General features: G+C 71.5%; 49 protein-coding genes and 1 pseudogene (1 of these 50 only partly in view). 24 read left to right on the forward strand and 26 right to left on the reverse strand.

Annotated features, from left to right (window positions below; all coding sequences use genetic code 11):
• Positions 1–97: 97 nt before the first annotated feature.
• From AB0I18_RS30520 to rsmI, 4 genes are all read right to left on the reverse strand, one after another.
• On the reverse strand, positions 98–1,426 hold the full coding sequence (locus AB0I18_RS30520; RefSeq protein WP_363108846.1) for a ubiquitin-like domain-containing protein: 1,329 nt from the start codon (positions 1,424–1,426) through the stop codon (positions 98–100).
• A gap of 135 nt (positions 1,427–1,561) precedes the next feature.
• Positions 1,562–2,431: a TatD family hydrolase gene (locus AB0I18_RS30525; RefSeq protein WP_363108847.1), complete on the reverse strand. Its 870-nt coding sequence runs from the start codon at positions 2,429–2,431 to the stop codon at positions 1,562–1,564.
• 107 nt (positions 2,432–2,538) lie between these two features.
• Positions 2,539–2,982: a hypothetical protein gene (locus AB0I18_RS30530; protein WP_363108848.1), complete on the reverse strand. Its 444-nt coding sequence runs from the start codon at positions 2,980–2,982 to the stop codon at positions 2,539–2,541.
• 176 nt (positions 2,983–3,158) lie between these two features.
• Positions 3,159–4,013 (reverse strand): 16S rRNA (cytidine(1402)-2'-O)-methyltransferase, encoded by an 855-nt coding sequence (gene rsmI, locus AB0I18_RS30535; RefSeq protein WP_363108849.1) that lies wholly within the window; start codon positions 4,011–4,013, stop codon positions 3,159–3,161.
• Between the two features lie 62 nt (positions 4,014–4,075).
• Here rsmI and AB0I18_RS30540 point away from each other — a divergent pair, with 62 nt between their 5' ends.
• From AB0I18_RS30540 to AB0I18_RS30555, 4 genes are all read left to right on the forward strand, one after another.
• A complete protein-coding gene (locus tag AB0I18_RS30540) occupies positions 4,076–5,818 on the forward strand; it encodes a phospholipid carrier-dependent glycosyltransferase (RefSeq protein WP_363108850.1) in 1,743 nt (580 codons plus the stop codon).
• 101 nt (positions 5,819–5,919) lie between these two features.
• The gene (locus tag AB0I18_RS30545) at positions 5,920–6,852 is read left to right on the forward strand and encodes a chitosanase (RefSeq protein ID WP_363108851.1); all 933 of its coding nucleotides are present in this window, start codon (positions 5,920–5,922) and stop codon (positions 6,850–6,852) included.
• 157 nt (positions 6,853–7,009) lie between these two features.
• Positions 7,010–8,632, forward strand: coding sequence for a penicillin-binding transpeptidase domain-containing protein (locus AB0I18_RS30550; RefSeq protein ID WP_363108852.1), 1,623 nt, complete (start codon positions 7,010–7,012; stop codon positions 8,630–8,632).
• Positions 8,633–8,760: 128 nt separating this feature from the next.
• Positions 8,761–10,473, forward strand: a complete 1,713-nt coding sequence (locus AB0I18_RS30555) for a penicillin-binding transpeptidase domain-containing protein (protein ID WP_363108853.1) — start codon at positions 8,761–8,763, stop codon at positions 10,471–10,473.
• Between the two features lie 21 nt (positions 10,474–10,494).
• Here AB0I18_RS30555 and AB0I18_RS30560 read toward each other — a convergent pair whose 3' ends face one another.
• Positions 10,495–10,836: an SsgA family sporulation/cell division regulator gene (locus AB0I18_RS30560; protein ID WP_363108854.1), complete on the reverse strand. Its 342-nt coding sequence runs from the start codon at positions 10,834–10,836 to the stop codon at positions 10,495–10,497.
• 192 nt (positions 10,837–11,028) lie between these two features.
• Between AB0I18_RS30560 and AB0I18_RS30565 the strand changes: the two genes are divergently transcribed.
• The 8 genes from AB0I18_RS30565 (at position 11,029) to AB0I18_RS30600 (ending at position 17,509) form a co-directional block, all read left to right on the forward strand.
• Positions 11,029–12,087, forward strand: coding sequence for an energy-coupling factor ABC transporter permease (locus AB0I18_RS30565; protein WP_363108855.1), 1,059 nt, complete (start codon positions 11,029–11,031; stop codon positions 12,085–12,087).
• 1 nt (position 12,088) lies between these two features.
• Positions 12,089–12,850 (forward strand): cobalt ECF transporter T component CbiQ, encoded by a 762-nt coding sequence (gene cbiQ / locus AB0I18_RS30570; RefSeq protein ID WP_363108856.1) that lies wholly within the window; start codon positions 12,089–12,091, stop codon positions 12,848–12,850.
• On the forward strand, positions 12,838–13,617 hold the full coding sequence (locus tag AB0I18_RS30575) for an ABC transporter ATP-binding protein (RefSeq protein WP_363108857.1): 780 nt from the start codon (positions 12,838–12,840) through the stop codon (positions 13,615–13,617). Before cbiQ ends, AB0I18_RS30575 begins: the two co-directional genes overlap by 13 nt.
• Positions 13,614–14,075, forward strand: coding sequence for a MarR family transcriptional regulator (locus AB0I18_RS30580; protein WP_363108858.1), 462 nt, complete (start codon positions 13,614–13,616; stop codon positions 14,073–14,075). Before AB0I18_RS30575 ends, AB0I18_RS30580 begins: the two co-directional genes overlap by 4 nt.
• A gap of 106 nt (positions 14,076–14,181) precedes the next feature.
• On the forward strand, positions 14,182–14,652 hold the full coding sequence (locus AB0I18_RS30585; protein ID WP_363108859.1) for an organic hydroperoxide resistance protein: 471 nt from the start codon (positions 14,182–14,184) through the stop codon (positions 14,650–14,652).
• Between the two features lie 183 nt (positions 14,653–14,835).
• On the forward strand, positions 14,836–16,032 hold the full coding sequence (locus AB0I18_RS30590) for a serine hydrolase domain-containing protein (protein WP_363108860.1): 1,197 nt from the start codon (positions 14,836–14,838) through the stop codon (positions 16,030–16,032).
• 247 nt (positions 16,033–16,279) lie between these two features.
• On the forward strand, positions 16,280–16,813 hold the full coding sequence (locus AB0I18_RS30595; protein ID WP_363108861.1) for a DUF2690 domain-containing protein: 534 nt from the start codon (positions 16,280–16,282) through the stop codon (positions 16,811–16,813).
• A 75-nt stretch (positions 16,814–16,888) separates the two neighbouring features.
• Positions 16,889–17,509 carry a superoxide dismutase family protein gene (locus AB0I18_RS30600; RefSeq protein WP_363108862.1) on the forward strand — a complete coding sequence of 207 codons (621 nt, stop codon included), beginning with the start codon at positions 16,889–16,891 and terminating at the stop codon, positions 17,507–17,509.
• Between the two features lie 244 nt (positions 17,510–17,753).
• On the opposite strand, the gene AB0I18_RS30605 is transcribed toward AB0I18_RS30600, so the two are convergent.
• Complete coding sequence (locus tag AB0I18_RS30605) at positions 17,754–20,153, reverse strand: FtsX-like permease family protein (protein WP_363108863.1); 2,400 nt, start codon at positions 20,151–20,153, stop codon at positions 17,754–17,756.
• Positions 20,150–20,878 (reverse strand): ABC transporter ATP-binding protein, encoded by a 729-nt coding sequence (locus AB0I18_RS30610; protein WP_363108864.1) that lies wholly within the window; start codon positions 20,876–20,878, stop codon positions 20,150–20,152. Before AB0I18_RS30610 ends, AB0I18_RS30605 begins: the two co-directional genes overlap by 4 nt.
• Before the next feature lie 287 nt (positions 20,879–21,165).
• On the opposite strand from AB0I18_RS30610, the gene AB0I18_RS30615 reads away from it, so the two are divergent.
• Positions 21,166–22,521 carry a histidine kinase gene (locus AB0I18_RS30615; protein ID WP_363108865.1) on the forward strand — a complete coding sequence of 452 codons (1,356 nt, stop codon included), beginning with the start codon at positions 21,166–21,168 and terminating at the stop codon, positions 22,519–22,521.
• Positions 22,518–23,198, forward strand: a complete 681-nt coding sequence (locus AB0I18_RS30620; RefSeq protein ID WP_363108866.1) for a response regulator transcription factor — start codon at positions 22,518–22,520, stop codon at positions 23,196–23,198. The genes AB0I18_RS30615 and AB0I18_RS30620 overlap by 4 nt, the downstream gene beginning before the upstream one ends.
• A 64-nt stretch (positions 23,199–23,262) precedes the next feature.
• Here the strand turns inward: AB0I18_RS30620 and AB0I18_RS30625 are convergent, their stop codons facing one another.
• From AB0I18_RS30625 to AB0I18_RS30645, 5 genes are all read right to left on the reverse strand, one after another.
• Positions 23,263–24,108, reverse strand: a complete 846-nt coding sequence (locus AB0I18_RS30625; protein ID WP_363108867.1) for a DMT family transporter — start codon at positions 24,106–24,108, stop codon at positions 23,263–23,265.
• Positions 24,105–24,608 (reverse strand): YbaK/EbsC family protein, encoded by a 504-nt coding sequence (locus AB0I18_RS30630; RefSeq protein ID WP_363108868.1) that lies wholly within the window; start codon positions 24,606–24,608, stop codon positions 24,105–24,107. The genes AB0I18_RS30625 and AB0I18_RS30630 overlap by 4 nt, the downstream gene beginning before the upstream one ends.
• Positions 24,609–24,689: 81 nt before the next feature.
• Entirely contained in the window at positions 24,690–24,914 is a 225-nt protein-coding gene (locus AB0I18_RS30635; RefSeq protein ID WP_363108870.1) for a hypothetical protein, read from the reverse strand.
• Positions 24,915–25,119: 205 nt separating this feature from the next.
• On the reverse strand, positions 25,120–27,408 hold the full coding sequence (locus AB0I18_RS30640) for an MMPL family transporter (protein ID WP_363108871.1): 2,289 nt from the start codon (positions 27,406–27,408) through the stop codon (positions 25,120–25,122).
• Positions 27,409–27,581: 173 nt separating this feature from the next.
• A complete protein-coding gene (locus AB0I18_RS30645; RefSeq protein ID WP_363108872.1) occupies positions 27,582–28,172 on the reverse strand; it encodes a TetR/AcrR family transcriptional regulator in 591 nt (196 codons plus the stop codon).
• 237 nt (positions 28,173–28,409) lie between these two features.
• Here AB0I18_RS30645 and AB0I18_RS30650 point away from each other — a divergent pair, with 237 nt between their 5' ends.
• Positions 28,410–31,805, forward strand: a complete 3,396-nt coding sequence (locus tag AB0I18_RS30650; RefSeq protein ID WP_363108898.1) for a S41 family peptidase — start codon at positions 28,410–28,412, stop codon at positions 31,803–31,805.
• Between the two features lie 175 nt (positions 31,806–31,980).
• Here the strand turns inward: AB0I18_RS30650 and AB0I18_RS30655 are convergent, their stop codons facing one another.
• The 4 genes from AB0I18_RS30655 to AB0I18_RS30670 form a co-directional block, all read right to left on the reverse strand.
• The gene (locus AB0I18_RS30655; RefSeq protein ID WP_363108873.1) at positions 31,981–32,301 is read right to left on the reverse strand and encodes a hypothetical protein; all 321 of its coding nucleotides are present in this window, start codon (positions 32,299–32,301) and stop codon (positions 31,981–31,983) included.
• 87 nt (positions 32,302–32,388) lie between these two features.
• Positions 32,389–33,273, reverse strand: coding sequence for an SDR family oxidoreductase (locus AB0I18_RS30660; RefSeq protein WP_363108899.1), 885 nt, complete (start codon positions 33,271–33,273; stop codon positions 32,389–32,391).
• Positions 33,274–33,296: 23 nt separating this feature from the next.
• Positions 33,297–34,229: an alpha/beta hydrolase gene (locus AB0I18_RS30665; protein ID WP_363108874.1), complete on the reverse strand. Its 933-nt coding sequence runs from the start codon at positions 34,227–34,229 to the stop codon at positions 33,297–33,299.
• A complete protein-coding gene (locus tag AB0I18_RS30670; RefSeq protein WP_363108875.1) occupies positions 34,226–35,767 on the reverse strand; it encodes an NAD(P)/FAD-dependent oxidoreductase in 1,542 nt (513 codons plus the stop codon). The genes AB0I18_RS30665 and AB0I18_RS30670 overlap by 4 nt, the downstream gene beginning before the upstream one ends.
• Before the next feature lie 165 nt (positions 35,768–35,932).
• Here AB0I18_RS30670 and AB0I18_RS30675 point away from each other — a divergent pair, with 165 nt between their 5' ends.
• Complete coding sequence (locus AB0I18_RS30675) at positions 35,933–36,562, forward strand: MerR family transcriptional regulator (protein ID WP_363108900.1); 630 nt, start codon at positions 35,933–35,935, stop codon at positions 36,560–36,562.
• A 164-nt stretch (positions 36,563–36,726) separates the two neighbouring features.
• Positions 36,727–36,912 carry a hypothetical protein gene (locus tag AB0I18_RS30680; protein WP_363108876.1) on the forward strand — a complete coding sequence of 62 codons (186 nt, stop codon included), beginning with the start codon at positions 36,727–36,729 and terminating at the stop codon, positions 36,910–36,912.
• Positions 36,913–37,038: 126 nt separating this feature from the next.
• Here AB0I18_RS30680 and AB0I18_RS30685 read toward each other — a convergent pair whose 3' ends face one another.
• Together AB0I18_RS30685 and AB0I18_RS30690 are read right to left on the reverse strand one after the other, a co-directional pair.
• The gene (locus AB0I18_RS30685; RefSeq protein ID WP_363108877.1) at positions 37,039–37,248 is read right to left on the reverse strand and encodes a hypothetical protein; all 210 of its coding nucleotides are present in this window, start codon (positions 37,246–37,248) and stop codon (positions 37,039–37,041) included.
• Positions 37,249–37,325: 77 nt separating this feature from the next.
• Positions 37,326–37,658 carry a hypothetical protein gene (locus AB0I18_RS30690; protein WP_363108878.1) on the reverse strand — a complete coding sequence of 111 codons (333 nt, stop codon included), beginning with the start codon at positions 37,656–37,658 and terminating at the stop codon, positions 37,326–37,328.
• Between the two features lie 166 nt (positions 37,659–37,824).
• Between AB0I18_RS30690 and AB0I18_RS30695 the strand changes: the two genes are divergently transcribed.
• A complete protein-coding gene (locus tag AB0I18_RS30695; RefSeq protein ID WP_363108879.1) occupies positions 37,825–38,079 on the forward strand; it encodes a GntR family transcriptional regulator in 255 nt (84 codons plus the stop codon).
• 11 nt (positions 38,080–38,090) lie between these two features.
• Here the strand turns inward: AB0I18_RS30695 and AB0I18_RS30700 are convergent, their stop codons facing one another.
• Positions 38,091–41,393, reverse strand: a complete 3,303-nt coding sequence (locus AB0I18_RS30700; RefSeq protein WP_363108880.1) for a BTAD domain-containing putative transcriptional regulator — start codon at positions 41,391–41,393, stop codon at positions 38,091–38,093.
• A gap of 279 nt (positions 41,394–41,672) precedes the next feature.
• Between AB0I18_RS30700 and AB0I18_RS30705 the strand changes: the two genes are divergently transcribed.
• Positions 41,673–42,935 (forward strand): hypothetical protein, encoded by a 1,263-nt coding sequence (locus AB0I18_RS30705; RefSeq protein ID WP_363108881.1) that lies wholly within the window; start codon positions 41,673–41,675, stop codon positions 42,933–42,935.
• Positions 42,932–43,459: a hypothetical protein gene (locus tag AB0I18_RS30710; protein ID WP_363108882.1), complete on the forward strand. Its 528-nt coding sequence runs from the start codon at positions 42,932–42,934 to the stop codon at positions 43,457–43,459. The genes AB0I18_RS30705 and AB0I18_RS30710 overlap by 4 nt, the downstream gene beginning before the upstream one ends.
• Here the strand turns inward: AB0I18_RS30710 and AB0I18_RS30715 are convergent.
• Together AB0I18_RS30715 and AB0I18_RS30720 are read right to left on the reverse strand one after the other, a co-directional pair.
• Complete coding sequence (locus AB0I18_RS30715; protein WP_363108883.1) at positions 43,399–45,639, reverse strand: tetratricopeptide repeat protein; 2,241 nt, start codon at positions 45,637–45,639, stop codon at positions 43,399–43,401. The genes AB0I18_RS30710 and AB0I18_RS30715 overlap by 61 nt on opposite strands.
• Positions 45,640–45,788: 149 nt before the next feature.
• Positions 45,789–46,589, reverse strand: a complete 801-nt coding sequence (locus AB0I18_RS30720) for an exodeoxyribonuclease III (protein WP_363108884.1) — start codon at positions 46,587–46,589, stop codon at positions 45,789–45,791.
• A 79-nt stretch (positions 46,590–46,668) separates the two neighbouring features.
• Between AB0I18_RS30720 and AB0I18_RS30725 the strand changes: the two genes are divergently transcribed.
• Positions 46,669–47,145 (forward strand): GNAT family N-acetyltransferase, encoded by a 477-nt coding sequence (locus AB0I18_RS30725; protein WP_363108885.1) that lies wholly within the window; start codon positions 46,669–46,671, stop codon positions 47,143–47,145.
• Between the two features lie 12 nt (positions 47,146–47,157).
• Here the strand turns inward: AB0I18_RS30725 and AB0I18_RS30730 are convergent, their stop codons facing one another.
• The 3 genes from AB0I18_RS30730 to AB0I18_RS30740 all read right to left on the reverse strand — a co-directional run bounded on the left by AB0I18_RS30730 (position 47,158) and on the right by AB0I18_RS30740 (position 50,167).
• On the reverse strand, positions 47,158–47,613 hold the full coding sequence (locus AB0I18_RS30730) for a phospholipase (protein ID WP_363108886.1): 456 nt from the start codon (positions 47,611–47,613) through the stop codon (positions 47,158–47,160).
• Between the two features lie 662 nt (positions 47,614–48,275).
• Complete coding sequence (locus AB0I18_RS30735) at positions 48,276–48,935, reverse strand: response regulator transcription factor (RefSeq protein ID WP_363108887.1); 660 nt, start codon at positions 48,933–48,935, stop codon at positions 48,276–48,278.
• Positions 48,908–50,167, reverse strand: a complete 1,260-nt coding sequence (locus tag AB0I18_RS30740; protein ID WP_363108901.1) for a sensor domain-containing protein — start codon at positions 50,165–50,167, stop codon at positions 48,908–48,910. Before AB0I18_RS30740 ends, AB0I18_RS30735 begins: the two co-directional genes overlap by 28 nt.
• Before the next feature lie 352 nt (positions 50,168–50,519).
• On the opposite strand from AB0I18_RS30740, the gene AB0I18_RS30745 reads away from it, so the two are divergent.
• Complete coding sequence (locus AB0I18_RS30745; protein ID WP_363108888.1) at positions 50,520–52,367, forward strand: BTAD domain-containing putative transcriptional regulator; 1,848 nt, start codon at positions 50,520–50,522, stop codon at positions 52,365–52,367.
• Positions 52,368–52,629: 262 nt separating this feature from the next.
• A pseudogene (locus tag AB0I18_RS30750) lies at positions 52,630–54,147 on the forward strand (BTAD domain-containing putative transcriptional regulator); the annotation flags it as partial.
• 366 nt (positions 54,148–54,513) lie between these two features.
• Here AB0I18_RS30750 and AB0I18_RS30755 read toward each other — a convergent pair.
• Complete coding sequence (locus tag AB0I18_RS30755; RefSeq protein ID WP_363108902.1) at positions 54,514–55,278, reverse strand: sensor domain-containing protein; 765 nt, start codon at positions 55,276–55,278, stop codon at positions 54,514–54,516.
• A 388-nt stretch (positions 55,279–55,666) separates the two neighbouring features.
• Between AB0I18_RS30755 and AB0I18_RS30760 the strand changes: the two genes are divergently transcribed.
• Positions 55,667–56,413 (forward strand): DUF4097 family beta strand repeat-containing protein, encoded by a 747-nt coding sequence (locus AB0I18_RS30760; RefSeq protein WP_363108889.1) that lies wholly within the window; start codon positions 55,667–55,669, stop codon positions 56,411–56,413.
• Between the two features lie 55 nt (positions 56,414–56,468).
• Here AB0I18_RS30760 and AB0I18_RS30765 read toward each other — a convergent pair whose 3' ends face one another.
• Positions 56,469–57,252, reverse strand: the 3' portion of a protein-coding gene (locus AB0I18_RS30765) for a TauD/TfdA family dioxygenase (RefSeq protein WP_363108890.1). Its footprint extends 167 nt past the window's final position; only the last 784 of its 951 coding nucleotides appear in the window; its start codon lies beyond the right edge, outside the window — the gene reads right to left on this strand; its stop codon occupies positions 56,469–56,471.

Below are 57,252 nucleotides of genomic sequence, written 5' to 3' on the forward strand. Positions count from 1 at the left end.
GGCGTTTGAGGACGAGGCCGTTCAGGCCGATTGCGGGGGTCTGGGGGCGCAGCCCCCAGGGATGGGACGGGTAGGGGCGGCGGGGGCGAGGAAACACTCACCCGTGCAGCCGCGCCCCGCAGTGCGGCCAAGGACTGGCCCCCCGCCGCACATAGAGCTTCTTCGCGCGGAACGTCTGCTCGGCCGCCGGCGCGTCCTGTGGGCGGCCGGAGCCGCCGAGACTGTGCCAGGTCTGGTTGTCGAACTGGTAGAGGCCGCCGTACGTGCCGGAAGGATCTACCGCCCCCGACCGACCTCCCGACTCGCAGTGGGCGAGCCCCTGCCAGTTCAGACCGTCGGCGCCCTGCACCGACGCCGGCATCGGCCTGGTCCCGACCTTCACCACCTGCGCCCGCGGCTCATGGACGACCTCGACGCCGAGCCGCCGCGGCTTCTCCTTGACGCCGTTGACCGTGCGCAGGGCGTACGTGACGCGTCGCAACCCGGGCCGCCCCGCCCGCTCGACGACCTCCGTGCCCCGGAAGAGCGCGGGGTCCTCGGTCCGCTCCACCGCGAAGGGGATCGGCTCCTCGCGGACCTCCTTCGTGCCGGTGATCCGCATGACCGTCACCGTCTGCCCGTCGCGCGGGAAACTCCCGGGCGGCACGGACGTGGTGTCCTGCCCGTGGAGCGTGACCCCGGCATCCCGCACGGCCTCCAGGACCGTCGCGGCGTTCGTACGGACCGTCCGCGCCCGTCCGTCCGCCATGACCGTCACGGTCCGCTCGGTACGCACGTCGAGTTCGAGCCCCTCGCGCCCGATCCGCAGGGAGCGCGCGACCGACAGGTACGCGCCCTCGGCACGCACCCCGAACTGCCGCAGCGCCCCGTCCACCGTGTCCGCCGTCGTCCACACCCTGCGCGACTGTCCGTCGAGCGTGAGGCGCACGGGCCGCCCGTACCGCACGGCGACCTCGGCCCCGCTGGTCAGGGCTGCCCCGGGAGCGGGCGCCACGACGTCGTGCGCCCCCACCCGGACGCCCTCGTCGGCGAGCAGCTCGGTCACATCGTCCGCGAAGGTGTGCAGCGTGCGCCGCTTCCCGTCGACGCTCAGCTCGATCGCCTTGTCGTCGGCGACGAACGCCGAGGTACCGCCCGCGAGGAACGCCACGACCAGCGCCTGCGGCAGCAGCCGGCGCATGTCGGGCCGCTCGGCGCTCCTTCGGCGCCGGGCGGCGCGACGGGCTTCCGCGCGACCGCCGGCGCGGGACGTCTCGCGGGGCATCTCCTGCGTTTCGGCGACCGGCGCCGCCTGGCGCGGGAGCGTCGGGGCCTCCGGCCCTGGCCATGCTTCGTACGCGGGCCGATACGTGTCCGGGGGTCCGTGACCGTACGGCTCATGGTTCTCGTAGGTCGGGCCATACGTCTCGTACTGCGAATTGCTCACGACGACACGCTCCAGAGATCCGGATCGGGCCAGGAGAACCTAGCCGCTCCACCGTCACTCTCCAAAGCAGCGCAACTACGCAGTGTCGCGACATGCCCCCGGGCCGGGCTCTACCGACCCCCTGAGCGTTACGGCTCAGTAATCGAACGCGCGGGCCGTGTTCGCCGAGATCGCCGTCGCCAGCGCGTCCTCGTCCAGGTCCCGTACGGCGGCCATGGCGCGGACCGTGACCGGAATGAGATACGGGGCGTTAGGCCGTCCGCGGTACGGCGCGGGGGTCAGGAAGGGCGCGTCGGTCTCCACGAGGACGAGTTCGAGGGGGGCCACGGCGAGGGCGTCGCGCAGCGGTTGGGCGTTCTTGAAGGTCATGTTCCCGGCGAAGGACATGTAGTAGCCGGCGCGGGCGCAGAGCTCGGCCATGGCGGCGTCACCGGAGTAGCAGTGGAAGACGGTCCGCTCGGGGGCGCCCTCCTCCTTGAGGACCCGCAGCACGTCGGCGTGGGCGTCCCGGTCGTGGATGACCAGCGCCTTGCCGTGCCGCTTGGCGATCTCGATGTGCGCGCGGAAGGACCTCTCCTGGGCCGCCTTGCCCTCGGGTCCGGTGCGGAAGTAGTCGAGGCCGGTCTCGCCGACGCCCCTGACCTGGGGCAGCGCGGCCAGCCGGTCGATCTCGGCGAGCGCCTCGTCCAGCGCGCCGTCGCCGCCGGGCTTCCTGGCGCCCTGCCGGGACCAGCCGTCGGGGTCGCCGTGCACGATGCGGGGCGCCTCGTTCGGGTGCAGCGCGACGGTCGCGTGGACCGCGTCGTGCTCCAGGGCCGTGCGGGCCGCCCACCCCGAGCCCTTCAGATCGCAGCCGACCTGCACGACCGTCGTCACACCGACCGACGCGGCCTTGGCGAGCGCCTCCTCGACCGTGCCGGACTGCATGTCGAGATGGGTGTGCGAGTCGGCGACAGGCACCCGGAGGGGGTCCGGGAGGGGCGGGGCTTCGCGGTTGGAAGGCATACCCCGATCCTACGAAGGGAGCGCGCCGGGCCTCACGCCGCGGGCGGGCGGGGGGAGGTCGCCGCCGCGGACGTGGGGCCCGGCACCCGGGGGGAGGACCTGGGGGGTCACCCCGCCTTGCGGTGGTGGAACGGGTGCAGCAGATCGGAGAGGTGCCAGTGGTGGCCCTCCGCGGGCGTCGCCGCCGACTCCGCCGGCCCGGCTGTCCCGGGCGACTCCGCGAGGGCCTCGGCGGCCGCGGCGGCCTTCCGCCTGCTGACCGGCGCCGGCCGGCTCATCGAGTTCTGCGCCGAGGTCACCCGCCCGGGACGCATGATGCGTACGACATGACCGTCGCAGTTCAAACAGGTCGGCCGGCTCAGCGGCGACGGCACGACCTTGCCGTCGGCCACGTACATCACGAACTCCGCACCCTCGGCGTCGAGGTGATGCTCGATCTCGTAGGACTGCTCCCAGCCGTGCCCGCACCGCATGCAGGCGAAGGAGTAGGACTCGTTGACAACGGCGGTCGCCGCGCTGCGATGGCCGGTCTGTGCTGCGATCTCACTCATGCCAGCTCCTCTTGTCCGCTGGACGAGGGACGGGTGCGTCCCTGTGTCCAGTGGACGCTTCTACCGGCGCGAACGCATCAGACCTGTCGAGTGTTGGAGCCGTCTTGGCCGTTCCTTGTGAGAGGACCCCGGTTACCGGGTCTGAGCTTTGCTTTTCACGCTACTCCTTTGCCCGCTCATGGGGTGCCTCGCGTCGCGTTCTTCGCCGCGACGACGGCGTCGAAGACCTCGCGCTTGGGCAGCCCCGCGTCGGCGGCCACGGCGGCGATCGCCTCCTTGCGCCGCTCCCCCGCCTCCTCGCGCACGCGCACCCTGCGCACCAGTTCGTCGGCGTCGAGCGACTCGGTCTTCTCCGGGGCGCCTTCCACGACGACGGTGATCTCGCCGCGTACGCCTTCGGCGGCCCAGGCGGCCAGCTCCCCCAGCGGCCCGCGCTTGACCTCCTCGTACGTCTTGGTCAGCTCGCGGCAGACGGCGGCCCGCCGCTGTGTCCCGAACACCTCGGCCATCGCGGCGAGTGTGTCGTCGAGCCGGTGCGGCGCCTCGAAGTACACGAGCGTGCGCCGCTCGCCTTCGACCTCCCGCAGCCGCGACAGCCGCTCGCCGGCCTTCCTGGGCAGGAACCCCTCGAAGCAGAACCGGTCGACGGGCAGTCCGGACAGCGCGAGCGCGGTGAGCACGGCGGACGGCCCCGGGACGGCGGTGACCTTGATGTCCTTCTCCACGGCGGCCGCGACGAGCCGGTACCCGGGATCCGACACGGACGGCATCCCGGCGTCCGTCACGAGCAGCACCCGCGCCCCGCCGACCAGGGCCTCGACCAGCTCGGGCGTACGGGCCGACTCGTTGCCCTCGAAGTACGACACGACCCGCCCGGACGGCTGCACGTCCAGCGCCTGCGTCAGCCGCCTGAGCCGCCGGGTGTCCTCGGCGGCGATGACGTCGGCCCCGGCCAACTCCGCCACCAGCCGGGGCGGCGCGTCCGCGATGTCCCCGATGGGCGTGCCTGCGAGTACGAGTGTTCCTGTCACGGTTCCATCCTCGCAGGGGCGACCGGCGGGACTCCCACAGACCTGTTCCCTACGATGGCGCGGTGACCAGTACCGCGTCCTCCACGGACACCCGGCAGGGACAGGGCGTCGAAGAGCTGCGGCCGTCGTGGCAGCAGCGGCTGCGCCGATTCGGCTACGCGGCTCGCCCCAGAAGCGACGTCCGCGACCGCCTGGTGCCCGCGTACACCGAGCCCAGCCCGCGTCTGTGGGCGTCGATCGGGCTCAGCCACGAGGCCGCCGACCGCATCACCCGCTGGACGGCGTGGGGCGGCCCGCTGCTGATCATGCTGGTGGCGGGCGTGACGCGGTTCTGGAACCTGGGCAGCCCGAAGGCGGTGATATTCGACGAGACGTACTACGCCAAGGACGCCTGGGCACTCATCCACCGCGGGTACGAGGTCAACTGGGCCAAGGACGCCAACGACCTGATCCTCCAGAACAACGGCAGCATCAGGATCCCGTCGGACGCCGCGTACGTGGTCCATCCGCCCGTCGGCAAGTACGTCATCGGGCTCGGCGAGTGGATGTTCGGGTTCACGCCGTTCGGCTGGCGCTTCATGACGGCCGTGCTCGGCACGCTGTCCGTCCTGATGCTGTGCCGGATCGGCCGCCGGCTGTTCCGCTCGACGTTCCTGGGCTGTCTGGCGGGCGCGCTGATGGCCGTGGACGGCCTGCACTTCGTGATGAGCCGCACCGCGCTGCTCGACCAGGTGGTGATGTTCTTCGTCCTCGCGGCGTTCGGCTGCCTGCTCATCGACCGCGACAAGGCCCGCGAACGCCTCGCGGCCGCGCTCCCGCCGGACGCCGACGGAGTGGTACGCCCGGACGTGCACGCCGCCGAGAACACCCGGCTCGGCCGCCGCCCCTGGCGCCTGGCGGCCGGTCTGCTGCTCGGCCTGGCCATCGGCACCAAGTGGAACGGCCTCTACTTCCTCGTCGCGTTCGGCCTGCTGACGGTCCTGTGGGACGTCGGCTCACGCCGGGTCGCGGGTGCCCGCCGCCCCCACCTGGCTGTCCTGAAGCACGACCTGGGCTGGGCCTTCCTGTCCACCGTCCCGGTCGCCGTCGCCACGTACGTCGTCTCGTGGGCCGGCTGGCTCCTCTCCGCCACCAACGGCTCGGGCGGCTACTACCGCGACTGGGCCACGGCCAACGGCAGGACCAGCGACTGGTCCTGGCTGCTCCCCGACTGGTGGCTCAGCCTGTGGCACTACGAGTCGCAGGTGTACGAGTTCCACGTCGGCCTGTCCTCCCCGCACACGTACCAGTCGAACCCGTGGAGCTGGATCGTCACCGGCCGCCCGGTCTCGTACTTCTACGAGTCCCCGCTCCCCGGCAAGGACGGCTGCCCGACGGACGCGGGCGAGAAGTGCGCCCGCGAGGTGCTGGCCCTCGGCACCCCGCTGCTGTGGTGGGCGGCCGCCTTCGCGGTCCTCTACGTCCTGTGGCGCTGGCTCTTCCGCCGCGACTGGCGCGCGGGCGCGATCGCCTGCGGCATCGCGGCCGGCTACCTCCCCTGGTTCCTCTACCAGGAACGCACGATCTTCTTCTTCTACGCCGTCGTCTTCCTCCCCTTCCTCTGCCTGGCCGTGGCGATGATGATCGGCTCCGTCCTCGGCCCGCCGGGTTCGACCGAACGCCGCCGCGTGATCGGCGCGGCCGCGTCGGGCGTCCTCGTCCTGCTGATCGCCTGGAACTTCATCTATTTCTGGCCGATCTACACGGGCGAGGCGATCCCGATCGACAGCTGGCGGTCGCGGATGTGGCTGGATACGTGGGTCTAGCCACCGTGCCCGCGCCGGGACACCAGCCGCCGCCCGGGTAGCGTCCCGACCAGGCATCCCCGCGATCGAACGCTCTTCCGGCCGCCCGTAATCTGTGCGGCATGAATTGTCCTGGTCGTCTCCTTCGCGCTGTCGCCCCGGTGGCCACGGCGGCCGTTCTGCTCTCCGTCACCGGCTGTGGTCTGACAGCCCCGGCGGGCAGCGACGGGCCCCTGTCCGCCGAGGCGTCGCCCTCCGGTACCGGTCCGTCGTCGGCCTCGGAACGGGAGCGGGACGACGCGCTGATCGCCGAGCTGCCGCCCGGCCTCGCCGCCCCCGGCAAGAAGGAGCTCGCGCAGCAGATCTTGGCGACCGCCGAGAACTCCACGCTCGACTGGCGCGGCCAGTACGACCACATCGAGGACCTCGGCGACGGCAACGGCTACACGGCCGGCGTCGTCGGCTTCTGCACCGGCACCAACGACCTGCTCACGCTCGTCGAGCGCTACACGAAGAGCCATCCGGACAACGGCCTCGCCCGCTATCTGCCCGCCCTGCGCGAGGTCGACGGCAGCGACTCCCACGAGGGCCTGGACCCGGGATTCACCGACGCCTGGGTGCAGGAGGCGCAGAAGGCCGAGTTCCGCGAGGCCCAGGACACCGAGCGCGACCGCATCTACTTCGACCCGGCCGTGCGCCTGGCGAAGCTCGACGGGCTGGGCACGCTCGGCCAGTTCATCTACTACGACGCGATGGTGCTGCACGGGCCGGGCACCGGACCGCGCGGCTTCTACGGCCTGCGCAACGCGGCCATGGAGCAGGCGGACGCGCCTTCCCAGGGCGGCGAGGGCGGCAAGGGCAGCAAGCAGAAGGCGGAGAAGGCGTACCTCGACGCCTTCCTGGACGTCCATCGCGCGGCGATGAAGCACGAAGATCCGCAGCGCGACACCACACGCGTGGACACGACACAGCGGCGGTTCCTCGACGACGGCAACTTCGACCTGGCCACACCGCTGCGGTGGGAGATGTACGGGGAAACGTTCCGTCTGCCGTAGACCTCGGGGAAGGCCCGAATTCCGCGCTCCGGCAGCCGTCTCTCTTCGGACAACTTCTGGTCACACCGGCCACATCGGCCACCCCGCCCGCATACAGTGCGAGCAGGAGCTCCTTTCTGAACGCGTTCAGAAAGGTCCACGGGAGGGGAATCGCGCGATGCGCAACGGGGCAAAGGCCGCCCTTGTGGGCGGTGTGTTCGCTGTCATGGTGGGGGGCGCCGGGTACGGCGCGTACAACATAGTGAGCGCCGTCAACGGGGAGAGCGGATCGGCGGGACCCGAGCCGGCGAAGACGGGGCCGCCGTCGAGCGCGGAGGTCGAGGAGACCACCGGGAAGTTCTTCGCGGCCTGGGAGAAGGGCAAGGCATCCACGGCCGCCGCACAGACCAATAACGCGGGGGAGGCCGGGCCCCTGCTGACCACCTACTTCGGCAGTGCGCAGCTGGCCAAGGTGAAGATCACCCCTGGTACGCCGACGGGCGCGACCGTCCCGTTCTCGGTGTCGGCCACGGTGTCGTACGAGGGGAAGAGCAAGCCCCTCACGTACGAGAGCGAGCTGACCGTGGTGCGCGGGGTCACCACGGGCAAGGCGCTCGTCGACTGGAAGCCGACCGTCGTCCACCCCGACCTGAAGCAGGGCGACACCCTGGTCACGGGCGAGGCTGCGAGCCCGCCGATCGAGGCCGTGGACCGCAACGGAACCGTGCTGACCGAGGCGAAGTACCCGTCGCTCGGCCCGATCCTGGACGACCTGCGGGGCACCTACGGCGACACGGCGGGCGGCACCCCGGGCATCGAGCTGGCGATCCGGCGCGCCACCGAGGGCGAGGGCGACAAGACGCTGGTCACCCTCGCCAAGGGCACGCCGGGCAAGCTGCGGACCACGCTCAGCGCGAACAGCCAGGCCGCCGCCGAGAAAGCGGTCAAGAGGTACTCCGAGTCGTCGCTGGTCGCGGTGAAGCCGAGCACCGGCGAGGTGCTGGCGGTCGCCAACAACCGTGAGGACGGCTTCAACGCGGCCTTCCTGGGCAAGGTGGCCCCCGGATCCACGATGAAGATCGTCTCCGCGGCGACGCTGATCGACAACGGCGTCACGACGGCGGCCGGACCCGCGCCCTGCCCGCCCGACGCGGTCTGGCAGAGCGCGAAATTCAAGAACCTCAAGGGCATGACCCCCAACGAGAACGCGACCCTCTCGGAGAGCTTCGCGCGCTCCTGCAACACGGCCTTCGTGAAGTACGCGGACGAGATCCAGGTCGACTCGCTCACGAAGGAGGCACAGGAGCGCTTCGGACTCGGCCAGGACAACTGGAAGACCGGCATCGCGTCCTTCGACGGCTCCGTCCCGGCCTCCGGCGGCCCGGACACGGCGGCCAACATGCTCGGCCAGGGCCAGGTCCAGATGAGCCCGCTCAACCTGGCGTCGGTCGCGGCGACCGTCGTCACGGGCACGTTCCGGCAGCCGGTGATCGTCCCCCAGTCACTCGACGACCGTGAGCTGGCCCAGGCGAAGGGCCTGTCGGCGGACACGGCCGCACAGCTGCGCCAGATGATGAACCGCACCGCGGCCAGTGGCACCGCCGCCACCGCGATGAGCGGACTCGGCCCGGACTACGGCGCCAAGACCGGCTCGGCGGAGGTCGACGGCCAGAAGGTGTCCAACAGCTGGTTCACCGGCTACCGGGGCGACATCGCGGCCGCGGCCATGACCCAGGAGGGCGGCCACGGCAGCGACGCGGCGGGCCCGATCGTGGCGGACGTCCTGCGGGCGGGGAGCTGACCGGCCGGAACCCATAGGTAACAACGGGTGGCCCAACTCACCCTCACAGTGCGGGACTCTAGGGTGGTGGCTCTCGTTCTCATCGAGGAGCGTGAGGGCACCGGGAAAGCAGCGAAGGAACGGAAGCCGTGGGGAACAGAAGGCGCGCCACCGAGCGCGGGAAGAAGACGAAGCCCGCAGTCATCGGCGGGATGATCGCCGTCGTCGTCGGCGGCGCGGGATTCGGCGTCTACGCCGTGTACGGCGGCGGGGCGGCGGCCGACGACCAGGGGTCGACGGCCTCGGACGCCAAGCCGGTGAAGTCCGGCCCGCTGTCGGCGGCCGAGGTCCGGTCCACGGCCACGGCGTTCCTCACGGCCTGGCAGGGCGGTGACGTCACGACGGCCGCGGCCGCCACGGACGACACCCCCGCCGCGCGCACCCTGCTGACCGGCTACGGCAAGGAGGCGTACATCAAGGATGTGACCCTCACCGCCGGGAAGCGCTCCGGCGACTCCGTCCCGTTCTCCGTCAAGGGCACGGTCTCCTACAAGGGCCTGACCAAGCCCCTGGCGTACGAGTCCGAGCTCACCGTCGTCCGCCGCGCCAAGGACGGCAAGCCGCTGGTCGGCTGGCAGTCCTCCGTCGTGCACCCGGACCTGGCGGACGGCGACCGGCTGGTCACCGGCGAGTCCGGGACGCCACCGATCAAGGCCGAGGACCGGGACGGCGGCGAGCTGAGCACCGCCAAGTACCCCTCGCTGGGCACCGTCCTTGACGGCCTTCGGGAGAAGTACGGCAAGACGGCGGGCGGCAAGGCGGGGATCGAACTGCGGGTGATCCGCGCGGATTCCAAGGCTGCCGAGGGCTCCGAGGACGCCGCTGGCTCGGACAAGGCGGCCGCCGGCAAGAACCCCGACAAGACCCTGCTGGAGCTGAGCAAGGGCACCCCGGGCACGGTCCGTACGACGCTCAGCCCGGACCTCCAGGCCGCCGCCGAGCGGGAGGTGGCCAAGAAGTCCAAGGCGTCGGCGGTCCTCATCAGACCGTCGAGCGGCGAGATCCTGGCCGTGGCGAACTCCGGCCACGGTTTCAACACCGCCTTCCAGGGCTCGCTGGCCCCCGGCTCGACGATGAAGGTCGTCACGGCGTCGCTGCTCATCGACAAGGGGCTCGCGTCGGTGAACAAGGAACACCCCTGCCCCAAGTACTCGACGTACGGCGGCTGGAAGTTCCAGAACGACGACAAGTTCGAGATCAAGGGCGGCACGTTCAAGGCGAGCTTCGCGCGCTCCTGCAACACGGCCTTCATCAGCCAGGCGAAGAAGCTGAGCGACGACGACCTGACCAAGCAGGCCCAGCAGGTGTTCGGCCTCGGCATGAACAACTGGGCCATCGGGGTGCCGACCTTCGACGGCTCGGTGCCGGTCCAGTCGGACGCCCAGATGGCGGCCTCCCTGATCGGTCAGGGCGGGGTCCGCATGAACCCGCTGAACATGGCGTCGGTCGTCGCCACGGCCAAGACGGGCACCTTCAAGCAGCCCTACCTGGTGGCTCCGACGGTCGACAAGCGCACCCTGGCGAAGGGGTCCCGTTCCCTCTCCGCGTCCACCCAGTCCCAGCTCCGCGAGCTCCTCCAGTACACGGCGGCGGCGGGCACGGCGGCCGAGGCGATGGCGGGCCTGGGCCCGGACTTCGGCGCCAAGACCGGCTCCGCGGAGGTCGACGGGCAGAAGAAGCCCAACGGCTGGTTCACGGCGTGGAAGGGCGACCTGGCCGGGGCGGGCGTCGTACAGCAGGGCGGCCACGGCGGGGAGACGGCAGGACCGATCGTCGCGGCACTGCTGAAGGCGGGCAGCTGATCCCGCTCACATCACTTCACATCAGTTGCTCACAGGGGCGGCCAGGTACGTACGCCGCAGAAAGCGGATCAGCGCCTTCGAGTCGAACTGCACGACCGCCACGCCCTTCGGCGAGTGGAACTCCATGACGGCCTGGACGCGGCCGCACGGCCAGATGCTCACGTCACCGGCGGTGGCCGGTGCGCGCAGTCCCTGTTCGAGGAGGTCGCGGGCGAAGGCCCATTCGTGGTGGCCGGGCAGGGTGATGTGCACCTTGCGGGGGTCGGTCTCCGGGTCGTAGCGCAGGGCGACCGGGACCGCGGGTGGATCCTGCGCCGCGTCCGTGACGATGTGGGCGCGCGCGTACTGCTCGACGGCGGACATCGGTCGCTCCTTCGGCTGGGGCACCCGCTGCGGACCATTGGCCGGTCCCTGGAGAACCTTTTGTGAACTTTTTGAGCTACTACCTCTCCAATGTCGCATATTTTCCCGATTACGCTCCTGGGTCGCTTGTGGCTTTATTCATGGCCATCTCGCTCTTGCAAGTAGTTCGCAACAAGGCACTATCATCATTGGGTGCATGTGCCTGATGGATTTATCAACGCTCCCGTCTCCGTAGCGGCCGGGGCCGTCGCCGCGACGGCCGTCGCCGTGAGCCTGCGCGGCGCCCGGCGTGAGCTGGACGAGCGCACCGCGCCGCTCGCGGGTTTGGTCGCCGCCTTCATCTTCGCCGTGCAGATGCTGAACTTCCCGGTCGCGGCCGGGACCAGCGGACATCTGCTGGGAGGTGCGCTGGCCGCGATACTCGTCGGCCCCTACACCGGGGTCCTCTGTGTCTCCGTCGTCCTCCTCATGCAGGGCATCCTCTTCGCGGACGGCGGCCTCACCGCGCTCGGCGTGAACATCACCGTCATGGCGGTGGTCACGACGGTCGTCGCGTACGTCGTCTTCCGCGGCCTCGTGAAACTCCTGCCCAAGAAGCGCCGCTCCATTACCGTCTCGGCCTTCATCGCCGCGGTTCTCTCCGTGCCGGCGGCGGCCGCGGCCTTCACGCTCGTGTACGCGATCGGCGGCACCACGGACGTCCCGATCGGGCAGGTCCTCACCGCGATGGTCGGCGTGCACGTCCTGATCGGCATCGGCGAGGCCGCGATCACCGCGCTGACGGTCGGCGCCGTCATCGCCGTACGGCCGGATCTCGTCTACGGGGCCCGCGGCCTGACCGCGCCGCTCAAGCTGCGCGTGGGCGGCGAACTGGTCGACGCCCCCGCCGCCGAGCCCATCCCGGTCGCCGCCCGCTCCCACCGCAAGGTGTGGCTCGCGGGGCTCGCCGCCTCCCTGGTCCTCGCCGGTTTCGTCAGCTTCTACGCCTCCGCCAGCCCCGACGGCCTGGAGAAGGTCGCCGCCGACAAGGGCATCGACGCCAAGGTCGAGGACCACGCGGCTGCCGATTCCCCGCTGGCCGACTACGGCATCGAGGGCCTCACCGACTCCCGGCTCTCCGGCGGCCTCGCGGGCGTGATCGGCGTGGGCGTCACGGTCGTCGCGGGAACCGGCGTCTTCTGGGCGGTCCGCAGGCGTCGTACGAGCGAGACGTCCCCGTCGTCCACGGCCGACCTGGCCGAGAACGTCTGACATGGGCGCCGGCCACGCGCACAGGCTCTACCGGCACGGACACTCCCCCGTGCACGCCCTGCCGCCGCACACCAAGCTCGCCGCCGTCTTCGCCTTCGTGCTCGTCGTCGTGTCGACCCCGCGCGAGGCGATGTGGGCGTTCGGCCTGTACGCGCTGCTGCTGGCGACCGTGGCGTACGCGGCCCGTGTCCCGGCCGGCTTCCTGCTGAAGCGGCTGCTGATCGAGGTGCCGTTCGTCGCCTTCGCGGTGCTGATGCCGTTCGTGGCGCAGGGCGAGCGGGTGGACGTACTGGGGATGTCGTTGAGCGTCAACGGGCTGTGGGGCGCCTGGAACGTGCTGGCCAAGGGCACCCTCGGGGTCGCCGCCTCCGTGCTCCTCGCCTCGACCACCGAACTGCGCGAACTCCTCCTGGGACTACAGCGGTTGAAGCTCCCGCCGCTCCTCGTACAGATCGCGTCCTTCATGATCCGGTACGGGGACGTCATCACGGACGAGATGCGGCGGATGAAGATCGCGCGGGAGTCGCGCGGCTTCGAGGCCCGCGGGGTCCGGTCCTGGGGCGTCCTGGCGAAGTCGGCAGGTGCGCTCTTCATCCGCTCGTACGAGCGCGGGGAGCGGGTGCATCTCGCCATGGTCAGCCGGGGGTACGCCGGTTCGATGCCGGTCATCGACGAGGTGACCGCGTCCCGGGCACAGTGGTCGTACGCCTTTGCCCTGCCCGGTGCGGCCCTTGTCGTGTGTCTGTTGGGATGGACCCTGTGACGACCTCCCCTCCCCCCTCTCCCCCCTCTCTGGAAGTGGCCGGACTGGCCTTCGCGTACCCCGACGGCCACCAGGCCCTCTTCGGCGTGGACTTCACCGTCGGGCGCGGTGAGCGGGTCGCGCTGCTCGGGCCGAACGGCGCGGGCAAGACCACCCTCGTCCTGCACCTCAACGGCATCCTGACCGGCGGCGCCGGGACGGTGACGGTGGCCGGACTCCCGGTCGGCAGGCGGCACATGGCGGAGATCCGGCGGAAGGTCGGCATCGTCTTCCAGGATCCGGACGACCAGCTGTTCATGCCGAGCGTGCGCGAGGACGTGGCCTTCGGTCCCGCGGCGGCGGGCGTCAAGGGCGCCGAGTTGGAAGAGCGGGTCCGTACGGCCCTGGAGCGGGTCGGCATGGCGGACTTCGCCGACCGCCCGCCGCACCATCTGTCGTTCGGGCAGCGGCGCCGGGTGGCGGTCGCGACCGTGCTGGCGATGGAGCCGGAGATCCTGGTCCTCGACGAGCCCTCGTCCAACCTCGACCCGGCCTCGCGGCGCGAACTCGCCGACATCCTGCGGTCGTTGGACGTCACCGTGCTCATGGTCACGCACGACCTGCCGTACGCCCTCGAACTGTGCCCCCGCGCCCTGATCCTCAGCGAGGGCGTGATCGCCGCGGACGGCAAGACCGGCGAACTCCTCTCGGACGAGGAGCTCATGCGGGCCCACCGTCTGGAGCTGCCCTTCGGCTTCGACCCGCGCTCCGTGACAATGGGCGCGTGACGAACGAAGAGGACTCAACGACCGGTTCACCGGCCGGGTCGCTGCTGCTCGACGATCAGCTGTGTTTCGCGCTGTACGCGGCCCAGCGCGCGGTGACGGCCGCGTACCGTCCGCTCCTCGACGCCCTCGGGCTGACGTATCCGCAGTATCTGGTCATGCTCGTCCTCTGGGAGCGCGGCGAGCTCACCGTCAAGGAGCTGGCCGCGGCCCTGCGGCTCGACTACGGGACGCTGTCGCCGCTGCTCAAGCGGCTGGAGTCGGCCGGGTTCGTACGCCGGGAGCGTTCCGCGCGGGACGAGCGGTCGGTGCTCGTCGCGCTCACCGGGCAGGGCGAGGAACTGCGGGGGCGTGCCGAGTGCGTACCGGCGGCCCTGCTGGCCGGGACACGACTGTCGGGGGCCGAGGCGGAGCGGTTGCGTGGGGACCTGTGGCGGCTGGTGGCGCGGGTGCAGCCCTGAGCTCGGGTTACCCACGGTTTCTACCCCCGGGTAATAAAGGGCCGAAAGCGACGGATACATTGTGCACGATGTACTTGTGCACGCTTGTCCCCGGGGAGGTCCAGCCATGATCGACGGCACCGCTGTCGACACTCGTCCCGACACTCGTCCCGACACTCGTCCGACGAAGATCATGTATGTCGCCGAGGCGACCGCGCACGGCGGCCGGGACGGCTTCGTCACCAGCCAGGACGGCCAGATCGAGCTGCGGGTCGCGATGCCGCCCGCGCTCGGCGGCGACGGCAACGGCACCAATCCGGAACAGCTGTTCGCGGCGGGGTACAGCGCCTGTTTCCACAACGCGCTGGTCCTGGTGGGCCGCCGCGAGGGCTTCGACCTGACCGGCTCCGCGGTCGCCGCGAAGGTCGGCATCGGCCCCAACAAGCAGCGCGGCTACGGCCTCGCGGTCGCCCTGAGCGTCTCGCTCCCCGTCGTCGACCAGGACATCGCGGCGAAGCTGGTGGACGCGGCCCACGAGGTCTGCCCGTACTCCAACGCCACCCGCGGCAACATCGAGGTCACGATCCTTCTGGGCTGAGCGCTCCGCCGGAGGTGCCGCGCTGTGCCGTTCGTCGCCTGCGGCACCGTCGTGGCCGGTCGCGCCCAGGCGGCGGAGCCGCACATGTCACAGCCCCGCGCCCCTTCGGGGCGCCCTAGGAATCCTCGGTGGTCGGTGCGTGTTGCACCGACTGTCGTGGATGCGCGAGACAGGAGTACGGGCGTGGACGTGAACGGCACAGTGGCCGAGGGCTTCGAGCCGGTCAGGGACGCGTTCGTACGGAACTTCGAGGCGCTCGGGGAGCGGGGTGCGGCCGTCGCCGTGTACCGGGACGGGCGCCGGGTCGTGGACCTGTGGGGCGGCACGCGGGACGTGGACGGCCCGGCGGATTCGGCTCCCTGGGAAGCAGCTCCCTGGGAACGGGACACCGCGCACGTCATGCACTCGGCGACCAAGGGGGTGGGGGCCGCCGCACTCCTCCTGCTTCATGAGCGCGGGCAGCTGGACCTGGACGCCCCGGTCGCGGAGTACTGGCCCGAGTTCAAGTCGCGCGGCAAGGAGCGACTGCTGGTCCGGCACGTGCTGTCGCACCGCGCGGGCGTGCCCGTCGTCGACCACCCGCTGACGCCGGCCGAGGCCGCGGACCCGGACCGTACGGCCGGGGCGATCGCGGCGCAGGCCCCGCTCTGGGAGCCCGGCACGGACCACGGCTACCACCCGCACACCTTCGGCTGGATCCTGGCCGAACTGGTCCGCCGCGTCACGGGCGGCCGGGGCGTGGGCGAGTGGATCGCGACCGAGATCTCCGCCCCGCTCGGCCTGGACCTGTGGGTCGGCCTGCCGGAGGCGGCGGCGCACCGCGTGGGCCGCGTGGGACGGGTCAGCCCTCCCGAGTCGCCGAACGCCCTGCGCACCCGCCCGAAGCGCGCGGTGGCCGAGGCGTACAAGGACCCGGACTCGACGACCACCCGGGCCTTCGCCGCGATCACCCCGCCCCCCGACGACAACGACCCCGCCTACCGTGCGGCGGCCCTGCCCGCCTCCAACGGCATCGCGACGGCGGAGGGGCTGGCCCGCTTCTACGCCGCCCTCATCGGCGAGGTGGACGGCGTCCGGCTGTTCTCCCCGGCGACGCTCTCGGCGGCCAGGACCGAGGAGTCCGCGGGCCCGGACCGCACCCTGGTCATCAGCACCCGCTTCGGCCTCGGCTACATGCTCCACGGCACGGCGTCCCCACTGCTGGGCCCGGCCTCCTTCGGCCACCCCGGCCGAGGCGGCCCCCTGGGCTTCGCGGACCCCGAGTCCGGCATCGCCTTCGGCTACGTCACCAACGGCTTCCGCAAGACGGTGACGGCGGATCCGCGGGCCCAGGCACTGGTACGGGCGGTGCGGGCAACCATCAGCCGGCCCGGCACCTAAGGACAGCCAGGGGCAGCCAAGGACGGCTCTTGAACTTTCACGGAGCCTCCTCAGTACCCTGCGGTAGTAGTCCAGAAGTGCCAAAAGGGCGCTATAGGGTCATGATCGAAGCCGTGGACGCCTCAACTGCTGGGAGCAGGCCCGGGCTTGCGCGTCGCCGCGCACCCTCCTCCCCTCATCCCCTGCACCCCCACCTCGGTGTCCGTGGCCTCACGCCCCCCATGTGCTCCTGAGATCGGACATTCTCATGCGATCCGTTTCCGCCCGTCGAGCCGTCGTGGCCGCGGCCCTCGCCCCGCTGCTCGCACTCGCCGCCCCCTTCGCCGCACACGCCGACACCGGGACCTCCGCGGCCGGCGCGGCCGAGCAGGCCGCCGTCATCAAGGACGGCGACAGCCCGTACACGGACAGCTGTGCCACGGGCGCCACGACCACCCAGTCCGCCGACATCACCGTGGCCGGTGCCAAGGTCGGTCTGATCGAGATCCGGCACAGCGCGACCTGCCACGTCGCCTGGGCCCGGATACAGCTCACCGACGCGGGCGAGCAGTACGCCAACGAGCAGACGGCCGTGGCCATCAAGCGCACGGGCCCGGACGCGATCTACTCCTGCACGCCCACCCTGGACAAGAGCGACTCCCTCAACGCCTACACCTGCTACACGAGCGTCGTGCTGCTGGACGGCGGCGGCAGCGCTCTCGCCTCCGCGGTCAACCCGGCCTTCGACGCCTCGCCGGATGCCGAGGCGGGCGAGGTCCGCACCGAGAGCTTCGCGGAGTAGCCGCACCTCGTCCTGCGCACATCGCGGTCCGTGTGACGTACTCCGTACGTCCGCCACTCACTTGGAGAGTTCCGCATGACTCGACACCAGTTCACCACCCGGCACAGACGCTTCAAAGTCGTCGGCGCCGGTGCCACAGCACTCGCCGCGGCCATCGGCCTGGTGGCCACCGCCGGGGCCAGTGAGCCGCCCCACCGGACGTCGTGGAAGCCGGTCGTCGTCAAGGCCAAGTTCGCCCCGGCGAGCGAGGCGGCCGCATCGGACGCGGTGACGTACAACACCGAACTGGTTCCCGAGGGAAGCCGCGTCCGGGTCAAGGAGGTTTTTCGCCTCGGCGACGCCACCCGTATAGAGCTGCGTACGAAGGGCCTCGCCGCCGGCCGCACCTACGGCGCCCACGTCCACACCAAGGCGTGCGGTCAGCTCCCCGCCGAGGCGGGCCCGCACTACCAGAACGAGCTGGACCCGACCCAGCCGTCCGTCGACTCGAAGTACGCCAACCCGAAGAACGAGGTTTGGCTGGACCTCACCACTAACAGGGACGGCACGGGCCGCGCCACGGCCGACGTCGACTGGCGGTTCCGTGAGGGCGGCGCCCGATCTGTGGTGATCCACGAGATGGCCACGGCCACGCACGACGGCCACGCCGGAACGGCGGGCCTACGGCTCGCCTGCGTCAACGTGCCGTTCAAGTAGGCCATCGTCCTGGGGCGGACCCCGCCGGCGTCCGCCCCAGGACAGTCCCAGGACCGTGATCACGCCGGACGGGTCCGCAACGCGCGGCGAGTGACGACTGCCTGCCGCTGAAGGTCCTCGGCGCGTCGCGACAGCGCCGCGGCTTCCGCCACGTACTTCTCCATCTACTGGCACGTACATCTCTGCCTGCTGGCACGTACTTCTGCGCCTGCCGGCGGGCGTCACCCGGCGGTTCGGCCCTCGGTCACTCCGTGCGCAGTGCCGTGGCCGTGCGGGCCCTGGCCGCCCAGCCGGCCGGGAGCAGCGCGCCCAGTGCGGCGATCACGATTCCGGCCAGTCCCAGCAGCACCAGTTGCGGAGCGTCGTACACCTCAAGGACCGACGGCGGCAGATCGGTGCCCGCCGCGTGCCCCATCACCGGCAGCACGAAGCCGTGCAGCGCGAACCCGGCCGGCACGCCGACCAGTCCGCCGAGCACTCCGATCCCGGCCACCGAGGCGAGCACGAGGCTCACGGTCTGCCGCGGCGACATGCCGAGCGCCTTGCAGACGCCCAGGTCATGAACGCGTTCCCGGGTGTCCAGGACGACGGAGTTGAGCACGCCCAGGCCCGCCACGGAGACCAGCATGAGGGTGAGCAGCACCGCCATCGCGTTCAGGAGGAGGATCATGTTCTCCTGTTCCGAGGGGGAGTTGGCCATGACGTCGCCGCCCAGTGGCCGCACCACCGCGGCCAGCCGGCCGGCGTACTCGGCAGCCGAGACGCCCGGCTTCACCTCGATCTGGAAGACCTCGGGCTCGGCCGCGGCGAAGGCGTCGAGGTCCGCGTGGAGCGCCAGGCCGTCGTTCGAGGTGTCGAAGGCCTCGCCGACGATCCGCAGGGTCTGGGTGTCCTTCCCCAGGGTCACCCGAACCGTGTCGCCGATCTCGGTGCCGGTCCGTTCGAGGAAAGCTGTGGGCACGACGACCTGTCCCGCGCCGTCGATCCAGTGCCCGGAGATCATCTCGTAGCTGCCGGGACGTGAATCGCCCTGGTAGAGGCTGGCCCGGACCGGGCCGGAGATCCCGGCCACGGTGACGTCGGCCTGGGACATGCCGTAGTACGAGGCGGTGCCCGGCTCTGCCTTGATGGCGGCGCGGACCTTCGACGGGTCGGCGGACGGTGGTTCGCCGTTGCCCTGGGGACTGGGTCCGCCGCCCCCGGCTTCGACGCGGCCCCCGCCCCCACCCGGGCCGGTCGGCACGCCGCTGACGGCGGTGACCGCGGCGCGGTCCTCGGGGTCCGCCGCGGCGCCGATCGCGTTCAGGGACGAGGTCAGCCCGACCGCGAAGGTCGCCGCGACCGTGCCGAACGCCACGGCGAGCAGCATCGCGGCCGTCCGGACCGGGTGTGCGAAGGGACTGGCGAGCCCGTAGGTCACGGCCCGCGGCAGCGGCAGCCGCCCCACCGCCCGGTGCGCCCACTGGCCGCGCCCCGTGCGGGGCGCCCGGCCGACCGCGATGGCCTCGACCGTACGCAGCCGGCCGGCCCGCAGCGCGGGGACCAGCGCCGCGATCCCGACGACCAGGAGCGCGACGGCGGGCACCACGACGTCCACCCACCAGGCCACCGTCAGCGAGACAGTGCCGTACACCTGCTCGGTTTCCGCCAGCAGTGGCACGGCCAGCAGATTGCCCAGCACGACCCCCAGCGCGATGCCGACTCCGGCCGGGATCAGTGCCTGGGCCACGTAGGCGCGTACGACCTCGCGCGGTGTGAAGCCGATGGCCTTGAGGATGCCGATCCTGCGCAGGCTGGTGCCGACCGCGCCGCTGATCACACTGCCGACGATGATCACCGACATCACGATGCCGAGCACGCCGAAGGCCACCAGGAAGGGGATGATCGCCGCCGTGCCCTGATCGGCGGCGCGCTTGGTGTCCAGGTAGGACTGGGTGCCGAGCAGCGACCCGGACGGCACGGCAGCGGTGAGCTGCTTCCGGGCGGCGGCGATCTCTCCCTTCGTCCCCGCGGAGTCGAAGCGGTAGAGCATCTGACTTGTGACCGGGCTGTCCTTCGAGGCCAGTGCGCTGACCTGCCCGGGGGTCGCCCAGGCATCGGCGGTCCTGGCGGCCGACAGCGCGAAGCCGACGACCGTCAGCGTCGGGCTGTCCGCGGCGTCCGAGGTTTTCAGGGTGGAGCCGATGTCGAGCATGGGTCCGATGAACGACGCGGAGAGCACGATCTCGCCCGGCTTCGCCGCCCACCGGCCGGACTTGAGGTCCAGCTCGTCCACGTCGCCGTGCGGCTCTGACCGCCCGGCCAGGGTCAGAGCGGGCAGGTGCCCGCCGCCCTCGTCCACCGGGTGGATGGTCGTGGTCGGGTACGGCCCCGCGCTCGCGGTGACGCCGTCCAGCCGCCCGGTGCCCTTCAGCTCCGCCGCACTCGCCTTGGCCGGATCGAACTGCGCGGTGAGATGCGCACCGTGCTGCTGCGCGAAGGCGCGGTCGAAGGGGGCGTTCGAGGCGACGATGAGCGAGCCGGCGACCACGGCCGAGGCCACGGCCATCATCGTGGCGATGGCGATCACCACCGTCTGCACCCGGCGCCGGCCCACCCCGGAACGTACGACCCGGCCGAGCGCGCCGGTGCCGAAGGGGCTCATCGGGCGGCCTCCGCAGGCGTGTCGAGATGCGGGTCGCGGTGCGGGTCGAGACGCGTGTCGAGGGCGAGGTGGCCGTCGACCAGGTGAATCGTGCGGCTCGCGCACGCCTGAGCCAGCGCCAGGTCGTGCGTGACCAGCACGATGGTCTGCCCGCCGCGGTGCAGATCCATCAGCAGCTCCCGTACGTCCTGGCCCGAGGCGGTGTCCAGGGCGCCGGTCGGCTCGTCGGCGAGCAGCAGCGCGGGCCGGTTGACCAACGCCCGGGCGACCGCGACCCGTTGGCGTTCGCCGCCGGACAGTCGGCCCGGGTAGGCGCGAGCGTGCCGGTGGATGCCGAGGACCTCCATGAGCTCGGCGGCGCGGGCCGCGGCCTTGCGCCGCGGGGTCCCGGTCAGCTGGGCGGGAAGCTGGATGTTGTCGGCGACGGTGAGGTCGTCGAGGAGGTTGAAGAACTGGAAGACCATGCCGATCTGTTCGCGGCGGTAGCGGGCCAGCGCGTGCTCGCTCAGCCGGTCGATCCGGCGGCCGGCCACGGTCACGGCGCCTTCGGTCGGCTTGTCCAGGCCGGCGACGAGGTTCAGCAGCGTGGACTTGCCGCTGCCGGAGGGGCCGGTCACGGCGAGCGCCTCGCCCTGCTCGACGCCGAGGTCGATCGGCCCGAGTGCGGGCGCGCCGGCGCTGTCGTACCGCTTGGCCACGCCCTCCAGCTGGATCACATGAGTCATGGGAGTCGTCCGTCCTTTCGGTCGGGACTTGCGGTCAGGGGCTTGCAGTCAGGGCTTGCGGTCAGGACGTGCCGGTCGGGATTTGCGATCGGCAGGGCGCATGCCTTGCCGGGCCAGGCGAACGTAGGTCTGCGCGCGGTTGCGGCGCGTCGGCCGCGGCACCGACACCCGGCCCTTCCCGCGGAGGATCCGGCCGCGGGGTCATCCCTGCGACGTACACCTGAAGGGCGGGAGCCCGGTCGCGCAGGCTGATGCGGCCCGGAGCGGCCCGGTCGCACAATGAGCCGGTGGAGACGGTGGACGCGGCGGACACGGTGGACGCGCAGGACCGGCGCGGATGGGGTCGACGGGGCCGATGGGGTCAGCAGGTGCGTGACGCGCTACGGCCGGAGCCGAAACCGGCCCCGCTGTCTCGCCGGGCGGTGCGCTTCGATGTGGTGCTGGCCGTCGTGCTGACCGTCGTCGCGCTGATCTGGACCGCGCGCTATCCCGACAGCGGGCCGGTCCAGGTCGACCGGCATGCCCCGTTCCCTGCCCCGCCTCCTCCGCCGCCGCTGCCCCCGTCCCCGCACCTGCCGCCTGCTGGCCTCCCGGTGCATGAGGAGGAGGCCCCGTCACTGCTCTGGCCGCTCGTCGTGCTGTCGGCGCTGCCGCTGGTGGCCCGGCGCCGGTATCCGCTGGCCGCGTTCGCCGTGGTGATGTTCGCGACGCTGGTCATGGTTGACGACGCGTCCTGGATGAACGTGGTGGCCTGCGTCATCGGCGCGTACAGCGCGGTCGTCCACAGCCGCCACCGGATGGGGGCGATGGCCGGACTGGTCGTCGCCGCCGTGCTGGCCGGCCTCGCGTTCCGGGACACGGAGCCCATCCTGCCGGGCTGGTCGAGCCCGGCGGTCGTACTGCTGATCGCCGGGGTGCTGGCCAGTCTGGTCCGGTTGTGGCAGCGGCAGTTGGCGGCGAGCAGGGACCGGTACGCGCGACTCCAGCGGGCCCAGGACGAGGCCACGCGCCGGGCCGTCGAGGAGGAGCGGTCCCGGATCGCCGCCGAACTGCACGACGTCGTGACCCACAATGTGAGCGTGATGGTCATCCAGGCGGGCGCGGCGCGCAAGGTGATGGACGCGGCGCCCGAGCGGTCGAAGCAGGCCCTGCTCGCGGTCGAGGCCGGCGGGCGGGCCGCCATGGCCGAACTGCGCCATGTGATGGGCCTGCTCGTCGGCCCGGACCACGAACGCGCCGACGGCCTTGAGCCCCAGCCGGGGCTCGGACAGCTCGACGCCCTGGTCGAGCGGGTGCGCGCCGCGGGGACACCGGTGCGCGTCGCGGTGTCGCTGCCGCCGGACCCGCTGCCGCCCGGGGTGGATCTCGCGGCGTACCGCGTCGTCCAGGAGGCGCTGACCAACACGATCAAGCACGCCCCCGGCGCCGAGGCCTCAGTCATGATCGGCTACGCAGAGGAGTGGCTGGAGCTCGAAGTCACCGACACCGGCGGTGTACGGGACGCCGTGCCGACAGACGGCAACGGCCGGGGCCTCATAGGCCTGCGCGAGAGGCTGGCGGTCTACAACGGCGAACTGACGGCCGGGCCGACCCTCACCGGCGGATACCGGATCACGGCACGAATCCCCTGGCGGACCGCATGACCCGGCCGCCGCTGCGCGCCGTCATCGCCGACGACCAGGCCCTGGTGCGTACCGGCTTCGGGATGATCCTCGCCGCCGACGGGATCGAGGTGACGGCCGAGGTGGCCGACGGGTTCGAGGCGGTCGCCGCGGTCCGCCGTACGCGGCCCGACGTCGTGCTCATGGACATCCGGATGCCGCGGATGGACGGCATCGAGGCGACCCGGCGGATCCTCGCGGACGGTGGCCCGGACGGCACCCGGGTCATCATCCTGACCACGTACGACCTCGACCACTACGTCTACGCCGCGCTCACCGCCGGTGCCAGCGGCTTCCTGCTCAAGGACGTCACCCCCGAGCATCTGGTGGCCGCCGTACGCATGGTGCAGTCCGGCGACGCCCTGCTCGCCCCGGCGATCACCCGCCGCCTGATCGAACGCTTCGCCCAGCGCACCGAGGCGCCGGCCACCACCCCGCACCCCGACCTCTCCGACCTCACCCCGCGCGAGCTCGAGGTACTCCGCCTGCTGGCGACGGGCCTCAGCAACGCCGAGCTCGCGGACCGCCTGTTCCTCAGCCCGACCACGGTCAAGACCCACATCGGCCGCATCCTGTCGAAACTGGACCTGCGCGACCGCGTCCAGGCCGTGGTCCTGGCGTACGAGACGGGGCTGATCGCCCCGGGAGGCGGCACCTAGCCCGTACGGACTGGACGGGCCGTACGGGCTGGACGGGCTGGACCCTGAGGCGCCTTCGGGGCCTTCACCCCGCCCGCAGCATCAGCCCGATCCCCACCACCAGCAGCCCGGCCGCGGCGATCCGCGGCGCCCCGAACCGCTCCTTGAAGAACACCGCTCCGATGGCCGCGCCGACGATGATCGACGACTCCCGGAGAGCCGCGACGGGAGCGAGCTCGGCGCGGGTCTGGGCCCAGAGGACCAGGCCGTACGCCGCGACGGAGAGGGCCGCGCCCAGTAGTCCGACGGCGGCGAACGGGCGGAGCAGGCGGACCGTCTCGCCGCGCCAGCGGTACAGCGCGTACGCCGGGACGGCCACGCCCTCCAGGGCCATCAGCCAGGCGATGTAGCCGAGGGACGTGCCGGAGGCCCGTACGCCGAGGCCGTCCACCACCGTGTACGCGGCGATCGACAGGCCGGTCGCCAACGCCGCCCCGATCGCCGCCCAGTTGGGGCGGCTGCCGCGCAGGCCCCACAGCGCCACGCCGGTCAGGCCCGCGCAGGACAGGGCGATGCCCGCCGCCGCCCAGCCGTCCGGCACCTCGTGCGCGAAGACCGCCGCCAGGGCCGTCACCACGAGGGGCGCGGTGCCGCGGGCGATCGGGTACGCCTGGCCGAAGTCGCCCAGCCGGAACGAGCGCATCAGCAGGACGTAGTAGGCGAGGTGGAGGACGACCGAGGCGATCAGGTACGGCCACGCTTCGGCCGCCGGCACCGGGACGAAGGGCATCATGGCGAGACCGATCAGCGTCCCGCCGCCGGATATCAGCGTGAAGCCGACCAGCTTGTCGGTGATGCGGTGGGCAATCGCGTTCCAGCAGGCGTGAGTTACGGCGGCCAGCAGGACCGCGGCCGTGACGAGCGGGGTCACTCCGACTGCTCGCGCACGTCCACCAGCGAGGCGCCCGCGTGGGCGATCAGCGTCTTCGGGTCCATCGGGAAGACGGCGTACGGGGTGCCCGCGGCGGCCCACACGATGTCGTGGTCCAGCAGCGAACGGTCCGCCAGGACACGGGTCTTCGTCCGGTGCCCGAAAGGCGGCACGCCCCCGATGGCGTACCCCGTCGTCTCCCGTACGAGATCCGCCCTGGCCCGCGTCACCTTCTCGGCGCCCAACTCCCGCCGCACCAGCTCCAGATCCACTCGGGACGAGCCGTCCATGAGGACCAGCACCGGGACGCCGTCCGCCGCGAAGATGAGCGACTTGCAGATCTGGCTGAGCTCGCACCCGATCGCCGCGGCGGCCTCGGCGGCGGTACGGGTCGCGTCCGGGAAGCGGCGGACCTGTGGGCGGAGGTCATCGAGGCCCAGCTCCTGGAGGGCCTCGGCGAATCGGGGGTGAGCGGCGTTCGGCTCTTCGGCGACGGTCATGAACGGCACGCTAGCCGGTTCGCCCAGGGGCTCACATCTCGATTACGCGCGCGACGGAGACAGGATCAGCTCATCCAGTTGTCACAGGCGTTGCCGTCTGCGGTACCTGAAGTACAGCGCGATGAATACGGCCAAAGCGACTGTGAAGAGGCCTGACGCAGCGACACGCAAGGTGAACCACACGTCACCGGAAGGGTTCCAGACAGCGTCAGCGAGGTTCAAAAGAACAGCCAGGGCGAACGTGGCCAGCAGCACGGTCTTCGCGCGCCCTGTTTTTCCCTGAGACGTCGGCACTCCGGTCGTCACGGAGTTCAGGGTGCCCCCGGGCCCGCGATTGAATCCCGTGTCCGCACCGGCAGTTGACGTTCCGGACAGACCCAGCGGACCGTTGTGGAAGTGGGACTCACCTAGGCGGACACGCTCCGGCCGGTCGGTCGAGCCGTACTCACAGAAGGCCCGCCGCGCTGCGTGGAACAGCAGCACGGCGGGCCTTCTCAGGGGACGGGTGGGGTCAGGCGTGAACCAGCTCCCGGTCCTCGTCCCGGTCGCCCTTCTCGTTGTCGTCGAGTGCCCGCAGGCCCTCGCCCTCGACATCGACGTTCGGCAGTGCCCGGTCCAGCCACTTCGGCAGCCACCAGGCCTTCTCACCGAGCAGGGCCAGGACCGCCGGGACGATCGCCATGCGGACCACGAAGGCATCGAAGAAGACGGCGATCGCGAGGCCGAAGCCGATCATCTTGATCATCGCGTCGCTGGCGCCGATGAAGCCGCCGAAGACGGCCATCATGATGATCGCGGCGGCGACCACGACCCGGGCGCTGTGCCGGAAGCCGGTCACGATGGCCTGGCTCGGCGACTCGCCGTGGACGTACGCCTCCCGCATGCGGGTCACGAGGAACACCTCGTAGTCCATCGCGAGACCGAAGACCACGCCCACCATGAAGATCGGCATCATCGACATGATCGGGCCGGTCTCCTCGACGCCGATCAGACCGGCGAGCCAGCCCCACTGGAAGACCGCGACCACGGCACCGAGCGCGGCGAGCACGCTCAGCAGGAAGCCGAGGGCCGCCTTCAGCGGGACCAGGATGGAGCGGAAGACCAGGATGAGGAGGAGGAAGGCGAGGCCTACCACCAGCGCCAGATACGGGACCAGCGCGTCGTTGAGCTTCTGCGAGAAGTCGATGTTCATCGCGGTGGTGCCGGTGACCAGCACCTCCGCACCCGTGTCGGCCTTGACGTCGGCGCCCTGGTCACGGATGGCGTGCACCAGGTCCTCGGTCTGCGTCGAGGACGGCTTGGAGTCCGGGATCACGGTGATCGTCGCGGTGTCGCCGGCCTTGTTGAACGCGGCCGGGGTGACCGTAACGACGTCGTCGAGGTCCTTGATCCGGTCGGTCACGGCGGTGGCCGCGGCCTTGGGCTCGTCGCTGTCCTTGGCGTCGACCACGATCATCAGCGGGCCGTTGAAGCCGGGACCGAAGCCCTCGGACAGCGTGTCGTACGCCCGGCGCTGCGTGGTGGACGTCGGCTGCGAGCCGTCGTCGGGCAGGCCCAGCTCCAGCTGGCTGGCCGGGACGGCGATCACACCGAGACCGACCACGCCGAGCAGCAGCACGGCGGCCGGACGGCGGATGACAAAGCTCGCCCAGCGGGTACCCATGTTGGGCTTGGCCTGCTTCTTGGACGTGTCCGCGGACGTGGCTGCGGCCTTGCCGGACTTGCCGGCGTCGACCGGTTCCCCCTTCGCGCCTGCCGTGCCCTTCGCGCCCGTCTTGTCCTTCGCGCCCGTCGGACGGATCTTCTTGCCCGCGTACCCGAGCAGCGCCGGGATCATGGTCAGCGCGATGAGGACGGCCACCACGACCGTGCCCGCCGCCGCGAGGCCCATCTTGGTCAGCATCGGGACGTTGACGACCGCGAGGCCCGCCAGCGCGATCACGACCGTGAGGCCCGCGAAGACCACCGCCGAGCCCGCGGTGCCGGTGGCCCGGCCCGCCGCCTCTTCGCCCTCGCGGCCCTCGGCCAGCTCGGCCCGGTAGCGGGAGACGATGAACAGCGCGTAGTCGATGCCGACCGCGAGGCCGATCATCAGGGCGAGCGTGGACGTGGTGTCGCCGAGGTCGAGCGCGTTGGCGAGGGCGGTGATGGTGGAGACGCCGATGCCGACGCCGATGATCGCGGTCAGCAGCGGCAGTCCGGCCGCGACCAGCGAGCCCAGGGTGATGACGAGGACGACCGCGGCGATGGAGAGACCGATGATCTCGCCGATCGCCCCCATCTCGGCCCCGGCCTCAAGCGCGTCGCCGCCGACGTCGACGGTCAGTCCGGTAGCCCGGGCCTCGTCCCCGGCCGCCTCCAGGGCGTCCTTGGTCGTGTCGGCCAGTTCCATGCCGGGCGCGTCGTACTTCACCGACGTGTAGGCGACCGTTCCGTCCTTGCTCACGGCGTTCGTCGTGAACGGGTCGGTGACGGAGACGACCTCGGAGCCGTCGCCCAGTTCCTTGACGGTCTTCTCGACGGTCGCCTTGTTGGCGGCATCCGTCATCTTCTCGCCGTCCGGCGCCTTGAAGACGATGCGGCCGGTCGCTCCGTCGGCGCTGGCGCCGGGGAAACGCTGCTCCAGCAGGTCGAAGGCCTTCTGCGCCTCGGTGCCGGGGATCGAGAAGGAGGTGGTCCCGGGGGCGGGTGCGCTGGCCGCGCCCACGCCCGCGAGGGTCAGCAGGGCCACCCATATCAGGACGGCGAAGTGCCGTCGCCGAAAGGCGAGTCGGCCGAGTTTGTAGAGGAACGTGGCCACGAAGGCGTACTCCCGGTCAGGTCGGTGATGACATCGGGTCGGTGATGGCATCAGGGCAGGGGTCATCAGCCCGACGACGTGAGCGGTCGCGTCAGGTGGAACTGGGGACTTGCTGGGGAGGGCCCTCGAAGGGGTTGTCGAGGAAGGGGAGCAGGGGAGGGTGCGGGTACGGATCAGGCGCTGAGGGCGGGGAGGATCACAGCGTCGATGTACGAGCGGAGGAACTCCTGCGTCGGCGGCTGATCGTCGATCATCGTGCGAGCCGCGAAGCCGCCGATCATCATGTGCAGCACGTAGTCGATCGCCGGGTTGTCCGGACGGACCTCACCCCGGGCGACACCGCGCTGCACCACCTGGCGGATGTCTTCCATCTCCGGCTCGATGAGCAGCTCCCGGAACGCCCGCAGGAGATCCGGGTTCGCGTGGATCGCCACGGACACGCCCCGCATCAGCGCGGAGTTCTGCTCCATGTCGCAGTCGTCCTGGCGGAGCACCACCGCATGCATGTCGCCGCGCAGGGACCCGGTGTCGATATCCGCGGTACTGCCCGGCTTCATGTGCCGCATGGCCTTCACGACCAGCTCGGGCTTGCCGCCCCACTGGCGGTAGAGGGTGGCCTTGCTGGACCGGGTGCGGGCGGCGACGGCGTCCATGGTCAGGGCGTCGTATCCGACCTCCCGGAGCAGGTCGAGCACGGCGCCGTACAACTCGGCCTCGCGCTCGGGCGTGATCCGACTGCGACGCGCCGTTGCTGCCTCAGCCATCCCACTCACCTTCCACTGCTCCACCGCTCCGGCTCCGGTACTCCGGCTCCGAAAGAAACGTTCTCGTACGCCTATGAAGGTACCGCATCCCTCTACGAAACGAAACCGTTTCGTACGTGTCTTGGGTCACGACTTCCACGAGTTGCCGGGCCCCGCCCCCCGTAAAAGCATGGGCAGGTGAGCGACGAGTACGAGAACGCGACCGGAGAGACCGGACACACCGGAGAGACCGGCGGCATCGGAGGCACCGGCTCCGCCGCCTATCTGCGTTTCCCGCACCTCAGCGGCGACCGCCTCTGCTTCGCGGCCGAGGACGACCTCTGGGTGGCCCCGCTGGACGGCGCGGGCCGCGCCTGGCGGCTCACCGTCGACCGTACGAAGGTGAGCCACCCGCGCTTCTCGCCCGACGGGCGGCACATCGCGTACACGACCTGGCGCAGTCTCGTGCCGGAGATCCATCTGGCGCCGGTGGACGGCGGCCCGGCCCGGCGGCTCACCTACTGGGGGAACGCCGACACCCAGGTCTGCGGCTGGTCGCCCCCCGACAAGAACGGAAACCACGACGTCCTCGCCGTCGCCTCGCACGGCCAGCCCTTCTCCTACTTCACCTGGGCCTACAGCGTGCCGGTCGACGGCGACCCCGGCCGCAAGCTCCCCTGGGGCCCGGTCTCCGACATCGCGATCGCCGATCTCGACGGGGAGCGCAGGACGCTGCTGCTCACCGGCACGCCCCCGCACGAGCCCGCCGCCTGGAAGCGCTACCGGGGCGGCGCCACCGGCCGGCTCTGGCTGCACGGGCAGCGCATCCTGGCCGACCTCGACGGGCACCTGGACTCACCGATGTTCGTCGGCGGCCGGATCGCCTTCCTCTGCGACCACGAGGGCATCGGCAACCTCTACTCCTGCCTGCACGACGGCTCCGACCTGCGCCGCCACACCGACCACGACACCTTCTACGCCCGGCACGCGTCGAGCGACGGCACCCGGGTCGTCTACCAGTGCGCGGGCGACCTGTGGATCGTCGACGACCTGACCGCGGACCCGTCGGACTCACCGCCCCGCCGCCTTGACGTACGCCTGGGCGGGCCACGCGCGGGACGCCGTACGTACCAGGTGCCGGCCGCGCAGCACATCGACGGGATCTCGGTGGACGAGACGGGCCGGGCGAGCGCCGTCGTCGTACGCGGCAGCCTGTACTGGCTCACGCACCGCGACGGCCCGGCGCGCACGATCGCGGACACCCCGGGCGTACGCGTCCGGCTCCCGGAGATGCTCGGCTCGGGCGGCCAGGTGGCGTACGTGACGGACGCGGAGGGCGAGGACGCCGTCGAGATCGCGTACCTGCCGCGCGCGACCGGCGAACGCGAGCCGCGGCGGATGGCCTCCGGCGAACTGGGCCGCGTACTGGAACTCGTCTCCGACCCGCAGGGCGAGCGGCTGGCCATCGCGTCGCACGACGGGCGGCTGCTGCTGATAGACGCCACCGAGGAGGCGCAGGGAGCAGAGGGGTCGGAGAGGCCGGAAGGGTCGGAGGGAGCGGAGACGCCGGAAGGGCCAGAAGGAGCGAAGGGGTCGAAGGGCGAGGTCACCGAGCTGATCCGGTCCATCAACGGGCCGGTGCGCGACCTCGCCTTCTCGCCCGACGGCGCCTGGCTGACCTGGTCGCACCCCGGCATCGGCCGCACCCTCCGCCAGATCAAGATGGCCCGGATCCGGGGCCCGGGGGCACGTACGGTCGTCGACGTCACCAACGGGCGCTTCGAGGACGAGAACCCGGTCTTCACCAGGGACGGCCGGTTCCTCGCCTTCCTCTCCTGGCGGGGCTTCGACCCGGTGTACGACGTGCACACCGGCGACCTGTCCTTCCCACTGGGCTGCCGTCCGTACCTCGTGCCCCTGTCCTCCGCGACCCCGTCCCCCTTCGCGCTGAACCCCGAGGGGCGCCCGGCGGCAGGCGGTCTTGACCCGGTCGAGGACGACACGGGCGACGGTGACGGCACGGTGACGACCGTCGAGATCGAGGGCCTGGAGAGCCGCGTGACCCCCTTCCCGGTCACGGCCTCCAAGTACTCGGCGCTGTACCCGGTGGCGGGCGGCGGTCTGGTCTGGCTGCGCTGGCCCATCTCCGGCGCGCTCGGGGAGACCTTCGCCAACCCCGATGACACGTCCGGCCGTCCGACCCTCGAATACTTCAACATCACCAAGGCGAAGAAGTCCGAACTCGTCGACCACCTGGACTGGTTCGCGCTGAGCGGCGACGGCAGCAGGCTCGTGGTCGTGGACGAGGGCGACCTGCGCGCCGTCCCCTCCACCGAGTCCGGCGACAGCGACACGACCGTCTGGATCGACCTGCGCCGCATCCTGCACGAGGTCGACCCGCCCGCCGAGTGGCGCCAGGCGTACGCCGAGGCGGGCCGCCTCATCCGCGCCTACTTCTGGGCGCCCGACATGTGCGGCGTCGACTGGGACGGGATCCTGGACCAGTACCGCCCACTCGTCGAACGGGTCGCGTCCCCCGACGAGTTCGCGGACCTGCTCCGCGAGGTCCTGGGCGAATTGGGCACCTCACACGCGTACGTCACCGCCGCGCGCCGCAACGAGGGGCCGCCGCACTACCAGCGCGCGCAGGGCCTGCTGGGCGCCAACTTCGTGCGCCGGTGCGGCGGTTGGGTGGTGAAGCGCATCCTCCCCGGCGACTCCTCCGACTCCAAGGCACGCTCCCCGCTGGCCGGTACGGGAATCCGCCCGGGAGCGGTGCTCACCCAGGTGGACGGCCGCCCGGTGGACCCGGTCACCGGTCCGTACCCGCTGCTCGCGGGCGCGGGCGGTACGACGGTGGAGCTGACGTTCACCCCGGCGGAGACGGAGGTGTTGGCAGGAGCGGCGGCGGGCGAGAGGCGCTCGCGCCGGGTGGCGGTGGTCCCGCTGATCGACGAACGCCCCCTGCGCTACCAGGACTGGGTGGCCAAACGCCGCGAGGTCGTACGCGAGTTGAGCGGCGGCCGCTGCGGCTACCTCCACATCCCGGACATGGGCGGCTCCGGCTGGGCCCAGTTCAACCGCGACCTGCGGATGGAGGTGTCCCGGCCCGCCCTGATCGTCGACGTACGGGGCAACGCCGGCGGCCACATCAGCGAACTGGTCGTCGAGAAACTCACCCGTACGATCCTGGGCTGGGACCTGACCCGCAATGCCCAGCCGGTGTCGTACGCCTCCAACGCCCCGCGCGGCCCGGTGGTCGCCCTGGCCGACGAAATGACGTCGTCGGACGGCGACATGATCACGGCGGCCTTCAAACTCCTGAAGCTCGGCCCGGTCGTCGGCCAGCGCACCTGGGGCGGCGTGGTCGGCATGACCGGCCGCCACCGCCTGGGCGACGGAACGGTCATCACGGTCCCCATGAACGCGGCCTGGTTCGACGCGTACGGCTGGTCCGTCGAGAACCACGGCGTCACCCCGGACCTGGAGATCATGCGCACCCCCCTCGACTGGGCAGAGGGCCGCCACGCCCAACTGAACGACGCGGTCACCCTGGCCCTGACCCTCCTCACCACCAACCCAGCGGCCACCCCACCGACCTACGACCACACCCCAGACAGATCCCGCCCCAAACTGCCCCCGCGCCACCTCTAAAACCCGCCGCCCCGAAATGCGTACCCGCAGGGGAGCATTTCAGGGGCGCGGGGAACTGCGCGCCCAGCCACAACCAACCCGCAGCGAACACCCAACAGCCCGCCCCCAAACACAAACGTGGGGTGCCCTCAAAAAACAAGGGCACCCCACGCTCGTAGGCCGAAGCCAAGGACAACTAGACGTCGTAGTCCTGGTCGAACCGGTCCTGCTGCTCCTGCGCGGAGCGTTCGGTCTCGTCCGGAGTCTGCCGCCCTCGCTCGGACTCCTCGGGGCGCCGCTGCCCCTTCTGACCCTGCTCACGCTGACCCGGCTGACCCGGCTGACCCGGTCGGCCGGGCTCGCGCTGACCACCCTGCTCACGCTCACGCTCGTGCTCACGCCGCGGCGGCTGCTGCGACCCGCGCTCGCTCATGTCGTCCTGCCCCTGGCCGCCACGCTTCTGCGCCTTGTCCTTGAGCTCGTTGGCCTTGTCCTTGAACTGGTCCTGCATGCCCATGAGATTCACTCCCGTTTGTGTATGAGGGGATCGGGCCTCGACCAGACTTACACGCACGGACAAAGCACGCATTTCGATCAGTTACGGTCAGTGACGCTCAGTACTCCGTGCCAGCTCATCGGCGGTTCCACCGGCTCCGACAAGCCCAGTCCCGACCTTCCCCAGCCGCGGCTCGAACCTCCGCATCTCCCGCTGCCCGACCGCCCCGACGATCCCCGGCAGATATCCCCGTACGCCCTGCATCCCCCGCAGCCACCACTGCCCGTACACATGGCCGGCCCGCCGCTCGATCCCGGCGACGAGCCGGTCGACGGCCGGCCCCAGCGGGTACGTCTTGTTGGCCGGCCACGGCAACCGCTGCCGCAACTCCCGCATGACGTCGTCCTGATCGGCCCCGCGCACCATGTCGGTGTCGGTCCACGACAGATACCCGACCCCGACGCGTACGCCCTTGTACCCGACCTCGGCGCGCAGGCTGTGCGCGTACGCCTCCACGCCCGACTTGGACGCGCAGTAGGCGCTCATCATCGGCGCGGGCGTGATCGCGGCGAGCGAGGCGATCTGGAGCAGATACCCGCGGCTCTCCATCAGTACGGGGAGGAAGGCCCGTGCCGTCACCGCCGATCCGATGAGGTTGACCTCGATGACCCGTCGCCAGGCCACCGGGTCGGAGTCCATGAAGGGCCCGCCGCTGGCGACACCGGCGTTGGCGACGACGATGTCGACCTTCCCGAACCGCTCCTTCACCTCCGCCGCGACCCGTGCCATGGCCTCGTGGTCGGTGACGTCGGCGTACCAGTGGCCGCTCTCGCCGTGCAGCCGCTCGGCGACCCCCTTCAGCGCGTCCTCCTCAAGACCGACGAGCGCGACCGTGGCGCCGCGGGCGGAGAGCTTGCGGGCGAGGAGTTCCCCGACGCCCCGCGCGGCCCCCGTGACGACGGCGACCTGTCCTTCCAGACCGACCCTGCTCATGCGGCTCACACGACCCATGCGACTCACGCGCCTTCCTTCAGTCCGAGCCGTACGTAGGTGGAGACGAGGTCCCGGATCTGCTGGACGACCAGCTCCGGGGCCTCCACCGGGGTCATGTGCCCGAGCCCGGCCAGTTCGGCGGAACCGACGCAGTTCGGCAGCGAGGCGACGAGGCCACGCGCGTGGATCACGGGTGTCATGCGGTCGGCGGTGCCCACGACGACCACGGTCGGCGCGGTCAACTCCCGTACGGCGTGGTCGAGATCGAGCGTGTCGAGCACCCGCGACCAGGCGTACCGCACCTCCCGCGGACAGGCGTGCACGATCCGCGAACAGGCCTCGACCATCCCCGGTGCCGAACCGGGGCCCATGGTCGCGTACTTGAGGATCCGCCGGGCGACCGGCGTGACAGGACCGAGCGGCGCCCGCGAGCCGAGGACCTTCTTGGTCAGCCAGATCCGCGTCCGCCCGGCCCGCATCGGCACCACCAGCGACTCGTCGACCAGCCGCGAACTGCCCGTACTGCACAGCAGCACGCCGGCCGCGTGCTCCCGGAACCCGGCCCGCCCGGCCGCCGCCATCAGCGTCATCCCGCCCATGGAGTGCCCGGCCAGGACGGCCTTCTCACCGGGCGCGAGGGTGGCCGCCAGCACCGCCTCCAGATCGTCGGCGAGCATGTCCGCGGTGCACGCGGGGCTCGCCGGACTGCGCCCGTGCCCCCGCTGGTCGTACGCGATCACCCGGTGGTCGACGGCGAGGTCCCGGATCTGCGCCGCCCAGAAGGCGGTCGAACACGTCCACCCGTGCGCCAGCACCACGGCGGGCGCCGCCGTGTCGTCGGCGGGGCCGTGCACCTCGACGTGCAGCCGCGCCCCGTCGGCGGAGACGGCGGTCAGCTCGCGCGCGGGCACGGGCGGGGCATAGGGCCCGCTCACCACATGCATCAGTCGACTCACGCCTCCGCCTCCACTTTCCGCTTGTGTGCTGTTTCCGGTGGTACGGGTGATGCGGGTGGTGCGGGCGCCCGGAGAACGTCGTACTCCGCCAGATCCATCCGCCGGGTGGCGGCGCGGAACTCGCTCGTCGTCCCCGGCCAGATGGTCGTGTTGACGCCGTTGGCGTCGAGGTACCAGCTGGTGCAGCCGCCGGTGCTCCAGACCGTCCGCTTCATGCGTTCCTGGACCCGGTGGTTCCAGGCGTCGACCGCGCCGGGCCGCGCGTCGAAGGCGGTCCGTCCGCCGAGCACGTCCAACTGCCTCATGTAGTCGGCCAGATAGTTCAGCTGGGACTCGATCATCAGGATCATCGAGGAGTTCCCGAGGCCGGTGTTGGGGCCGATGATCGTCATCCAGTTGGGGAAGCCGGCCGCGGTCGCGCCCCGCAGCGACTTCATGCCGGACCGCCACGCCTCGGCGAGCGTCCGGCCGTCCGCGCCGACGACCCGCTCGGCGATGGGCAGGTCGGTGACGTGGAATCCCGTACCGAAGACGATCGCGTCGACCTCGGCCTCGCTCCCGTCGGCGGCGACGACGGTGGACCCGCGGACCTCGCGCAGCCCGCTCGCGACGACGTCCACATTGGGCCGGGCGAGGGCCGGGTAGTACTCGCTGGACAGCAGGATCCGCTTGCAGCCGATGCGGTAGGTGGGGGTCAACTTGGCCCGGAGCACAGGGTCTTTGACGGCACGGGCCATGTTCCGCTTGGCCACCTGTTCCACCAGGCCCAGCTCGTTGGGGCGCTTGGTGAACGCCTGGACCTGCAACTCCCGGATGCCCCACAGGAGTCCGCGGCGGGCCTGTGCGGTGAAGGGGAGCTGCCGGTGCAGCCACCGCTCGGGCCCGGTGATGGCCCGGTCGACGCGCGGCAGCACCCAGGGCGGCGTGCGCTGGAAGAGGGTGAGCCGGGCGACATCCGGCTGGATGGCGGGCACGATCTGGATGGCCGAGGCCCCCGTGCCGACCATCGCGACCCGCTTGCCGCGCAGGTCGTAGTCGTGGTCCCAGCGGGCCGAGTGGAAGACCTTGCCGGGGAAGGTGTCGAGCCCCGGCACATCCGGGACCTTGGGCTCGGAGAGCGGCCCGGTGGCGGAGACGACGACGTCGGCGGTGAGCGTCCCGCTGCTGGTCTCGATCTCCCAGCGGAGCCGCTCGCCGTCCCAGGTCATCATCTTGACCTCGGAGTCGAGGCGCAGGTGCGGCCGCAGCCCGAAGACGTCGGTGACGTGTTCCAGATAGGCGCGGATGTGCTCCTGCCCGGAGAACGTACGCGGCCAGTCGGGATGGGGCGCGAACGAGAACGAGTAGAGGTGGGACGGCACATCGCAGGCGCACCCGGGATAGCTGTTGTCCCGCCAGGTCCCGCCCACACTGCCGGCCCGCTCCAGCACGACGAAGTCGGTCACGCCCTCCCGGCGCAACCGCACGGCGGCTCCTAGCCCGCCGAATCCGGAACCGATCACCGCCACCCGCACATGCTCGTGCTCGTGCTCGGTCATCCCGACGCCTCCATGCCTCGTACGACTCCGCTCAATGCCGCCAGTGAACACTGGCGCAATGGGGAGAGTAGGGCAGCTGCATACCGAGCGGTAGGGGTCTGGGGAAGGAAAGTTACCGGCGGTACAACATAGGCTGCCCAGGTGGCGGACAAGCGGGAGTACAGGATGGAGGAGCTGGCCGGGGAGGCCGGCATCACCGTGCGCACACTGCGCTTCTACCGTGAGCGCAAGCTGATCCCGCCACCTCGCCGCGAGGGCCGGATCGCCTGGTACGACGACGACCACCTGGCCCGCCTGCGCACGATCGCCGCGCTCCTGGAGCGCGGACACACCCTGAGCGGGATCGCCGAACTCGCCGAGGCCTTCGAACACGGCCGCGACGTCGGCGAGTTGCTCGGCCTCGGCGCGCCCACCGAGGAGACCCCGGTCCGCCTCTCCCCCGAGGAACTGGCCGACGCGTTCGCGGGCCAGGCGACCCCGGAGAACTTCGCCGCGGCCCTCGATCTCGGCTACCTCGCCACGGACGGCACCGACCTCATCCACATCAGCCGCCGCCTCCTCGACACGTCGGCGGCACTGGTCCGCGAGGGCATCCCGCTCGCGGATGTCCTCGCCGCGGCGAGGCGCATCCGCGAACACGCGGACGCCCTGGCCGAGTTGTTCACCGACCTGGCCCTGAAGCAGGGCCACTCGACGGACGACCTCCAACGGCTGCGCCCCCTGGCGAAGAGCGTGGTGGAGGCGGAGCTTTCGATGGCGATGGATCGCAGGCTGGGGCAACTGAGGGGCGAATGAAGCACACAGAACCAGCACAACACCTTGGAAATCCCCTCACTTTCACCCTTTCGAGTGATCAATGGAAAGGGGGTGCGAAACGCCCGCCCCACACGCATAGGTTCATCACACCAGTCACCCCGACTGGGTCCTCAAAGAAGCTCGATGCATGGAGAAAGCCGAACTTGAAGTACATATCAGTCGTCCTCGCGTCCACGGCCGTTCTCCTCGCCGTGGCCACGATGCCGGCGTCAGCCGCCGACGAGCAGCACGTAACGGCGACCAACAGCCAGCACCTGACACAGGCCGCCGCCGCCGACCAAGTGATGTGGTCCAGCAGGCAGGTACGGCCCCAGCAGGTGATGTGGTGACACAGGTGACGAACCACTGAGGATCAGCATGCGGCGACCGGGGTTCCCCTTTTCGCATGTGGGGTCCACCGGTCGCCAGCCCTTCGAGGGGTAATGGGCATACACCCACGCCTCAGGTGCGCGCCGTCACAGCCGTTCCCCCCTCGACCGGGCGTTGAGCCGAGCGATCCCCGCGCTCAGCGCCTCGCCCGCGGCGACCGGCCGGAGATCCTCCGGCCTGGCGTCCCATTCGACGCCACCACCGACCGGCCGCAACTGCACGTAGAGGCCGACGAACCCCATCACCTTCCCCACCTTCTTGTTCCTGGTGTCCTCGATGACGTCTCCGAGACGCATTGCTACTGCTTCGGGCCCTACGGCATCCGGGTCACTCGACGTGCTCATCGACTCGGGAAACGGGTCGGAGCAGCCCATCACGCCACCCACTCGGCACCGACCACGTACGGGTCCAGATCAATGCCGAAGTCGGCCGCGAGCACCAGCGCGATCCGACGACGGTACTGCCACACCTGCTCCCGCTCGCAGGCCACGACATAGGGGCGGACCAGAGTGGTAGCACCGCCGTCGAGCGGCACATCGCACCCGTACGGGGAGCGCCGGACCGGAGGCCACGGCGCTCCCGCACGAGGGACCTCGGACCTGCACGCGAGAGCCGGTTCCACGGCACGGGAGATGGCTCGGCGCTTGCCGGTGCCGGGCCAGAACGCGCCCAGCACCCATCGCAGGAATACGTGAATAATGCTCACTGCCATCAGCTCCTCTATAGCTGGTTGCCAGGCCCCCGGACGGTCGCACCCGTCGCGGGGGCCTCCTCGCTTCACTTACGGTAAAGGTCCTGTACACACCTGTCTATAGCCAGGAGCTCATAGGAGCATCTATGTTGGGATGTCACTTGGTGCGTACAGTCCGGACGTGATCGAGTTCGACCCAACCAGGCCCAAGTGGTCGCAGATCGCCGACGTCCTCCGCGCGAGGATCACGAGCGGCGAGTATCAGCCTCGAACGCTGATCTCCGAAGTGCAGCTGGAGGAGGAGTTCGGCGTAGCGCGTACGACCGTCCGCAAGGCGACCGCCGCCCTGCGCGAAGAAGGCCTGATCACCACGACACCCGGCATGGGATCGTTCGTGGCCGATCAACCGCCCCAACGCGACAGGCCAGTTGACTGAACTGTTGTGGTTCAGGAGCCAGTGGCTCCCCAACTGGCGAGTAGGCGGCGCAGTTCCTCTGCCTCTATGGCCACACCGAGTCTCTGATAGAGCGCCAGCGCGCGCTCGGCGAATGGTCGGGCCGAGTCGATTCCCCGCACGTGAAGGTGCGTTCGGGCCAGTCCGGCCAGCGCATGTGCCGTGCCGAGAGGGAAGCCGAACTTCTCCGCGATCTCCAGTGCACTCCCGTACGTCTCCAGTGCGACGCCCAGCTGTCCCAACGTGCGCTGCGTGTCGGCGATACCCACAAGTGCGCGCTGACGCTCGTACTGGTTGTCAATCCGCCGGGAGACCCTGTCCGCCGTGCTGAAGTGACGCAGGGCCTCGTCCATCCGCCCGGACTCCGCACAGGCCGCGCCAAGACTGTTCAGGGCATTCACTTCGCCGACGGCGTCTCCACTGGCTCGGTGACTGGCGAGCGCACGTCGAAAGCAGACCAGCGCCAGTTCTGGCCTGCCGGTGACCCGATGGACGGTGCCGAGGTTGGTATCGAGTATGGCCAGTTCCTGGCGCCCGCCGAAGCGGCGTGCCAGAGCCAGGGACTGCTCGTAATGGCTGCGGGCCTCGTCGTAGAGCCCTTCGGCGAAGTAGATCTCGCCCATGTTGTTCAGGGCCTTCACCTGGCCGTGCGCATCCCGGAGATCCCGGTGGATCTCCAGCATGGCCCGGAACCGATTCATCGCTCTGGCGTACTCGGCTCCGAAGATCAGAGCGGCTCCCTGCACATTGAGGCTCTCGGCCACCCCGTAGCTGTCACCGACCTGTTCGTAGAGCGCGTAAGCCCGGTCCAGTTCGCGTAAGGACATCTCGCCTCGTCCCGCCGCGAGATGGGCTCGGCCGATCTCGAAGAGAGCATCGGCACGACCGTGCACATCATCGAGTTCCTCGAACAGGGACAGCGCCTCAGAAGCACAGTGCAGTGCCTCACCGTGGTTCTCCTGGGCCAGTACGTCCGCTCGCTCCACCAGGGTCTGGGCCAGTGCCTGATAGTCGTCCCCGAGGCGGAGGACAGCCAGAGCAGCGCCGTGGAATTCGGCCGTAAGATCCCGGGCGCCCCACAGCTTGAGCGCATAGGCCAGCACATGGGGAAAGAGCGCGGCGAAGTCCGGAAAGTCGGCCGCGGCCGTTCGGGCCACAGCCAGCAGGTTCGCACGCTCCAGCGTGAGCCAGGCCGATGCCGCGTCGACCGCTTCCCATTCGGCCTCGGGTTCGGTACCGGTGAAGTCCGGCGCGTAGGGAGACGAGTACTCCAGGCCGATGGGCCGCCTGCGGCGACGCGGATGCGCGAGCCGGTCGGCTCGGTCGGCGGCCGTGACGTAGTAGGACATCAGGCGGCGGAGCGCTCCGTCTCGTGCCGGTTGCGGGTCCTCGCTGCGGCATAACCGCCCGCCGAACGCGCGGGCCAGGTCATGAAGTTGATAGCGGTCGCGCACTGGCTCGTTGAGCAGGTGCCGGTCGAGGAGGTCGTCCGCTGCGCGGCGGACCTCATCGGTCTCGGGGCCCCCGCACAACGCGGTCGCTGCCTCCAGTGTGATGTCGGGACCGGGGTGCAGCGCCAAGTGGCGGAAGAGCAGTCGTGCGGAGGCGTCGAGATCCGTATAGGAGAGCTGAAAAGCGGCAGCGACCCGTTCGTCGAACTCGTCCAGCCGGTCACAGGCCCGCGCCAGCCGGTCGGCGACGTACTCCAGGTCCCAGGTGTCCCGGTGCCGGAACCGGCTCGCGAGCAACTGGACCGTCAGCGGATGACAGCCGCACAACTCCACGACGCGTCGCAGGACGGCGGTGTCGGAGACTCGCGCCGCTCCCGCGATCCGGGCGAAGAGCGAGGCCGCCTCGGACACCGACAGTACGTCCAGCGGGAGAGACGTGGCGCCGTCGAGGCCGGCGAGCCGATTGCGACTGGCCACGATCGCGTGGCATTCCGGCGAGCCGGGCAGCAGCGGCCGTACCTGCTCGGCGTCGCGCGCGTTGTCGAGCACCACAAGAACGCGGTGGTGGGCGGTCCACTCCCGCCAGCGCGCGGTCCGTTCGTCGAGGGTCTCGGGGAGCGGATCGGCCACGCCGATGGTGTGCAGCAGGAAGGCGAGGGCGTCGGCCGGTTCGTACGGCGGCTGGTCGCTGTAGCCCCGTAGATCGACGTAGAACTGACCCGCAGGGTAGCGCGATCGCATCCGATGTGCGGCGTGGATGATCAGCGCCGACTTGCCGACGCCGGGCATGCCGTGCACGACCGTGAGGGGAAGGCCGGTCCCGTTTCCGCCGGGGACGGAATCGGTCTCGGCGAGCAGGGCGTCCAGCTCGCTCCCGCGCCCCGTGAAGTCCCTGGTGTCACGCGGCAGGCTGCTTCCCGCGGGCTCCGTGGGCCCCACGGCCGGGGCGGCTTCCAGTCGGCCCGGGTCGCGTAACTCGCCGTCGGCTCCCGGACCTCGTACGGAGGAGTGCACGGAGGAGTCCTCGCCGGGGCCGGTGCGGACCGACGCGGCGCCCGTCGCCTGACCGCGCGGGGCCGGCTCCCGCAGGCCGGGCTCCTGCCGGAGAATGCGGTGCTGCAGTTCCCGGAGGTCCGCCCCGGGATCGATGCCCAGCTCGTCGGCCAGGCGTACGCGGGTGTCCCGGTACAGGGCCAGGGCCTCGCCGTCGCGGCCGGACCGGTAGAGGGCCAGCATCAGGGCGGCGACGGCCTGTTGAGCGAGCGGGTTCAGGGAGACGAGTTCGTGGAGTTCGCCGACCAGGTCGGCGTGCCGGCCCAACTCCAGTTCCAGACGGATGCGTTCCTCCCGTACCCGGCGGTGGTCCTCGGTCAGCCGGGCGCGGGCGGAGGCGGCCCAGGCCCCGGTGAACTCCGCGAACGGCTCCCCGCGCCACAGGCATTCGGCGGTGTGCAGCAGCCCGACGGCGTACTCGGTGTCACCCCGCCCGGCCGCCGCCCGGGCCTGCCCGCGCAGCCGCTGCAGACGTACGAAGTCGACGTCGTCCTCGTGCTCGACGCGCAGCCGGTAGCGGCGCGGCGACGGGCGGTCGATCCGCGCCTCGTCGCCGACGGCCCGGCGGAGTCTTGTGCGCAGCCGGGACAGGTAAGTGTGCAGTGTTTCCACGGGAGTTGCGGGTACATCGTCGTCGTCCCAGACACGTTCGACGAGCGTGTCCACGGAGACCGGGTCGCCCCGCGCATACAACAGGACCGCCAGTACCCGCCGCTCTTTCAGAGATCCGAGCGCGTGCTGACGTCCCTGGTGCCACAGTTCGAGAGGCCCCAGCGCAAGGAGGTCCACCATCTCCCCCAGATGGTTCAGCCGCTTCCTGCAACTCACTGTCAGGCCAGGGCCAGAGGGACCGGAGGGAGCGATGCGGGGCGCACAGGGGCGCGAGGGGCGCACGCACACGCCGCGGACCTCGCCGCGCCCTCTCCGCGCCTTCTCGGCAGTCTCCGTCATCTCCGCCGAGCGGGGACTGCAAGGTTTCTGCAAGCCCTCCGTCCATGCGCACGGGCAGACCCGACTCGACGGCCGCGCGTCGGCCGTGTCTCAACTCGCAGAGTCAACGGGGGAGTTCGCATGAGTCTGACCCTGCCGGATGCCGACCGGCGACTGGCTGTGCCCTTGCGTCTGGACGTCGAGCGCTGGGCCACTTTCCGGATACGCAAGAAGGTGCTCGCCGTGGTGCACACGGTGACCTCGGCGCGGCGGCTGCTGGAGGCGGTCCGGTTGCTGGAGGGCGATCCGCGGATCCAGGTGGTGTTCACGATGGCCGTCGACGTGTTCAACGACGGCGTGGACACGTTCCTGGAGAACACCAGGGCTCTCGTGGTGCCCTGGACGCAGGCCGTGCACACCCGGTTCGACCTGGCGCTGGCCGCCAGCTACGGGGGCCTGCACGAACTGCACGTCCCGGTGATCGTGCTCCCGCACGGAGCCTCGTACAACAAGCGCGTCTCCGTGCCCCGCGACCACCGCGAGCGGTCCCTGGCGGTGCGCGAGGTCTACGGGCTGGGCCGCCAGTGGCTGGTCCGGGACGGCGTGGTCGTCCCCTCGGCGATCGTGCTGGCGCACGAGGAGGACCGGGAGCGGCTCGGCCGGGAGTGCCCCGAGGCGCTGCCCGTGGCGGAGGTGGTCGGGGACCCCTGCTACGACCGGGTCGCGGCGAGCCTGCCCTCCCGGGCGCTGTACCGGGAGGCACTGCGTGCCGGGCCCCGCCAGGATCTGGTGCTCGTCTGCTCCACCTGGGGCCCCGACTCGCTGCTCGGGCAGCAGTGGGACCTGCTGGAGCGGCTGGCCGCCGAGTTGCCCCGGGAGGAGTTCCGCATCGTGGTCATGCTGCACTCCCACGTCTGGAACGCCCACAGCGAGTGGCACATCCGCAGCGCCTTCGCCCGGCTGAGCCGCTCCGGCGTCAGCGTGGTCGGCCAGCACGCGGAGTGGTGCGGTGCGGTCGTCGCCGCCGACTACCTGGTGAGCGACCACGGTTCCGTGTCGCTGTACGGGGCGATGACCGGCGCGCGCATCCTGACGGCCGGTTCCCCGGACACCGAGCTCGACCCCGGGTCGCCGATGGCCGAACTGCGCTCCCTGGCACCCCGCATCCGTACCGACCGCCCGCTGCGCAGGCAACTGCGGCAGAGCTCCGCCGCGTACCGCTCGAACCAGTACGCGCGGGTCGCGGCCCGGCTCAGCTCGGAGCCGGGCCGGTTCGCCCGCAGGATGCGCGCGCTCCTCTACCGCAGGCTCCACCTGCGCCCGCCGGCCGCGCCGCTCGCACCGGAGCGGGCGGGACTGCCGGTGACCGTGCGCTTCGACGAGCCGGAGGGCGCCGGGTCATGAGTCCAGCCGGCGCCGCGTTCATGCGGGCCTGTACGAGTGCCTTCACGAGTGTGCGCACGACTGCCGTCGAAGGCACGGGTGCCTTGGACGAGCGGACGCACGTGCCCCTGGCCCGACACGTGCAGGACGTTCGGGTCGCGCTGGCACTCCCGGGCCGCGAACATCCGTTCGTGGACCGGCATCTGCGGGTCGGGCTTCCGGCGCCGAGTCCCTGGCCACGGCTCGCCGACGTACTGGTGGCGCCTCTGGAGCCGTTGGAGCAGCTGGAATCGGACACGGTCGACGCGCTGGCCGCCGAGCATCCGGGCGCCGCGGTGGTGGCCGTGCACCGCTCGACCCGGGTGTGCCTCCTGCGGCTCGGCCCGTACGGCTCCGACGCCGTACTGCTGACGCTGACCGCACGGCATGCCGCCCTGCACCCCTGGCAGACATGGGCTTCGCTGGCCCACGCCTGGCTGGTCGCTCAGGCGGAGGCTCCGGAGGTTCCGGAGCCTCCGCCCTCGTCGAGCGGCCGCAGCCGCTGACGTACGCCCTCGGCCGGGCCCGGTCGGTTCACCCCGACATAGAGGTTCAGTGCTTCCCGGTACCGCTCCCGGGCGAGATCTCGCTGCCCGCGCAGTTCGGCGACCTCGCCCAGGGACTCCAGCGCCCGGGCCGTCTCGTAGTGGGCGGCCACCTCGCGCAGCACGGCCAGCGAGGCGGCGAGCCAGCTCTCCGCCTCGTCGGGCCGGCCGCTGCCGAGGCAGACCCGGCCGAGCAGGGTGGCCGCACGCGCGGCGTTGTAGGAGTCGTCGACCTCCAGCAGCGTCGTGCGCGCGGCGGCGGCGCCCTCGGCGGCCTGCGCCAGCCGGTCGCGGGCGAAGTCGACGTCGGCCGCGTTGAGCCGGGCGAGCCCGCCGGCCCGGAGGTCGCCGCAGCGGGGCAGGGCCGCGGCCGCCCGCGCGAACAGCCCGGCCGCCTCGTCCAGTTGACCCATGCGCTGGTGGGCGAGGCCGCGATAGTTCAGCGTACGGGCGTGTCCCAGCTCGTCCCCGTCGGCCGAGAAGAGCCGGGCCGCCTCCTCGAACATCTCCAGAGCGCGGCCGTGATCACCCCTGCCCAACTCACCCTGGCCGCCGGAGGTGAGCATCCGGCACTCGGCCTGCCTGTCGCCCAACTCCCTTGCGGCGGCGAGCCCTTCGGCATGTGAGGTGTGCCAGTGGTCGTAGTGCTTGCGCCGCAGGAAGAAGGGGCCCATGGCGTCGGCGAGCTGCCAGCCGACCTCCGGCGCCCCCGTCGTCCTGGCCCGCTGTATGACCGCCATCAGGTTGGGCAGCTCCCGCTCCGTCCAGTCCAGCGCGGCCCGGGTGTCGTCACCGAAGTCCTCGGCGCTCGCCGGTTCCTGTCCGGGACCGGCTCCTGGCCCGAAGGAACGTTCCCGTAAAGGGTGTTGGGGATCGATGGTGACCTCGGCCCGGGTGGCGGTGGCCAGATAGTGGTCGGCGATACGACGGAACGCGGCCGCCCGCTCCTGCGAGGACTCGTCCTCCACGGCCTTCCCGGCGGCGTGCAGCCGTACGAGATCGTGGAAGCGGTAGCGGTCCTCACCGACGTCGATCAGCAGATTGGCATCGTGGAGGACGTCGAGCAGTTCCTCCGAATCGGCCCCCGCGCCACCGTCGCCGTCACGACCGGCCCCGGCGCCAGGGCCGGCGGCACCGGGACCCGCACCCGCGCCCGCCAGCACCGCCCCCGCCGCCCCGCTCCCGAACTCCGTCCCCGGATGCACACCGAGCAGCCGGTAGAGCCGGGCCGCGCCTTCGGGCAGCCCCTGGTACGACAGGTCCAGCGCGGCGCGTACCCCGTGGTCGCCGTCGATGGCGAGCGCGTCCAGCCGCCCCCGCTCGGCGGCGAGGGCCCGGACCATGGTGGTGATCCGCCGGTGCGGCCGGGCCGCGAGCCGGGCTCCGGCGACCCGCACCGCGAGGGGCAGCCCGGCGCAGAGTCCGACGAGGGCACGGGCGTCCTCGGGCTGGGTGGCCACCCTGTCGTCGGCGAGGGTGACAGCCAGCAACTCGACGGCCGCTTCCGGGGCGAGCGGTTCGAGATGTACCTGGTAACCGCCTTCGAGGGCCAGCCCGGCCATCCGCCGGCGGCTGGTCACCAGAGTGACGTTCGGCCCGCCCGGCAGCAGCGGCCGTACCTGGGCCGCGGTCGCCGCGTCGTCGAGCAACACCACCATCCGGCGGTCCGAGGTCAGCGAGCGGTACAGCGCGGCCCGGTCCACGATGCTGTCCGGCACCTGCTGCGGCGACACACCCAGTCCGCGCAGGAAGCTGCTCAGCACCTGGGCCGGATCGGCGGGACCGGTCGGCGCCTGCGCGCCCAGGTCCGCGTACAACTGGCCGCCGGGGAAGTCCGGGCGCAGCCGGTGCAGCCAGGCCAGCGCCAGCGCGGTCTTGCCCACGCCGCCCAGGCCGCTCACCGAGGCGAGGGCGGGATGGTCCTGCTGCGCGGCGAGGGCCCGGTGCCGTTCCAGGCGTGCCAGCTCAGCGGTGCGGTCGGTGAGCCGGACGGCGGGCGGAAGCTGCCACACCTTCTGGGGTTCGGGGTCCGGGGCATCGGTGCGGATGTTGATGTCGCCGTGCACGATCGCGGCCTGCACGCTGGGGCCGTGTACGACGCCGCTCACCTCGTTGTGGCCGCTCGGCTCCTGCCCCCGCACTCGTCCCCCACCCCCGACAGGTAAGCACCGTCTCCTGGAGATGAGTATTTCCGCGCGGGCACACCACAACCGGTATCGCGCGCACTACCGCCCCCGGAGCCTGTGACCTTCGTCGCCCACGCCCGCCACTCCGCCGGGAATCACCTGGGTCACTCGTACACGACGGTCACCGGCGCGTGGTCCGACCACCGCTCTTCATGCGTCGCCGCCCGCTCGACGATCCCCTTGACCGCCTTGGCCGCGAGCCCGGGCGTGGAGACCTGATAGTCGATCCTCCATCCGGTGTCGTTGTCGAAAGCCCGCCCCCGGTACGACCACCACGTGTACGGCCCCTCGACATCCGGATGCAGACCGCGTACGACATCGACGTACCCGCCCTCCGCCTCGTCGAAGACGCGGTCGAGCCACTCCCGCTCCTCCGGCAGGAACCCGGAGCTCTTCTGGTTGCCCCGCCAGTTCTTGAGGTCGGCCCGCTGGTGGGCGATGTTCCAGTCGCCGCACACCACGACCTCGCGCCCGTCGGCGGCGGCCCGCTCGCGCAGCCCCTTCAGGTGGGCGAGGAACTCCCCCATGAACCGGATCTTCTCGTCCTGCCGCTCGGTCCCGACCTCGCCGGAGGGCAGATAGAGGCTGGCGACGGTGACGCCGGGCAGGTCGGCCTCCACGTACCGCCCGCTGCCGTCGAACTCGGCGGACCCGAACCCGACCTGCACGCGGTCGGGTTCGCGGCGCGTGTAGAGGGAGACACCGGCGCGCCCCTTGGCGGCGGCGGGCGCGTGCACGACATGCCACCCCTCGGGCTGCCGTACGCCCTCCGGAAGCTGCTGGGGCTCGGCGCGCACCTCCTGGAGGCACAGCACGTCAGCGGACGTGTCCGCCAGCCACTCCACGAAGCCCTTCTTGGCGGCGGCCCGCAGTCCGTTCACATTCACAGTGGTCAGAGTCAGCACCCGGGCACGATACCGGCACACTGGACGGGCACACCGCGGGCCTCCCCCTCCACCTTCGCATAGAAGTACGATACTCGGCATGAATATACGTCCGGTCGCCTTCGACCACCCCGACGCCGTCAAGCTCAACGACCAGGTACAGGCCGAGTACGCCGCGCGCTACGAGGACGAGGGCGACGTGACCCCGCTCGACCCGTCCATGTTCGAGCCGCCGGCCGGCCTGTACCTGATCGCGTACGACGCTCAGGACCGTCCGGTGGCCACGGGCGGCTGGCGCTCCCAGGACGAGAACGACGAGGGCTACTCGGACGGCGACGCGGAACTCAAGCGCATGTACGTGATCGAGGAGGCCCGCGGCAACGGCCTCGCCCGCCGCGTCCTGGCGGCCCTGGAGGACGACGCCCGGGCGGCGGGCCGCACCCGCATGGTCCTGGAGACCGGCGACAAGCAGCCGGAGGCCATCGCCCTCTACCTCTCCAGCGGCTACGAGCCCTCCGCCAAGTTCGGCCACTACCGCTTCCACGAGGACAGCCGCTGCTTCGCGAAGGCTCTGTGAGCACAGCCGGGATCAGCCGAGCTTGTCGACGGCCTGGTAGTACGTCCAGGCCGTCGCGTCGCACGACGTCTTCTTCACGCCCGAGTACGTCGCGCAGACGCGCTTGAGGTCGGCGTAGAAGGCGTCGTCCAGGCGGGACTTGTTCGCGTCGAAGGAGCCGGCCGCCTTGTAGTTGCCGTAGCCGAAGTCATGGCGGACACAGGCGTTGGCGAACGGGAAGCCGAACGGGTTGTCCGGCGAGGCCGTGCAGTAGTTGGTGGACCAGTCGAAGCCGTAGGCGGTCCAGGCGCCCTGGTCGGCACGGGCGGCGTGGAAGGCGTTGGAACTGGCCGCGCTGGTCTGGGTCCAGCCACTGAGGACCGTGGCCTTGTCGGCGGGAGCCGCCGAGGCCGGGCCGGCCGGCAACAGGGCGGCGGTCAGGGCGAGGGCGGCGGTGGCCAGCGGGGCGAGGACGGCGCGACGGCGCATGGGATGTACCTCCGGCGGAAGGCGCGGGGCGGGCTGCTCCGACGGGGTCCGTCGAAGCGCCGCCAGCGTTCGCCGCGGAGTTACACCGGATGTATCCGGTGTCTATAGCCGCAGGCCGGGGCCGTGGGCCGCCCGGCCCGCCGACCGCCGGCCGCCAGCCGCCAGCCGCCGGGTGCTCGCCGGCCGCCGGGTGCCCGCCGATGGCCGGTGGGTGCCGGGTGCCGGGTGCCGGGTGTCAGTCGGACGTCGCTGGGGGGTGAAGCAGGCCGCCGAGTGCCACGCGGGTGGCTGCGTGCCGGATGGCCCGGGGCGCGGGTGGCCGGGTGCTGGGTGACCCGAAGCACGGGTGGCCGCGTGCCGGATGACCCGAAGCACGGGTGGCCGCGTGCCGGATGACCCGAAGCGCGGGTGATCGGGTGCTGGGTGACCCGGAGCCCGGGTGATCGGGTGCTGGGTGACCCGGAGCGCGGGTGGCCCGGGGCCCGGGTGGCCCGGGGCCCGGGTGGCCGCGTGCCTGATGACCCGAAGCGCGGGTGATCGCGTGCCGGGTGCCGGGTGGGGCGTCGCTCGGGGAACAGGCGGGCGGCACGCCTCGTGCTCGTATGCCGTTGCTCGTGAGCACGGGTGGCGCCCCGGGGCACACCCGTACGGCGCCCCGCCTCTCACGCTCGCAGGAACGCCAGCACCGCCAGGACTCTGCGGTGGGTTTCGTCCGCCGGAGGGAGGTCCAGCTTGGTGAGGATGCTGCCGATGTGCTTGCCCACGGCCGCTTCGGAGACGACGAGTTCCTGGGCGATCGCGCCGTTCGACTTGCCCTGGGCTATCAGGGCCAGGACCTCCCGCTCGCGCGGGGTCAGGCGGGCGAGCGGATCGCGGCGGCGGCGCAGGAGTTGGCGGACCACTTCGGGGTCGACGACGGTGCCGCCGTCCGCGACCTCGCTCAGGGCGTCGACGAACTCCTCGACCTGGCCTACGCGGTCCTTGAGCAGGTAACCGATGCCCGTTCCGTCGCCGGAGTCCAGCAGTTCGGACGCGTACGCCCGCTGAACGTACTGGCTGAGGACCAGGACCGGCAGCGCGGGCTGCTTCTCGCGCAGCCGGACCGCCGCGTGCAGACCCTCGTCCTGGAAGCCCGGCGGCATCCGCACGTCGGTGACCACGATGTCGGGACCGTGCTCGGCGACGGCGGCGAGCAGCGCCTGCGCGTCCCCGACGGCGGCCACCACCTCGTGGCCGCAACGGGTCAGGAGGCCGATGAGGCCCTCCCGCAGCAACACGCTGTCCTCGGCAAGGACTACGCGGAGCGATCGGTCCACTCGCAAGGAATCTCCACACGCAGCAGGGTCGGTCCACCCGGCGGGCTGGACAGGGCAAGTCTGCCATCGAGCACCGACACCCGGTCGGCGAGTCCGGTCAGTCCGCTGCCGTCGGCCGCGTCCGCGCCGCCGGTCCCGTCGTCACGCACCTCCAGGAACAGGCGCCCGTCGAGATGCCCGCCGGTCACCTCCGCACGGCTCGCCCCGCTGTGCTTGGCCACGTTGGCGAGGGCCTCGCAGACCACGAAGTACGCGGCGGCCTCCACTGCTTGGGACAGCCGCCCGGACAGCTCCAGGTCCACGTCGACGGGGACCGCGGAACGGTCGGCGGCGTCGGCGACGGCCGCCTCCAGGCCGTAGTCGGCAAGGACCTTGGGGTGGATGCCGTGGATGAGTTCCCGCAGTTCCCCGAGGGCCTTGCCCGCCTCGTCGTGGGCCTTGGCGAGTTGGTCGGTGAGCGGCCCCGGCGGGGCGTCGAGCCGGGCCAGGCCGAGTGTCATCGTCAGGGCGACGAGGCGCTGTTGGGCCCCGTCGTGCAAGTCCCGCTCGATCCGGCGCCGCTCGGCCTCGAAGGCGTCGACCAACCGGACGCGGGACCGGGCCAGTTCGGTGACCTTCGCGCCCAGATCGCCCTCCCTGGAGGCGATCAGGAGGCGGGTCAGCTCGGCCCGGGCCCCGGCCACGAACCCCAGGGCGTAGCAGCACAGCGCCAGCAGGACGAGGCCGAGCAGGGCGACCGCGGTGGCGGCCGGCCAGGTCGTGACCGTCCACTGCTTGAGCACCTTCGCCTCGCCGTCGCCGACCGTGGCCATCACCAGCGGGGCGGCCGTCATCGACAGCGGGAAGAGGAGACCGAGCGTGACCGCGAGGGCGTCGATCGGCCACAGCAGCACCCCGAACAGCAGCGCGTACGCCAGTTCGCGCCAGGTCGCCTGCTCCTGAAGCCGTGTCGTCAGCCATGACCACAGGCCCGGGGCGGTGGGCGCCCGGTGCTGGCCGGGCGCCGGGTCCCGGTCGACCAGGCGCAGCCTGCGCCGTTCCACGGCGGCCACCGGTATGCCGGCCAGTGCCGTGAGAACGAGGAGCGGAAGGCCCACCAGGACGACGGCGAGGACGCCGCCCACCAGGGCGACGGTCACGACGGTCACCAGGGCGGCGATGCCGGTGACCACACCGGTGAACAGGTACGCGATCGACCGCCACGGCCACGAGGACCGCAGGAAGTCGGGCCGGGTCATGGCCTGCCACACGTTGGGAGGGTGCATGGGCATCACCGTAGAAGGGGGCCGGCGGGCGCTGCCATGGGTCCAGGGGGTGGACCCGGGGTATGGCCGGCCCTACCCGGGGACGGGATGCGCCTGGTCAGAGGCCGTCCTGGGCGCGGCGGGCGGTCTCCGGGGCCGCTGTCGGAAGGCGTTCACGGGGGCACGGTGGCAGGGCTGCAGGGACTTGCCACCGCAGCCTGTTGCCATTTTGAAGGCACGATTCCGCCACCGTGTGGCGCAAACAATGGCATGAGATTCACGCTCCAGCGTTTCCATCGGCCACTGCCGCACGGGGCGGTCAGGGCCGCACAAGGGGGAGTCACGCATGGAATTCCAGCTTCTCGGTCCGGTTGAGGCGAGAGAGGGCACACAGCGCATCGCGCTCTCGGGCTCCAAGGTCCACACCGTGCTCGCCGCGCTGCTGCTCGCACGCGGCCGGGTCGTGGGGGACAGCCGGCTGAGTTCACTGCTGTGGGGGTGGGACCCGCCGGCCACGATGAACGCCCAGATCTACACGTACATATCGAGGCTCAGGAAGCTCCTGGGTTCCGACGTCGAACTGGTCCGCCGTCAGCCGGGCTACCAGCTGGTCGCCGAGGGCGCGCGCGTCGATGTGGTGGAGTTCGAGCGCCTGGACCGGCTCGGGCGGACGGCCCTGGAGGAGCGGCGGTTCCCGGAGGCCGGGGAGCTGCTGCGGCGGGCGCTCGACCTGTGGCAGGGGCCCGCGCTCGCGAACGTGACACCGCACCTCGCCGAGGCCGAGCTGCCGCAACTGGAGGAGTCCCGGGCGCGCACCCTGGAGCACCGCATCGAGGCGGATCTCGCGCTCGCCCGACACCAGCTGCTGGTGCCCGAACTGACCGGTCTGGTCGGTGAGTTCCCGGTACGGGAGCGGCTGCGCGCCCAGTTGATGACGGCGCTGTACCGCTGTGGCCGGCAGGCCGAGGCACTGCACACCTTCCACGAGGGCCGGACGGTCCTCGCCGAGGAACTCGGTGTCGACCCGGGTATCGACCTGACCACCACATACCAGGCGGTGCTGAGCGGCGAGTTGAGCCTGCTGCCGAAGCCGGCTCGACCGGTTGCCGTCCTCCCCGCCGCGCGACCGGCCACGCCGATGACGCTGCCGCCCGACATCGCCGACTTCACCGGGCGGGAGCGCGAGTTCACCGAGCTGTGCGCCCAGCTCACCCCGCCGCCGACGGGGCGGCGCTCCGGGTTCCACCCGCGCCGGCTGCTGATCACCGGGATGGCGGGGGTCGGCAAGACCGCGTTGGCCGTCCGGGTGGCGCATGCCGTCGCTCCGGAGTTCCCCGACGGTCTGCTGCACGCCCGGCTGCGCCACGGGAACGGAACGGTCAAGGACTCCGGTACGGTCCTCACCCAGCTGCTGCACTCGCTCGGCGAGCCGTCCGAGGAGCTGCTGTCCCAGGACGGGTCGCCGCTTCAGCTGGACGAGTTGATCCGCCGTTACCGCACCAGGACGGCCGGGCGCAGGCTGCTGATCCTGCTGGACGACGCGGCCAACGAGCTGCAGCTCGACGCGCTGCTGCCGGCCACCGTCGACGCCGCGGTGCTCGTCACGAGCCGCAGCAGGCTGTCCGCGGTGCCCGGCTCGCGCACCACCGCGCTCGACCCCATGGACGGCGCCGAGTCGCTTGCTCTGCTCGCGGTGATCGCCGGGGTCTCCCGGTTCGTCGTGGAGCCACAGGCCGCCCAGGAGATCTCCTCGGCGTGCTCGGGTCTGCCGCTCGCCCTGCGGATCGCCGCCACCCGGCTGGCCTCCCGGCCGCACTGGTCGGCGTCACGCCTCGCCGGGCGGCTGACCGATCCGGCGCGCCGGGTCGGGGAGTTGCGTGTCGGCGAGCTCGACCTGGCCCGGGTGTTGAGCGGAGCGCTGTGCCGACTCTCCTTCCAGGAGCGGCAGTCGGTGGCCGTGCTGGCGCCGCGCCGACGCACGTCGTTCACCGTGGCGGCCGCCGCCGCCGAGCTGGGCATGGGCGAAGGGCCGGCGGAGGAGTTGCTTGAGCACCTGGTCGAGGTGTCGTTGCTGGAGATGACCGGCATCGACTCGGCGGGAGAGCCCCGCTACCGGTTCCACGAGCTGGTACGACTCGCCGCCGCCCGGCTGCGGGAGCCCGCCGTGGAACGGCCTGTGCTCAGGGCCGGCTGAACCGGGCACCGGGCACGGGTCCGGCCCTGAGCACAGGCCGAGCCCGTACCGACCTACGGAAGCAACCGCCCGGGACAGCGGGCGGGCGGCGGTGCAGCCTCCTGTCACCGCAGCGTCCTGCCAGCCGCCGTGCCCGGCCGCGGCCCGTTTCCCGGAAAACAATGACTGGGCCGGACGTTCCGGTGGGCCTCGGCGCCCGACGGCACCGGCGTGGACCGGCGTGGACCGTCGTCGATACGGACAGGGAGAACCAGGAAACGTCATGGAGCTGCGGATTCTCGGCCCGGTGGAGGTCGGCAGGGGTGGTGAGCGGGTCACCTTGTCGGGCGCGAAGGCGCACTCGGTGCTCGCCGCGCTGCTCCTCGCCCGGGGCCGGGTCGTCTCCGACTCCCGGCTGAGCGAACTCCTGTGGGGATGGCATCCCCCCGCCACGGCGAGCGCCCAGCTCTACACCCATGTCTCCCGGGTACGCGGGCGGCTCGGAACCGATGTCGACATCGTGCGGAGGCCGGCCGGGTACGCGCTGCTGACCCGGGACTGCCACGTCGACCTGTTCGAGTTCGAACGGCTCGACCGGCTGGGCGGCCAGGCGCTCGCGGCGGGGACGTACGAGGAGGCGGGCGGCCTGCTGCGGGCCGCGCTGGGGCTGTGGCGCGGGCCCGCCCTGGCGAACGCGACGCGGGAACTGGCCGCCGCCGAGTGCCCCCGTCTGGAGGAGGCCCGGGCGCGTGTCCTGGAGAACCGGATCGAGGCGGACCTCGCGCTGGGCGGGCACCGGGCGCTGGTCGAGGAACTCACCGGGCTGGTCGCCGAGTTTCCGGTACGGGAACGGCTGCGCGTCCAGCTGATGACCGCGCTGTCGCGCTGCGGGCGTCAGGCGGACGCGGTCCACCTCTACCAGCAGGGGCGCTCGATACTCGCCGAGGAGTTGGGCATCGACCCCGGCAGCGTGCTGACGGACGCGTATCTGTCGCTGCTGCGCGGCGAACTCGGCCGCCCCCCGGCCACCACCGCGTCCGACTCCGCCCCCGTCCCCGTCTCCTCCCCCTCCCCTGCCGCACGCCGCTCGGCCCTCGGACCGGTGACGCTGCCGCCCGACCTCGTCGACTTCACCGGCCGCGAACGGGAGTCGGCGACCCTGCGAACCCTCCTGGCACCGGCCGCCGAACCGCACGTGACCCGGGGCGCGGAGTCCCGCCGTGTGCTGATCACAGGGCCGGCCGGTTCGGGCAAGAGCGCGCTGGCCGTGCGGGTCGCGCGGGACTGTGCCGGGCGTTTCCCCGACGGGATGCTGTACATCGGTCTGCGGCGGCGTGACGGTTCGCCCAAGGACGCCCGCGAGGTGCTCGTTCAGGTGCTGCGGGCCCTCGGGCCCCGGCGGGATTCCGCCCTCCCGGGAGACGGGCCCGCGCACGCGCCCGACGCCGTGGCCGAACTGCATGAACTGCATGAACTGGACGAACTCGTGCGGCTCTACCGGGTACGCGGTGCGGGGCGGCGGATGCTGCTGGTGCTCGACGACGCGCGGGACGACGCGCAGGTGGAGCCGTTGCTGCCCACGGCGGCCGGTGTGACCGTGCTGGTGACCGGGAGGGCGCCGCTCGCCTGCGTGCCGGGGGCGCGGACCGTACCGCTGGGAGCGCTCGCCCCTTCCGAGGCGCTCGCGCTGCTGGCCGCCGTCACCGGAGACGAGCGCGCCGCCGCCGATCCCCCGGCCGCCGCGCGGATCGTGGACGGTTGCGCGGGGCTGCCGCTCGCCCTGCGGATCGCGGGCGTCCGACTGGCGGCCCGGCCGCACTGGCCGGTCGCCCGGCTCGCCGATGCCCTGGCCGAGCCCGCGGACCGGCTCGCCGAGCTGCGGTTCGGCTCGCTGTCCGTGGCGGAGAGCGTACGAGGGGCCCTCGATCGAGTGCCGTACACGACCAGGCCCGTCCTCCGGCTGCTCGCCGGACTCGGCGGAGGGCTGTTCACCGCGGCGGCGGCCGCCCGGGCGCTGGGCGGACGCGAACGCGACGCCGAGCGCGAACTGGAGACACTGGTCGGCGCCGGGCTGCTGGAGTCGACCGGCGTCGACGGCCTCGGCCGACCGCACTACCGCCTCCTGCCCTTCGCCCTGCTGTACGCGCTGTCGTCCGCGGCCGGCCCCTCAGGTCAGCAGCAGCCGCGCTCCCCACGCCCGCACACCTGCCAGCGCGCTCAGCGCGTAGGCCGCCGCGGGCAGCAGGAGCAGGCCCAGGAGCGCCAGCGCGAAGGCGTGCGGGTAGGAGGTGACCATCCACTCCTTCAGCGCCATCGTGTACGTACCGTCCCCCGTGGTCGCCAGCAGGACGGGCGTCGCCAGGAGCCCCACCGGAACGGTGAGCGCGAAGACCACGGCCAGCAGGTCGAACGGCCACAGGAGGGTGGCGAACAGCAGCGTGTAGAGGAGCTCGCGCCAGGTGGCGCGCTCCCTGAGCCGGGCCAGCGCCCAGCCCCGTACGCCCGGGGCCGTGACGGGTGGGTGCGGGCTGAACGCCGTGCCCCGTTCGACGAGCCGCAGCCGGCGTCGCTCCACGGCCCCCACGGGCAGCCCCGCGAGAGCCACCGCGACCAGCAGCGGCAGTCCGACGAGAACCACCGACAGCGCGCCGCCCACGGCGAGTCCCGCCGTCACGGCGACGAGCGCGGGCACGCCCACCAGGCAGCCGCTCAGCAGATACGCGACGGACCTCCAGGGCGTGGAGGACAGGAGGAACATCCGGCCGCCGAGGGCGTACCACATCGTTGTCTTTGCCATGTCCTCACCGTAGAAAGCCGACAACGTCCCTGCCCAGCAGGCCAGTTCTACCTTCGGGGTAGCCCTGGCCATACCCCCAAGACTCGGCTGCGCCGCAATGTGCCGCACCCCCGTTCCACGGTTTCGTGGAGTCATCACCACGGGGCGCCGCCACAGCGGAGCCGAACCGAGTCCCACGGGAGCGCAGATGCCGGCCGACGAGAACACACCGTGCGACCCCCGCCCCGCCCTCACCCGGGCCGCGGGCCGGCTGCCGTCCGGCACGGACGAACTGACCGTGGTCTTCTCGGGGCCCCTGCCGGGCACCGCGGACACGCGGTCCGTCGTGCCGGCCAGGGTCGTCGGCCGGATGTGGGTGGCCCAGACCCCGGGGGCGTACGAGCGCGTCTCGTACCGGACGCGGGGCGGTCACATCACCCGGCTGCTCGGCTGATCCGGCACACGCACGACCGCGGAGGTCGTCACCCGACTCCGCCGGGACCGCCCCGCACGACACCATGACACTGAAGAAGAAGAGGCCCCAGTGAAGCAGCGCACCCGCACCGCCACCACGTCTTCCCGCGTCGCCGGCACGGCCAGGACCGTGGCGCTGTGCGCCGCTCTCGCCGCGGCCGGATCGATGCTGACCGCCTGCGGCGGCGAGGACGACGAGAAGTCCACCAGCAGTTCCTACACCGTCGACGGCCGGATCACCGCGCTCTCGGTGACGACACCGGGCGGCAGCATCGAGGTGGTCGCCGGGGACGGCGACCAGGTGAAGGTCACCGAGAGGATCCGCTACACCGGCGACAAGCCGAAGCCCGAGCACACCACCAGCGGCGGCACCCTGTCACTGCTGCCCGGCGACGACTGCGGTCCCGCGGGCGGACCGAGCAAGTGCAAGGTCAGCTACCGGGTGGAGGTCCCCAAGGCCGTTTCCGCCGTGCTGGACAGCTCCGGCGGTGACGTCACGGTGACCGGTCTGGCCGGGGCGATCGACGTGAAGGCGGCCGGGGGCAGGGTGCGTGCCGACGACGTGGCCGCCACCACCCTGCGGGTGTCGGCGCAGGGCGGCAGCGTGCAGGCGGGCTTCACCTCGGCGCCGTCCAGTGTCGACGTCGACACCAAGGCCGGCGACGTGACGGTGCGGGTGCCCAACGAGGCGTACGCCGTGGACGTGTCCGCCAAGGGCGGCAGCGAGAACGTCGGGGTGCGCACGGATCCCGCGTCGGCCCGGAAGATCACGCTGAACACGGAGGGCGGGAGCGTCCGGCTGACGACGGCGGCCTGACGGACCGCGCGAAGGGCCCGGCGCCTGAGGCACCGGGCCCTTCTCCGTCGTCTCCTCAGCGGCCGGACGGTTCCGCCATGGCCACCGCGATCCGCCGCGGGCCGGTGAACGGCTCGCGGGCGTGCGCGGCGCGCATGTTGTCGACGACCAGGACGTCGCCGAGCTCCCAGTCGAAGCGCGTGGAGGCGGCACGGTAGGCGGCACGCAGCTCGTCCATGACGGCGTCGGGGATCGTCCCGCCGTCGCCGTAGTACGTGTTCGTCGGCAGGTCCTCGTCGGGGAAGATCTCCCGCAGGCCCTCCCGGACCTCGGGGGCGAGGGAGGTGACATGGAAGAACGTGGCGTGGTTGAACCACACACGGTCGCCGGTCACCGGATGCGTGTGCACGGCCTGCCGTACGGCCGTGGTGCGCAGACCGCCGTCGGGCCGCCAGTGCACCTCGAGCCCCTTGTCCCGGCAGTACGCGGCGACCCGGTCGCGGTCGTCGGTGGCGAAGGTCTCCTGCCAGGGCACGCCGAAGTCCGCGTGGAAGTTGCGCACCACGCGCCAGCCGCGCCGCGCGAACTCGTCGCGCAGGGCGGGATCCAGACCGCGGTACACCTGCCGGATGTCGGCGAGCGGGGTCGCGCCCAGGGTGTCCGGGGCGCCGAGGCAGGCGAAGTACAGCGTCAGCGGCCAGGCCGCCTGGTACGAGTTCTCGTTGTGCAGGAAGATCTCCTCGTCCGCCGGATAGTCGGTCGAGGTGTACACCTGGCCGGTGATGGTGGAGCGTGGTGACGACCGCTCGGCGTAGGTGAGAGGGGCGCTGCCGGAGAAGGCCCGCACCGTGCGGTCCAGG

It is taken from the genome of Streptomyces sp. NPDC050704 (assembly GCF_040654355.1).
Classification (GTDB): Bacteria; Actinomycetota; Actinomycetes; order Streptomycetales; family Streptomycetaceae; genus Streptomyces.

Bases quoted from the DNA above. Each gene is read 5' to 3' on its own strand.
- AB0I18_RS30525 (WP_363108847.1), bottom strand. From the start codon at position 2,431: ATGCCTTCCAACCGCGAAGCCCCGCCCCTCCCGGACCCCCTCCGGGTG.
- AB0I18_RS30530 (WP_363108848.1), bottom strand. From the start codon at position 2,982: ATGAGTGAGATCGCAGCACAGACCGGCCATCGCAGCGCGGCGACCGCC.
- AB0I18_RS30545 (WP_363108851.1), top strand. From the start codon at position 5,920: ATGAATTGTCCTGGTCGTCTCCTTCGCGCTGTCGCCCCGGTGGCCACG.
- AB0I18_RS30550 (WP_363108852.1), top strand. From the start codon at position 7,010: ATGCGCAACGGGGCAAAGGCCGCCCTTGTGGGCGGTGTGTTCGCTGTC.
- AB0I18_RS30560 (WP_363108854.1), bottom strand. From the start codon at position 10,836: ATGTCCGCCGTCGAGCAGTACGCGCGCGCCCACATCGTCACGGACGCG.
- cbiQ (WP_363108856.1), top strand. From the start codon at position 12,089: ATGGGCGCCGGCCACGCGCACAGGCTCTACCGGCACGGACACTCCCCC.
- AB0I18_RS30575 (WP_363108857.1), top strand. From the start codon at position 12,838: ATGGACCCTGTGACGACCTCCCCTCCCCCCTCTCCCCCCTCTCTGGAA.
- AB0I18_RS30585 (WP_363108859.1), top strand. From the start codon at position 14,182: ATGATCGACGGCACCGCTGTCGACACTCGTCCCGACACTCGTCCCGAC.
- AB0I18_RS30595 (WP_363108861.1), top strand. From the start codon at position 16,280: ATGCGATCCGTTTCCGCCCGTCGAGCCGTCGTGGCCGCGGCCCTCGCC.
- AB0I18_RS30600 (WP_363108862.1), top strand. From the start codon at position 16,889: ATGACTCGACACCAGTTCACCACCCGGCACAGACGCTTCAAAGTCGTC.
- AB0I18_RS30605 (WP_363108863.1), bottom strand. From the start codon at position 20,153: ATGAGCCCCTTCGGCACCGGCGCGCTCGGCCGGGTCGTACGTTCCGGG.
- AB0I18_RS30610 (WP_363108864.1), bottom strand. From the start codon at position 20,878: ATGACTCATGTGATCCAGCTGGAGGGCGTGGCCAAGCGGTACGACAGC.
- AB0I18_RS30620 (WP_363108866.1), top strand. From the start codon at position 22,518: ATGACCCGGCCGCCGCTGCGCGCCGTCATCGCCGACGACCAGGCCCTG.
- AB0I18_RS30630 (WP_363108868.1), bottom strand. From the start codon at position 24,608: ATGACCGTCGCCGAAGAGCCGAACGCCGCTCACCCCCGATTCGCCGAG.
- AB0I18_RS30645 (WP_363108872.1), bottom strand. From the start codon at position 28,172: ATGGCTGAGGCAGCAACGGCGCGTCGCAGTCGGATCACGCCCGAGCGC.
- AB0I18_RS30655 (WP_363108873.1), bottom strand. From the start codon at position 32,301: ATGGGCATGCAGGACCAGTTCAAGGACAAGGCCAACGAGCTCAAGGAC.
- AB0I18_RS30660 (WP_363108899.1), bottom strand. From the start codon at position 33,273: ATGAGCAGGGTCGGTCTGGAAGGACAGGTCGCCGTCGTCACGGGGGCC.
- AB0I18_RS30670 (WP_363108875.1), bottom strand. From the start codon at position 35,767: ATGACCGAGCACGAGCACGAGCATGTGCGGGTGGCGGTGATCGGTTCC.
- AB0I18_RS30675 (WP_363108900.1), top strand. From the start codon at position 35,933: ATGGAGGAGCTGGCCGGGGAGGCCGGCATCACCGTGCGCACACTGCGC.
- AB0I18_RS30685 (WP_363108877.1), bottom strand. From the start codon at position 37,248: ATGCGTCTCGGAGACGTCATCGAGGACACCAGGAACAAGAAGGTGGGG.
- AB0I18_RS30700 (WP_363108880.1), bottom strand. From the start codon at position 41,393: ATGGTGGACCTCCTTGCGCTGGGGCCTCTCGAACTGTGGCACCAGGGA.
- AB0I18_RS30705 (WP_363108881.1), top strand. From the start codon at position 41,673: ATGAGTCTGACCCTGCCGGATGCCGACCGGCGACTGGCTGTGCCCTTG.
- AB0I18_RS30710 (WP_363108882.1), top strand. From the start codon at position 42,932: ATGAGTCCAGCCGGCGCCGCGTTCATGCGGGCCTGTACGAGTGCCTTC.
- AB0I18_RS30725 (WP_363108885.1), top strand. From the start codon at position 46,669: ATGAATATACGTCCGGTCGCCTTCGACCACCCCGACGCCGTCAAGCTC.
- AB0I18_RS30730 (WP_363108886.1), bottom strand. From the start codon at position 47,613: ATGCGCCGTCGCGCCGTCCTCGCCCCGCTGGCCACCGCCGCCCTCGCC.
- AB0I18_RS30740 (WP_363108901.1), bottom strand. From the start codon at position 50,167: ATGACCCGGCCCGACTTCCTGCGGTCCTCGTGGCCGTGGCGGTCGATC.
- AB0I18_RS30745 (WP_363108888.1), top strand. From the start codon at position 50,520: ATGGAATTCCAGCTTCTCGGTCCGGTTGAGGCGAGAGAGGGCACACAG.
- AB0I18_RS30755 (WP_363108902.1), bottom strand. From the start codon at position 55,278: ATGACTCCACGAAACCGTGGAACGGGGGTGCGGCACATTGCGGCGCAG.